43 protein-coding genes are annotated in these 46,835 nt (G+C 64.8%); 16 read left to right on the top strand and 27 right to left on the bottom strand.

What is annotated here, in order from left to right:
- The first annotated feature begins 160 nt into the window (after window positions 1-160).
- The 3 genes from sucC to C446_RS01665 all read left to right on the top strand — a co-directional run bounded on the left by sucC (window position 161) and on the right by C446_RS01665 (window position 2,787).
- Window positions 161-1,312: an ADP-forming succinate--CoA ligase subunit beta gene (gene sucC, locus C446_RS01675; RefSeq protein WP_006671315.1), complete on the top strand. Its 1,152-nt coding sequence runs from the start codon at window positions 161-163 to the stop codon at window positions 1,310-1,312.
- A complete protein-coding gene (gene sucD / locus C446_RS01670; RefSeq protein WP_006671314.1) occupies window positions 1,309-2,181 on the top strand; it encodes a succinate--CoA ligase subunit alpha in 873 nt (290 codons plus the stop codon). The genes sucC and sucD overlap by 4 nt, the downstream gene beginning before the upstream one ends.
- 168 nt (window positions 2,182-2,349) lie before the next feature.
- A complete protein-coding gene (locus tag C446_RS01665; protein WP_006671313.1) occupies window positions 2,350-2,787 on the top strand; it encodes a universal stress protein in 438 nt (145 codons plus the stop codon).
- Between the two features lie 280 nt (window positions 2,788-3,067).
- Here the strand turns inward: C446_RS01665 and C446_RS01660 are convergent, their stop codons facing one another.
- The gene (locus C446_RS01660) at window positions 3,068-4,075 is read right to left on the bottom strand and encodes a hypothetical protein (protein ID WP_006671312.1); all 1,008 of its coding nucleotides are present in this window, start codon (window positions 4,073-4,075) and stop codon (window positions 3,068-3,070) included.
- Window positions 4,076-4,497: 422 nt separating this feature from the next.
- Between C446_RS01660 and C446_RS01650 the strand changes: the two genes are divergently transcribed.
- Window positions 4,498-5,706 carry an aminotransferase class I/II-fold pyridoxal phosphate-dependent enzyme gene (locus tag C446_RS01650; protein ID WP_006671310.1) on the top strand — a complete coding sequence of 403 codons (1,209 nt, stop codon included), beginning with the start codon at window positions 4,498-4,500 and terminating at the stop codon, window positions 5,704-5,706.
- A gap of 57 nt (window positions 5,707-5,763) precedes the next feature.
- Here the strand turns inward: C446_RS01650 and C446_RS01645 are convergent, their stop codons facing one another.
- On the bottom strand, window positions 5,764-6,021 hold the full coding sequence (locus C446_RS01645) for a hypothetical protein (RefSeq protein ID WP_006671309.1): 258 nt from the start codon (window positions 6,019-6,021) through the stop codon (window positions 5,764-5,766).
- 153 nt (window positions 6,022-6,174) lie between these two features.
- A complete protein-coding gene (locus C446_RS01640; RefSeq protein WP_006671308.1) occupies window positions 6,175-7,728 on the bottom strand; it encodes a replication factor C large subunit in 1,554 nt (517 codons plus the stop codon).
- 182 nt (window positions 7,729-7,910) lie between these two features.
- Between C446_RS01640 and C446_RS01635 the strand changes: the two genes are divergently transcribed.
- The 6 genes from C446_RS01635 (at window position 7,911) to C446_RS01610 (ending at window position 14,789) form a co-directional block, all read left to right on the top strand.
- Window positions 7,911-8,918, top strand: a complete 1,008-nt coding sequence (locus C446_RS01635) for a hypothetical protein (RefSeq protein ID WP_006671307.1) — start codon at window positions 7,911-7,913, stop codon at window positions 8,916-8,918.
- Complete coding sequence (locus tag C446_RS01630) at window positions 8,915-9,985, top strand: methionine synthase (RefSeq protein ID WP_006671306.1); 1,071 nt, start codon at window positions 8,915-8,917, stop codon at window positions 9,983-9,985. Before C446_RS01635 ends, C446_RS01630 begins: the two co-directional genes overlap by 4 nt.
- A gap of 197 nt (window positions 9,986-10,182) precedes the next feature.
- Window positions 10,183-10,800 carry a nitroreductase family protein gene (locus C446_RS01625; protein ID WP_049919965.1) on the top strand — a complete coding sequence of 206 codons (618 nt, stop codon included), beginning with the start codon at window positions 10,183-10,185 and terminating at the stop codon, window positions 10,798-10,800.
- Window positions 10,801-10,839: 39 nt separating this feature from the next.
- A complete protein-coding gene (locus C446_RS01620) occupies window positions 10,840-11,841 on the top strand; it encodes a carbohydrate kinase family protein (protein ID WP_006671304.1) in 1,002 nt (333 codons plus the stop codon).
- 749 nt (window positions 11,842-12,590) lie between these two features.
- Complete coding sequence (locus tag C446_RS01615) at window positions 12,591-13,559, top strand: sugar phosphate isomerase/epimerase family protein (protein ID WP_006671303.1); 969 nt, start codon at window positions 12,591-12,593, stop codon at window positions 13,557-13,559.
- A gap of 60 nt (window positions 13,560-13,619) precedes the next feature.
- Entirely contained in the window at window positions 13,620-14,789 is a 1,170-nt protein-coding gene (locus C446_RS01610; protein ID WP_006671302.1) for a Gfo/Idh/MocA family protein, read from the top strand.
- Window positions 14,790-14,837: 48 nt separating this feature from the next.
- On the opposite strand, the gene C446_RS01605 is transcribed toward C446_RS01610, so the two are convergent.
- Window positions 14,838-15,086: a hypothetical protein gene (locus tag C446_RS01605; RefSeq protein WP_006671301.1), complete on the bottom strand. Its 249-nt coding sequence runs from the start codon at window positions 15,084-15,086 to the stop codon at window positions 14,838-14,840.
- A 393-nt stretch (window positions 15,087-15,479) separates the two neighbouring features.
- Here C446_RS01605 and C446_RS01600 point away from each other — a divergent pair, with 393 nt between their 5' ends.
- Together C446_RS01600 and C446_RS01595 are read left to right on the top strand one after the other, a co-directional pair.
- Entirely contained in the window at window positions 15,480-16,718 is a 1,239-nt protein-coding gene (locus tag C446_RS01600; protein ID WP_006671300.1) for an HD domain-containing protein, read from the top strand.
- A 48-nt stretch (window positions 16,719-16,766) separates the two neighbouring features.
- The gene (locus tag C446_RS01595; RefSeq protein ID WP_006671299.1) at window positions 16,767-17,789 is read left to right on the top strand and encodes an amidohydrolase family protein; all 1,023 of its coding nucleotides are present in this window, start codon (window positions 16,767-16,769) and stop codon (window positions 17,787-17,789) included.
- 157 nt (window positions 17,790-17,946) lie between these two features.
- Here C446_RS01595 and C446_RS01590 read toward each other — a convergent pair whose 3' ends face one another.
- Entirely contained in the window at window positions 17,947-18,579 is a 633-nt protein-coding gene (locus tag C446_RS01590) for a winged helix-turn-helix transcriptional regulator (RefSeq protein ID WP_083861037.1), read from the bottom strand.
- A gap of 140 nt (window positions 18,580-18,719) precedes the next feature.
- On the opposite strand from C446_RS01590, the gene C446_RS01585 reads away from it, so the two are divergent.
- Entirely contained in the window at window positions 18,720-19,193 is a 474-nt protein-coding gene (locus tag C446_RS01585) for a universal stress protein (protein ID WP_006671297.1), read from the top strand.
- A 6-nt stretch (window positions 19,194-19,199) separates the two neighbouring features.
- Here the strand turns inward: C446_RS01585 and C446_RS01580 are convergent, their stop codons facing one another.
- From C446_RS01580 to C446_RS01560, 5 genes are all read right to left on the bottom strand, one after another.
- The gene (locus C446_RS01580; protein WP_006671296.1) at window positions 19,200-20,165 is read right to left on the bottom strand and encodes a biotin--[acetyl-CoA-carboxylase] ligase; all 966 of its coding nucleotides are present in this window, start codon (window positions 20,163-20,165) and stop codon (window positions 19,200-19,202) included.
- Between the two features lie 54 nt (window positions 20,166-20,219).
- The gene (locus tag C446_RS01575) at window positions 20,220-20,720 is read right to left on the bottom strand and encodes a small multi-drug export protein (protein ID WP_006671295.1); all 501 of its coding nucleotides are present in this window, start codon (window positions 20,718-20,720) and stop codon (window positions 20,220-20,222) included.
- A gap of 81 nt (window positions 20,721-20,801) precedes the next feature.
- Entirely contained in the window at window positions 20,802-21,782 is a 981-nt protein-coding gene (locus C446_RS01570) for a tyrosine--tRNA ligase (protein WP_006671294.1), read from the bottom strand.
- Window positions 21,783-21,795: 13 nt separating this feature from the next.
- A complete protein-coding gene (locus tag C446_RS01565; protein WP_006671293.1) occupies window positions 21,796-22,161 on the bottom strand; it encodes a hypothetical protein in 366 nt (121 codons plus the stop codon).
- Between the two features lie 98 nt (window positions 22,162-22,259).
- A complete protein-coding gene (locus C446_RS01560; RefSeq protein ID WP_006671292.1) occupies window positions 22,260-22,457 on the bottom strand; it encodes a hypothetical protein in 198 nt (65 codons plus the stop codon).
- A gap of 325 nt (window positions 22,458-22,782) precedes the next feature.
- Between C446_RS01560 and C446_RS01555 the strand changes: the two genes are divergently transcribed.
- The gene (locus tag C446_RS01555) at window positions 22,783-24,174 is read left to right on the top strand and encodes a zinc ribbon domain-containing protein (protein WP_006671291.1); all 1,392 of its coding nucleotides are present in this window, start codon (window positions 22,783-22,785) and stop codon (window positions 24,172-24,174) included.
- A gap of 71 nt (window positions 24,175-24,245) precedes the next feature.
- On the opposite strand, the gene C446_RS01550 is transcribed toward C446_RS01555, so the two are convergent.
- The 8 genes from C446_RS01550 to C446_RS01515 all read right to left on the bottom strand — a co-directional run bounded on the left by C446_RS01550 (window position 24,246) and on the right by C446_RS01515 (window position 36,455).
- Entirely contained in the window at window positions 24,246-25,883 is a 1,638-nt protein-coding gene (locus C446_RS01550; RefSeq protein ID WP_006671290.1) for a protein phosphatase 2C domain-containing protein, read from the bottom strand.
- Entirely contained in the window at window positions 25,870-27,144 is a 1,275-nt protein-coding gene (locus C446_RS01545; protein WP_006671289.1) for a protein kinase domain-containing protein, read from the bottom strand. Before C446_RS01545 ends, C446_RS01550 begins: the two co-directional genes overlap by 14 nt.
- 70 nt (window positions 27,145-27,214) lie before the next feature.
- Window positions 27,215-28,417, bottom strand: a complete 1,203-nt coding sequence (locus C446_RS01540; RefSeq protein WP_006671288.1) for a vWA domain-containing protein — start codon at window positions 28,415-28,417, stop codon at window positions 27,215-27,217.
- Window positions 28,418-28,610: 193 nt separating this feature from the next.
- Complete coding sequence (locus tag C446_RS01535) at window positions 28,611-29,630, bottom strand: double zinc ribbon domain-containing protein (RefSeq protein ID WP_006671287.1); 1,020 nt, start codon at window positions 29,628-29,630, stop codon at window positions 28,611-28,613.
- A gap of 506 nt (window positions 29,631-30,136) precedes the next feature.
- The gene (locus C446_RS01530; RefSeq protein WP_006671286.1) at window positions 30,137-30,913 is read right to left on the bottom strand and encodes a 4-phosphopantoate--beta-alanine ligase; all 777 of its coding nucleotides are present in this window, start codon (window positions 30,911-30,913) and stop codon (window positions 30,137-30,139) included.
- A gap of 357 nt (window positions 30,914-31,270) precedes the next feature.
- Window positions 31,271-34,174 carry a DUF1508 domain-containing protein gene (locus C446_RS01525; RefSeq protein WP_006671285.1) on the bottom strand — a complete coding sequence of 968 codons (2,904 nt, stop codon included), beginning with the start codon at window positions 34,172-34,174 and terminating at the stop codon, window positions 31,271-31,273.
- A 316-nt stretch (window positions 34,175-34,490) separates the two neighbouring features.
- Window positions 34,491-35,324, bottom strand: a complete 834-nt coding sequence (locus C446_RS01520; RefSeq protein ID WP_006671284.1) for a pantoate kinase — start codon at window positions 35,322-35,324, stop codon at window positions 34,491-34,493.
- A gap of 63 nt (window positions 35,325-35,387) precedes the next feature.
- Complete coding sequence (locus C446_RS01515; RefSeq protein ID WP_006671283.1) at window positions 35,388-36,455, bottom strand: zinc-dependent alcohol dehydrogenase family protein; 1,068 nt, start codon at window positions 36,453-36,455, stop codon at window positions 35,388-35,390.
- A gap of 154 nt (window positions 36,456-36,609) precedes the next feature.
- Between C446_RS01515 and C446_RS01510 the strand changes: the two genes are divergently transcribed.
- Window positions 36,610-37,050, top strand: a complete 441-nt coding sequence (locus C446_RS01510) for a hypothetical protein (protein ID WP_006671282.1) — start codon at window positions 36,610-36,612, stop codon at window positions 37,048-37,050.
- Between the two features lie 184 nt (window positions 37,051-37,234).
- On the opposite strand, the gene aspS is transcribed toward C446_RS01510, so the two are convergent.
- The 4 genes from aspS to C446_RS20190 all read right to left on the bottom strand — a co-directional run bounded on the left by aspS (window position 37,235) and on the right by C446_RS20190 (window position 41,669).
- Window positions 37,235-38,539, bottom strand: coding sequence for an aspartate--tRNA(Asn) ligase (gene aspS / locus C446_RS01505; RefSeq protein WP_006671281.1), 1,305 nt, complete (start codon window positions 38,537-38,539; stop codon window positions 37,235-37,237).
- Window positions 38,540-38,707: 168 nt separating this feature from the next.
- On the bottom strand, window positions 38,708-39,940 hold the full coding sequence (locus C446_RS01500; RefSeq protein ID WP_006671280.1) for an outer membrane protein assembly factor BamB family protein: 1,233 nt from the start codon (window positions 39,938-39,940) through the stop codon (window positions 38,708-38,710).
- 78 nt (window positions 39,941-40,018) lie between these two features.
- Complete coding sequence (locus C446_RS01495; RefSeq protein ID WP_006671279.1) at window positions 40,019-41,386, bottom strand: cytochrome P450; 1,368 nt, start codon at window positions 41,384-41,386, stop codon at window positions 40,019-40,021.
- 151 nt (window positions 41,387-41,537) lie between these two features.
- Window positions 41,538-41,669, bottom strand: coding sequence for a hypothetical protein (locus tag C446_RS20190; RefSeq protein ID WP_275039891.1), 132 nt, complete (start codon window positions 41,667-41,669; stop codon window positions 41,538-41,540).
- Between the two features lie 12 nt (window positions 41,670-41,681).
- Here C446_RS20190 and C446_RS01490 point away from each other — a divergent pair, with 12 nt between their 5' ends.
- Window positions 41,682-42,509, top strand: coding sequence for an SIR2 family NAD-dependent protein deacylase (locus tag C446_RS01490; RefSeq protein ID WP_006671278.1), 828 nt, complete (start codon window positions 41,682-41,684; stop codon window positions 42,507-42,509).
- A gap of 27 nt (window positions 42,510-42,536) precedes the next feature.
- Here the strand turns inward: C446_RS01490 and C446_RS01485 are convergent, their stop codons facing one another.
- The 5 genes from C446_RS01485 to C446_RS01465 all read right to left on the bottom strand — a co-directional run.
- Entirely contained in the window at window positions 42,537-43,184 is a 648-nt protein-coding gene (locus C446_RS01485) for a helix-turn-helix domain-containing protein (protein ID WP_006671277.1), read from the bottom strand.
- An 81-nt stretch (window positions 43,185-43,265) separates the two neighbouring features.
- Window positions 43,266-43,973 (bottom strand): phosphoglycerol geranylgeranyltransferase, encoded by a 708-nt coding sequence (locus tag C446_RS01480; RefSeq protein ID WP_006671276.1) that lies wholly within the window; start codon window positions 43,971-43,973, stop codon window positions 43,266-43,268.
- A 151-nt stretch (window positions 43,974-44,124) separates the two neighbouring features.
- Complete coding sequence (locus tag C446_RS01475) at window positions 44,125-45,318, bottom strand: threonine synthase (protein WP_006671275.1); 1,194 nt, start codon at window positions 45,316-45,318, stop codon at window positions 44,125-44,127.
- 234 nt (window positions 45,319-45,552) lie between these two features.
- Window positions 45,553-45,810, bottom strand: a complete 258-nt coding sequence (locus C446_RS19750) for a hypothetical protein (protein ID WP_239639439.1) — start codon at window positions 45,808-45,810, stop codon at window positions 45,553-45,555.
- Between the two features lie 259 nt (window positions 45,811-46,069).
- On the bottom strand, window positions 46,070-46,835 hold a 766-nt coding region (locus C446_RS01465), incomplete at its 5' end, for a SufD family Fe-S cluster assembly protein (protein ID WP_006671273.1).

The following is a 46,835-nucleotide window of genomic DNA, read 5'->3' as shown; positions in this document are numbered from 1 at the left end:
AAGACGGCGTCCAATTCCCTACAAGTCTCACGAAGAACAGTGGAGTGAACGCCTGAGAGGAGGATTAGATGACCTCGCAACGGAGCAGGCCGAGTGGTACTCCGTGGCGAGCGGAAACTGGCAGGATTTAAGCAAGGCCGGAACGGCGGTTCGAATGGATATGAGACTACACGAATATCAGGCGAAGGAGGTCTTCGCCGACGCCGGCATCCCGACGCCGGCATCACAACTCGCCTCCGATGTCGACGGGGTCGTCTCCGCGGCAGACGAGATCGGGTATCCAGTCGCAGTCAAGGCGCAGGTACACGTTGGCGGTCGCGGCAAGGCCGGCGGCATCGAACTCGTCGAGGATGCCGACGAGGCCCGAGAGGCAGCCGACTCGATTCTGGGGATGGACCTCAAGGGCTACCACGTCGAGCAGGTCCTCGTCGAGGAGGCCGTCGACTTCGCGAACGAACTCTACGTCGGGATCACGATGGACCGCGGCGAGGGCAAGCCCGTGGCGATGGTCTCGACCAAGGGCGGCGTCAACATCGAGGAAGTCGCCGAGGAGGACCCCGACGCGATCGCACGCGAGCACATCGATCCGTCCTTCGGCATGCATCCCTACCAGGCCCGCAAGGCCGTCTACGATGCGGGCGTCGACAAGTCGGTCGCCCGTGACGTCTCGAGTATCCTGAAAACGCTGTACGATCTCTGGGAGAGCCGCGACGGCTCCGACGTCGAGATCAACCCGCTGATGATCACCGAGGACGACGAGGTCATCGCGGCCGACGCCGTGATGAACGTCGACGAGGATGCGTTGTTCCGCCAGCCCGAACTCGCCGAGATGGAAGAGGAGGCGGCGGGCGGTGACGAACTCGAGCAGAAGGCCGACGAGTACGACTTCGACTACGTCCGTCTCTCGGGCAACGTCGGCATCATCGGCAACGGCGCTGGACTGGTGATGACGACGCTGGACCTCGTCGATCACTACGGCGGCGAACCCGCCAACTTCCTGGACGTCGGCGGTGGCGCGAAAGCCCAGCGCATCGCGAACGCGCTCGATATGGTCTTCTCGGACGACAACGTCGACTCGGTCGTCTTCAACATCTTCGGCGGCATCACCCGTGGCGACGAGGTCGCCCGCGGGATCAACGAGGCGCTCGGGCAGTTCGACGAGATTCCGAAGCCGGTCGTCGTCCGGCTCGCCGGCACGAACTGGGAGGAAGGCATGGAGATTCTGAACGAAGACCTCGTGACGGTCGAACAGACCCTCGAGGACGCGGTTCAGCGTTCCGTCGAGTACGCTGACGAGGTGAACGAACAATGAGCGTTCTAGTCGACGACGACACGCGCGTGGTGGTACAGGGCATCACCGGCGGGGAAGGCAAGTTCCACGCCGAACAGATGATGGAGTACGGGACCAACGTCGTTGCCGGTGCGGTCCCGGGCAAGGGCGGTCAGGAGGCCGCTGGCGTCCCGGTCTACGACACGGTCCACGAAGCTGTCGACGAAGAAAACGCCGACACGTCGGTCATCTTCGTCCCGCCGGCGTTCGCCGGCGACGCGGTCTTCGAGGCGCTCGACAGCGACCTCGATCTGGCCGTCGCCATCACGGAGGGCATTCCGACCCAGGACATGGCCAAAGTCAACAAGCGCCTCTCTGAGACCGACACCCGACTCGTCGGCCCCAACTGCCCCGGTCTCATCACGCCCGGCGAGGCCAAACTCGGCATCCTCCCAGGAAACATTTTTGCCGAGGGGAACGTCGGCCTCGTCTCCCGCTCGGGAACCTTGACCTACCAGGTCGTCGATAACCTCACGAACCGTGGTATCGGACAGACGACCGCCATCGGCATCGGCGGCGACCCGATCATCGGGACGAGCTTCATCGACGCCCTCGAGCTGTTCGAGGACGACGACGACACCGACGCGATCGTCATGTGCGGCGAGATCGGCGGCGAGGACGAGGAACAGGCGGCCGCCTACATCGACGAACACGTCGACACGCCCGTCGCCGGCTTCATCGCGGGCCGTACCGCGCCGCCGGGCAAGCGGATGGGCCACGCCGGCGCGATCGTCTCCGGCTCCGGGACCGGCACCGCAGAGAGCAAGATTTCGGCCCTGAACGACGCCGGTGTTCCCGTCGGCGACACTCCCGAAGAGGTCGCCGACCACATCGAAGAGTTCCTGGCCTAAGGGCCTGCGGAACGGTTTCGGTCTGCGTTCGTTTCACACCGATCGCTCGAGTCCTCGAGCGCGTTCGTTTTCGGCTCCTGTCTCCCCATCGACCTCGAATCCGACCCTGGACTCCAACCCTCGAGCAGGGCCGTAAACGCTTCAAGTCGATTCTTCGAATGGGGAGATATGTACGATAGGGTCTTTGCGCCGACCGACGGTTCCGACCGCTCGGAAGCCGCCCTCGAGCACGCGATCGATCTCGCCAGTACGTACGACGCGACGTTGCACACTCAGTACGTCGTCGAGTCCTCGCCGGCGTTTGGCAACGATCTCGACGGCGACACCGAAGAGGAAGTCTACGGCTCCCTGTTCGACGCGGGCGAACGAGCCGTCGAATCGGTCGCCACCCGCGGGTCGACCGAGGGACTCGAGGTCGAAACGGCGGTCTCGAGAGGTATTCCTCACGAAGAGATCCTCGCGTACGTCGAGGAGAACGATATCGACCTCGTCGTCATGGCGACCTCGGGGCGAACGGGGACGTCCCGGGAGCTGATCGGGAGCGTCGCCGAACGGGTCGTTCGTGCGTCGCCGGTGCCGGTCGTGACGGTCAACGTCGATGACTGAGACGGGTTACTGTCCGTCGGTTCCGGTACGACCGCGACCCCATAGCGGTTGTGCCTGTATATCGGTACAGCACTCCTACGAGTGACTGGATGTCGCTTCGGGTCGTCCTGTTAGTTCTCGGACGCGCTTGCGAGACTCGAGCGCGGTTGGCGACGGCGGCCGCTTTCCTCGAGTACGATCGGTCCGATCTCACTCGATCCCGGACGATCTCGTCGTGTCTGACAGCGTGCAACGGTCGGAGTAACACGCGAGATCGGACAGGTGGTGGGACACCAGGGCGCTAAAACGGCAGTTTCGAGAGCAGTCGACTGAAGAACCCTGGCGTTTCGTCGTCCGAACTGCTGGTTTCGGTGTCGGTTGCTGCTCCGTAAGCCGTGGTCGACGCCGTGGGGTCGTCCGCGGAAGCCGAATCCTCGGCGTCCGTCTCGGGAGTTGAATCGGACGTGGTCCGGAACGCCGAGCGGGACTCGTCGAGACCGTCCGACGCCGCTCCGTCGTCCGCGTTGCGGTCGGCTACTCTTTCCTCGTTGTCCTGACCGTCCCGTTCCGGTGCCGACTGCTCCGTCTCGGAACTGCTGGCATCGGCCGTCTCGCCGTCGCTCGAGGACTGACCGTCGGTGTCGGCGTGCGTTTCGTCGAGCTCCGGTTCGGTTTCGGGTTCAGGTTCGGGTTCAGACACCGACTCCGACTCCGTCTCAGTCCCGATCTCGATATCGACGTTGGCCGCCCAGTCGATGTCGGGTTCTGTGGCCGTCGAAGACCCGTCACGTTCGTCGTCACGAGCCTCCGCCTTCTGTTCGGCGTGCTCACCATCGCTGTCCGGATCGACCCAGAGGAACTCCTGGTCTTTCGTTCGGCCCGTCAGCAGCAGATCCTCGAGTTCGCCCTCGTCGGCGAGGATGTCCTCGTCGAGGTCGGCGTCCGGCTCCGGTTCGGGTTCCGGTTCCGGTTCGTCGGCGGTTTCGATGATGTCGTCCGGTGTCTCGTCCTCGAGCAGTTCGTCGGCGTCGTTGCCGACGGTGCTTTTGAGTTCGCCGAAGACGGAGGCTGCAGTTCGATCCTCGATCCCGTTCCCGTTCCCGTTCCCGTTTTCGTCCCCGTTCCCGTCCACGTCCCCATCGGTTCGCTCGTCCGTCTGTCCCCCGGAACGATCGTCGATCGACGGCTCCCCGACGGCGTCAGTCGCAATCCCGCCGAACAGGTCGTCTGCACTCGAGGAGAACTCGAGTCCACCGCCGCCCGCGCCACCGGGCTCCCCCGTATCGTCGTCGAGCGTACTGTCGGTCATAAGTCGATTTCGTACAACTACATTTTCACAGCTATTTAACTTTTGGAATTTTTGCACGGAGGACGTGCAAGAGGAGATCTACATTAGCGTGTCGGCCGATCACGCGAGTGCCGGCGGCAAGTGGTGGACATACGTCCAGATTAAACGAGTTTTCTCGAAATCGACAACACGACGGGACGAAACGAGCGGCTCGTGGCCGTCCGAACTCGGTCGGTGTCGTGTCTCACACTTCTGGCCGTCGGCTGTCGTTTCGATCGTCCTGGAGACACAGGAGAGGGGAGGCCGGATTCGAACTGACCATCCGTACCCTCCGGAATCCGTCGATACGATGAAGCGACGATCGGCACGCGGGTGTGTGTCCGATACACACTCTCGACCGGAACCGTGAGAGTAAAACGACCCCGTGATTTCCGTTCACGCGAATGGCAGACCGTGACCGCGGGTTCGACCTCGAGGGTCGAGCGGCCGTCGAGGAAAGCAAACGGAGGGGGCAGCTATCACCCGTCGATCGGGTAGCCGAGCGTGGTTATTTCGCCTCGGCGTCCGGTGGTAATCTCCCGGTGCTCGAATCCGAGGAACTGCTGGTGTTTGGCTCGGACAACTATCTGGGACTGACTGACGACCAGCGGGTCCAGAACGCGGTCCGACAGGCCGCCGCGGCCGTCGGCACCGGGGCCGGCGCGAGCCGACTTCGAACGGGCGATACGCTGCTTCACCACGACCTCGAGCGACAGCTCGCGGAAACCGAAGGAACCGACCGCGCGCTCGCCTTTCCATCCCGGTATGCCGCTGCTGCCGGCGTACTCACCACCCTCGAGCCGGACGTCGTCTTCGTCGACGAGGCGACACACCCGTCTGTCGTCGACGGCTGCCGGCTGGCCGACGCCGAACTCGTTACATACGACCACTGCGATTCCGAGAGTCTCCGCTCGGCACTCGAGGCTCGGGCAGCCGAGGGAACTGCGACCGAGTCCTGGCTCGTCGCGACGAACACGGTCTTCGACGTCGACGGCACCGTGGCTCCGCTGGCAGCGATCTGTACAAGCGCCGCGGAGTTCGGTGCCTGGGTCGCAGTCGACGAAACCCACGCCACCGGGCTCTACGCGGGCGGTGGCGGGGTCGTCCAGGCCGAAGGGCTCGAGGAGCACATCCACGTCCAGTTCGGATCGCTCGGGACGGCACTGGCCAGCCAGGGCGGCTACGTCGCGGGAAGCGACGCACTCGTCGACTGTCTGCTCCAGGAGTTACGACTGTTCGACGCTTCAGTCGGGCTTGCCCCGACGGCTGCCGCAGCCGCGAGCGAGGCGCTACACCGCGCCCGACACGGCGACGCCCGCGAGCGCATCTGGGAGAACGTCGCTCACCTCCAGGACGGGCTCCGGACGATGGGTCTAGATGTCCTCGGCGAATCACAGATTCTCACCGTTCGCGTCGGCGACGAGTCGGACGCCGTCGCGCTGGCCGACGGACTCCGCGAGCGTGGAATCGTCGCACCGGCAGTTGCTCCGCCGTTCGCTTCGGACGAGGAGTGGCGGCTTCGCGTGACGCCGATGGCGACCCACGAATCCGACGACGTGGTCGACTGTCTCGAGTCGCTACAGGCAGCCGGCGAAGAGATCGGACTGCTGTGACCGGCCCACGTTCCCCGTCGCTTGCACTCGCGGGCGGGTAGTCGGATACGAAGCCGGTCACACGGAGGTCGGTGCTGGGTCCCCGTCGACGGTCACCGACTCGTCGCGCCGGCGTGCCCGTTCGGAGTCGTTTTCGCTTTCGCTTTCGCGTTCGTTTCCACCCTCGAAGTCGGATTCGAGTTCGTGATCCAGCAGCCGCGATACGATCTCGGATTTTCGGTGTTGGACCTCGAGGTGAACCCGAAGCTCCGATCGGCAGTCGTATCGCTCAGTACAGAGGGGACATCGCCGTCGATCGATCAGTTGCCTGTTCATCGCTACCAGGTAACGATGGTGATGGACGTAAGCGTATCGTCTATCAATCCGGCGAAACGATCGCTCGAGGTCCTGTACGGTTTACTGTCGTCGGTGACGGGTGATCGTAGACCCGGTCCTGGCGATCGCGGTGAATAGTCACAGCAGTCCGTCTCAGAGGAAGTCGTTCAGTCCGGACTGATCGTCGTCCGGCTCCGAGTTGGCGTCCGCACTCCCCGTCTCGCCGTCGGAGTCGGCAGCCGGGCCGGACTCCCCATCGCTTGCGCTCGAGGCGGCTAACGTCGCCTGGCCGTTCGTGTCGTCCGATCCGTCGGACGACCGGGAGCCACTTTCGGACTCAGTTACAGCCTCGGCCTCGCTGTCTTGGCTATCCTGTGGGCCATCGTCACCCTCTCCGGCGTCGAAAAAGGCGTTCCCGGAGTGTTCGACGGTCGCTTCGGTCCGCCGCTGTTCGGCGTCCTCGACGATCGACTGGACCTTGTTGGTGGTTTTGCCGCTGCCGGTGACGAACGACACCTCGGCCTCGTCGAGGTCGTAGATCGCCGCCATCTGGACGGTGAGTTCGCGGTTCTTGCAGTGATGGGTCATCGCCGAGAGGAACGGAAGTATCTCCAGTCGGGCCGTCGCCACGCTCGTCCCCTCGCGTTCGGCGATACGCTCCGCGATGGCGTCGCGGGTGTTTCTGGTACCTTTCGTCCGCCCGAGTTTCGACCAGTAGCTCGGCGGGCCGTACCGCGTCCAGCCGCCTTTCGGCTCGCAACGCGACGCGGCAACTCCCGCGGTCATGTTGTCGGTCGCGTACCGCCAGAACGAGTAGTTCTGCGTCGAGCGCACCCGACCGAGCCAGCGGTCGGCGTTCGAGAGGAACTCGTAGGCGTCGGCCAACTCGTCGCCCTCGTAGTCTTTCGGGACGTTGTCCTCGATCCAGTTCAACATCTCGTCGGGGTTCTCGTCGACGTCGTAGGAGGCCTGCAGCGCCCCCTGGGCGTCCTCCTCCTTGATCAGCGTATCCAGGAAGTCGAAGATCCCTTCGGTGGTGTCGCGCTGACCCGTAACTACGTCCTCGACGGTGAGTCGCTCGGCTTCCTCGGCGACCGCCTGCAGGTCGTTGACCGCCGAACGCAGGTCCCCGCTCGTGTCCTCGGCAATCTTCTCGAGGGCGTCGTCCTCGAACTCCACTCCCTCCTTGCGACAGATGTCTCGCAACACTGGGACGATCGATCGTTTCGAAACGTCCCGGAACTCGATCGTCTCGCAGGCGTTACGAAGCGACTGGCTCATATCGTAGAACTCGTTGGCCACGAGGACGACCGGCTGGGTGGCGTTCTTGACGACGCGGGTTACCTCCCGCGAACCGCCGTAGTCGGCGTTGCCGTGGAAGTTATCGGCCTCGTCTAAGATGACCAGTCGACGGCCCGAGCCGCCGGCCGTGAGGGTACCGGTCTTCGAGGCTTCGCCGGCGATGCGTTCGATCACGTCGGCCTGGCGGTTGTCACTGGCGTTGAGTTCCATCATCGGCCAGCCCATGTCGTTTGCCAGCGCGTGGGCGGCGGAGGTCTTCCCCACGCCGGGGCTGCCGTGGACGATCACCGCGTCACGGTGGTCGTCCCACGTCTCGGCCCACTCTTTCAGCTGGTCGCGGGCCTTGTTGTTCCCGCGTACCTCCGACAGGGTCGTCGGACGGTACTTCTCGGTCCAGTCGCTCATTGCTACGTTGTTGGGATGTGCGGCGTTTAGTGGTTCCGGAGCGCCACGCGGCGTCGACCCTCTTTCGATTCTGCCGAGGGGAACCGTCCGCAGACGCCCCGTCGCTCGAGAAAAAATATTACCAAGAGGTATTAAAGTCGATGGAAAATATTAAGCGTCGGTATAGCCTACTCCGCTCTACGATGACTGACTACGTTTCGACGACACCGGGACTGTTTCCGCTCCCGGACTGGGCGAAAGACGACCTCTCGGACCTGAAAGGCCACCAGAAGGGCGATCTCATCAGCGGCGACGAAAGCGAAGAGATCACCGCAGCTTACACCGAGGCCCGTGAGGAAGTGATCGGCGTCCAGGAGGAGGCTGGTCTCGACCGGATCGTCGAGGGTCAACTGCGCTGGGACGACATGCTGGCACACCCGCTTGCAGTCCACGACGCCGTCGAAACCCGCGGTATCGTCCGCTACTACGACAACAACAACTTCTATCGTGAACCCGTCGTCCAGGGCGACCTCGAGTTTTCGGGAGACGTAGCCAGCGAACTCGAGACGGCTGCCGAACTAACCGACGACAGCGACGACCTGCAGGCCGTGCTACCCGGCCCGTACTCGCTTGCCGACCTCGCGACCGACGACCACTACGGCGACGAGGCCGACTTCCTCGCCGCAACCGCCGACTTCCTGGCGGGTGAAGTCGACGCGTTCCCCGACCACGAGACGCTGTTCTTGCTCGAGCCGTCGCTCGTCGAGTCCGCTCCCGGCGACGGGCAGGACGAACGCGCAAGCGAGGCGATCGATACGGTCGCGAACGCGACGGACGCCGACGTGGTCGTCCAGCCCTACTGGGGCTCACTCGAGGAGAAGGTCTACGCACACCTGCTCGACGCCGATATCGATGCTGTCGGCTTCGACTTCGTCGCGAACCAGGACGAGAACGTCTACAACCTCCAGGAGTACGGTGCGACCGATGCCGTCTCGCTCGGTCTCGCGGACGGTCAGAACACGCTGGTCGAGGACCCCGAGGCGATCCGTGACCGCGTCGACTGGGTCTACGACCAGATTCCGGTGACGGAGTTCGAGACTGTCTATCTGACGACCAACACGGAGACGTTCTATCTGCCCGCCGGCAAGTTCGAGGAGAAACTCGCCGTCCTTGCCGAGGCCGCGGACCTCGCGGAGGTGAAAGCAGCATGAGCCGCAACAAAGACCAGTTCCGACCCGAGACCCATCCGAACGACAGCTTCCTGCTGACGACCGTCGTCGGCTCCTACCCGAAGCCCAAGTGGCTCAACCGCGCAAAGGAGCTCTACCAGGACCCGGACCACGAGTTCGACGAAGACGACTGGCAGGAGGCCAAAGACGACGCCGCTCGTCTCATCACCGACGAGCACGAACGCGCCGGCCTCGACGTCGTCGTCGACGGCGAGATGCGGCGCAACGAGATGGTCGAGTTCTTCGCCCACCGCATCGAGGGCTACGAGTTCAACGGCCCCGTCAAGGTCTGGGGACACAACTACTTCGACAAACCGTCCGTCGTCAGCGAGGTCGAGTACGACGAGAGCTGGCTCGTCGACGAGTACGAGTTCACCGCGGCCGCCAGCGACCGTCCGGTCAAGGTGCCCATTACGGGTCCGTACACCCTCGCCAACTGGTCGTTCAACGAAGCCTACGCGGACGACGAACAGCTCGCCTACGACCTCGCCGACCTCGTCAACGAGGAAATCGAGAAACTCGTCGAGGCCGGTGCACGGTACATCCAGATCGACGAACCGGCACTCGCTACGACACCCGACGACCACGCGATCGTCGGCGAGTGTCTCGAGCGCATCGTCGCCGACATCCCCGACGAAGTGCGGATCGGACTTCACGTCTGTTACGGCGACTACTCCCGTATCTACCCCGAGATTCTCGAGTTCCCGGTCGACGAGTTCGACCTCGAGCTGGCAAACGGTGACTACGAGCAGCTCGACGTCTTCAAGGACCCCGAGTTCACGAAGGATTTGGCGCTTGGCGTCACGGACGCCCACGTCGCCGAGGTCGAGTCCGTCGAACAGATCGAGGACAACATCAAGAAGGGCCTCGAGGTCGTCCCGCCCGAACAGCTGGTCGTCTCGCCGGACTGTGGCGTGAAACTCCTCCCGCGAGAGGTCGCCTACGGCAAGATGGCGAACATGGTCGAGGCTGCCCGCAACGTCGAGCAAGACCTCGACGAGGGTAACATCGACATCGAACGCGGTGCGCCAGCACCGGCAGACGACTGACGAGCGAACTCGAGTCGATCCGTCGGGCATCCAGTCGCGTCTCGGCCGGTCGCTTTCTCCCTGTTCCCGATCATCGGTGTCGCTACTACACCACCAGAAGCGGTGTCAGACGACAACACGAGGCGATGACACGACCGTTATTAGGTAACAGTATTGTCTAAAAGCATACATAACCGCCCCGAACTAACGACCCGATGATGCAAGAGAACGTCTCGAGCCGACGAGACTTCCGCGAGGAAGTCGCCGAGCACCGCGAACCCGAACACGATGTCGACCCGATTTTCGTCAACCGGTGGTCCCCACGCGCGATGACTGGCGAACCGCTTCCCGAAGCGGAGTACATGCCTCTGTTCGAGGCCGCCCGCTGGGCTCCGTCCGCGTTCAACAACCAGCACTGGCGGTTCCTCGTTGCCGACCGCGAGGACGAGGAGTGGGAGACGTTCGTCGGGCTCCTCAACGAGATGAACCAGGCGTGGGCCAGCGACGCGGCCGCCCTCGCCGTGATCGTCTCGAAAACGACGTTCGACCACAACGGCGAACCAGCCCCGACCAACGCGTTCGACACTGGCGCGGCCTGGCAGAACCTCGCTCTCGAGGGGGCACGCCGCGGCCTCGCGGTCCACGCGATGGCTGGCCTCGACTACGAGCGTGCGGCCGACGAGCTGGACGTTCCCGCGGCGTTCGAGGTCCAGGCGATGGTCGCGATCGGGGAGCGGGCCCCGCCGGAGACGCTGCCCGACGACCTAGCGGAGCGCGAACAGCCGAGCGATCGCAAGCCGCTCGAGGAAATCGTTCACCGCGGCGGCTTCGAGTAACCACAGCCGCCTTGTCGGTCGCGCCGAAACCGACCATCCATGGATCGGTCTCGGAGTCGGAACCGCGATCCAGAAGTGCTGGTCGCCGGCGAAACGCTGATCGACTTCCTCCCCGCAGCGTCCGGCCCGCTCTCGAGCGTCGAGGGGTTCGACCGCCGGCCGGGCGGCGCACCGGCGAACGTCGCCGTCGCACTCGCCCGACTCGAGGAGCCGCCGCTGTTCTGGACCCGAGTCGGCGACGACCCGTTCGGCCGCTACCTCCGTGACGCGCTCGCGGAGTACGGTGTCGTCGGCCGGTTCGTCGAACTCGACTCGGACGCGAAGACGAGCCTTGCGTTCGTCACCCACGACGAGGACGGCGACCGCGAGTTCTCGTTCTACCGCGACGGAATGGCCGACACCCGCCTCGAGCCCGGCCGGGTCGACGACGCGACGCTGGCAGCGTGTGAGTGGGTCCACGCGGGCGGCGTCGCGCTCTCGAGTGGTCGCTCCCACGAGGCGACGCTGGACCTGCTCGAGCGTGCGTCGGAGGCGGGCTGTACGGTGTCGTTCGATCCGAACCGCCGGCCGGAGCTGTGGCCGGGCGACGAGACCTTCCGTAGCGTCCTCGGAGACGCGCTCGCACACGTCGACGTGCTGAAAGCGACCGACGACGAACTCGAGGCGCTCGGGTTCGAGGGCGAGTCGGTGACGGCCCTTGCCCGCGAGGCGAGGGCTGCTGGACCCGACGCCGTCTTCGTCACTCGGGGCAGCGACGGTGCGATCGCCGTCACCGCCGATGGAACCGCGAGCCATCCCGGCTACGACCCCGACATCGTCGACACGACCGGCGCGGGGGACGCGTTCGTCGCGGGGACGATCCTGGGGCTACGCGAGGGACGAGACCTGAGGAAAACGCTCGCGTTCGCCAACGCGGTTGGGGCGGCCGCGACGACGGCCGTGGGTGCGATGGCCGCACTTCCGGACCGCGAGAGCGTCGTGTCGATGGGCGACGGAGACGTGAACGCGAACGCGAACGGGAACCCACACGACGAGCGATAAGAGTCGAGCCGGGACTCGAGAGCACGGTCAGCAGCGAGTTCGGCGACGGCGACTCCGCGCTGGAGCGTCGTCGGCGGGCCCGCGGCGTCGCGTGTGCTCTCGAGGACGACGACCGGCCGCCTCCAGGTACGCCTCGACTTGGCCTCGACGAACGGCGGTGTTCGCTCGTCGGCCACGCGTGCGAGGGCGTCGACGCTTCGACTCCGTAGCGCCCGCCGTTCGAGTCGCCAGTCGGCCCGGAACTGCTCGGTCAGACGGATTTCGTCACCGTCAGCGACGACCACGCCACACTCGAGGAGTGCGGCGAGACTCTCGTCCCCGCCCGGACCGTCGTCCGCGATACCGTCGGCTCCGCGCCTCGAGTCGGACAACGATCCGGTAGCGGCCGAGCCGGACCCGCCATGGTCGAACGGGTCGGCCGGCGGCCTCGCCGCGAGATGGGGTGGGACCCGCGGCGTGTAGGGAACGAGATAGCCACGCAGCACGATCGCACTGGTTCCGACGGCACCGAGCGCCGCCGCGGTGAGTCGTCGTCCGCGACGGATCGCGTGACCGCCGACTCGGAACCGGAGGCCGAACTCGACTCGTGGCGGCCGATCCGTTCGCATCTCGCCGACGGATACCCTCGACGGAGCCGACCGCCGACGGCCGGCCACCCGGGTCAGCTGGCACGCCCAGCGATATCGCTATCTAAATAATTCACTCAGAAAACAGTAAATAATTTATCAACCGACGCAGTAGCCACGTGTATGGATATCGGTGTCCACACGCCGCCGCTGGCCGACGAATCGCTCGAGGGTGCGCTCGCGTACCTCGCGGACATCGGGGTCGACGCGATCGAACCCGGTGTCGGGGGCCACCCCGGCGAGGACCACCTTCCTCGGCGGGAGTACCTGGACGACGAGGACGCCCAGGCCGAACTCGAGGCGGTCCTCGACGAGCACGGGATACACATCAGTGCGCTCGCGACGCACAACAACCCCCTGCATCCCGACGAGGAGCGGGCCGAGGAGGCCGACACGGAACTGCGGGAGGCGATCCGCCTGGCCGACCAGATCGACGTCGGCGTCGTTACCTGTTTCTCCGGCCTGCCTGCGGGCAGTCCGGACGACGAGGTTCCCAACTGGATCACCGCGCCCTGGCCACCGGAACACGCCGAGGCCCACGAGTACCAGTGGGACGTGGCCGTCGACTACTGGTCGGACCTGGCGGCGTTCGCCGACGACCACGAGGTCGATCTCGCCATCGAGATGCACCCCAACATGCTCGTCTACGAGCCCCACGGGATGGCACGGCTCCGCCAAGAGACGAACGACCGCGTCGGCACGAACTTCGATCCCTCGCATCTGTACTGGCAGGGAGTCTCGATCACCGACGCGATCCGTTTTCTCGGCGAGCGCGACGCCATCCACCACTTCCACGCCAAGGACACGAAAGTCTACGAGGAACAGGCCCGCGAGAAGGGCGTCCTCGATACGACCGCCTACGACGACGAACTCAACCGCTCGTGGCTGTTCCGCTCTGTCGGCTACGGCCACGACGAGTCCCACTGGAAAGACCTCGTCTCGACGCTGCGGATGGTCGGCTACGACGGCACCTTGAGTATCGAACACGAGGACTCCCTGACCAGCGGCCGAGAAGGTCTCGAGAAGGCCGTCGAACTGCTCGGGCGGGCCGTCTTCCGGACTCAACCCGGCGACGCCTACTGGGCGGAGTAACGACCCCTCGCAAGCACAGCGAAGACAACTACTACCGACGCCACTCGTAACCGACAACGTATGACTGACACACTCGAGGTCGGCGTGCTGGGGTATCGATTCATGGGCAAGGCACACGCGAACGCGATGGCACGGCTGCCGATGTTCTTCCCGGACGCGCCGGAGATCGAACGCACCGTACTGGTCGGCCGCGACGAGGACGCCCTCGCCGACGCCGCCGACCGGTTCGGCTTCGAATCGACCGCGACCGACTGGGAAGCCGTCGTCGACGACATCGACGTCTTCTACAACCTCGGTCCGAACCACGTCCACCCCGAACCGTCGATCGCCGCGCTCGAGGCGGGCACCCCCGTCTTCTGTGAGAAGCCGCTCGCGCCTACTCTCGCAGACGCCGAGCGGATGGCAGAGGCGGCCCGCGAAGCCGGCGACGACGTGCCCGCGGGCACGGCCTTCAACTACCGGTTCGTCCCCGCGATCCAGTACGCGAAGGGGCTGCTCGAGGACGGCGAACTCGGCGAGATCCGCCACGTCCGCGGTCGCTACCTGCAGGACTGGCTGGTCGATCCCGACGCACCGTGGTCGTGGCGGCTCGACGAGGAGTTGGCCGGATCGGGCGTGCTCGGCGACCTGGGCGCACATACGGTCGACCTGGTCCGGTTTCTCGTGGGCGACGACGACCTCGCGGGTGACATCGAACGGCTCAGTGGTCACTTACAGACGTTCGTCGACGAACGGCCCGTCGAAGGGAGCGAGGAGACGCCGGGGGAGTCCGGTGGGGATGGCGATGCCGTCGAAACCCGCCCCGTCACCGTCGACGACGCCTACGCCGCCCAACTCGAGTTCGCAAACGGCGCGATCGGTACGCTCGAGGCCTCGCGGTACGCCACGGGCCACAAGAACGACCATACGATCGAGATTCACGGCTCGAAGGGCAGCCTCCGGTTCTCGCTCGAGCGGCTGAACGAACTCGAGATCCATCGTGAGGGCGACCGTGGCTACGAGACGATTCTGGTGACCGACGCGGACGATCCCTACGTGGATCACTGGTGGCCGCCGGGTCACGTCCTGGGGTGGGAGCATACGTTCGTCCACGAGAACTACGAGTTCCTCTCGGCCGTGTCCGAGGGGACAGCGTTCGAACCGAGTTTCGAGGACGGCCTCGCCGTCCAGCGGCTCCTCGCCGCGATCCAGGACAGCGACGACCGCGGCGAGTGGGTCGCCCTCGAGTAGCCACCACTCGCGTCGCCTTCTTTCCGGCCGTCGGCCGAGTTCGCCGCCCTACTGGGTGTCCAACCGCGAGACGGTGTGAATCTCGTCGTACCGCGGACTTCCTTCCGTAGGAGGATTGCCGTCTAACTCGAGGTAGCCGGCCTCGAACCCCGTCACCTCGCCGGTCGTTTCGGGGTCGTCGCTTCCGGTTCGGTCCATCTCTCGCACTTCGACTGCGTCACCGATCTCGAGGTGGTCACGGACGAGTTTGGCAGCCCGCTGGTCGTCGGCGTCTGGCGGAATCGTCAGCTCTGTCATGGGCTATCGTCGCACAACGACGGCCGGATGAATAAACAGTACCGCGTCAGGTGACGGCGGCTTTTGTCGACCGCAAACTCGTCACGGTCGTCTGCCGGTATACGGTTTCCTGTCGGCCACGTTCGGTACAACCGCAACCGGACGACGGTTGTACCGGGACATCGGACAGCAGCCCGTACTAGGCGTCCCACTGTGTCGAGATGTACAGCAGCGCGATCAGACAGAGGACGACGATGACAAACAGTGCGATCGTCATGAGCGGCGGTCCCGGAACGTCCATATCAGCGGTTCGAAATCGCCCCTGAAAGCAGTACCGTTCCGACGTGAGAGACGTGAGCGAACCACACCTCGAGCCTCCGACGTTTTTTGTACGAACCGGCCAAAACCCCGGTAATGAAGGTCATCAAGGACAGCGTCCACGACCACATCCAGGTCGACGGCGTCGCCCGCGCTCTTCTCGATACGCCGGCGCTCCAGCGGCTCCGACGCATTCGCCAGCTCGGAACCGTCTCGCTCGTCTACCCCTCGGCGAACCACACTCGGTTCGAACACAGCATCGGCGTCTACCATCTCGCCTGTGAAGCCCTCGAGCAACTCGATGTCGAGGGAAAGCGTGCCGAGCGCGTCCAGGCCGCGGCCATGCTCCACGATGTCGGCCACGGTCCGTTCAGTCACAACCTCGAGTCGCTGACCTACCGGCGCACGGGTCGGTACCACGACGACGTCCACGACCTGCTCGCCGACGGCGAGGTCGGCGCAGTCCTCAGGGAGCACGACCTCGAACCCGAGACCGTCGCGGATCTGGTCGCCGGCGAGGGACGGTTCGGCCAGCTGGTCTCCGGCGAACTCGACGTCGACCGGATGGACTACCTGGTGCGGGACGCCCACCACACCGGCGTCCCCTACGGGACGATCGATCCCGGCCGAATCCTGCGGGAACTCGCTTTCGTCGACGGGGAGCTCGTCCTCGAGGAGGGGAACGTGCAGGCTGCCGAGAGTTTGCTGGTCGCCCGCGCGCTGATGAACCCGACCGTCTACAGTCACAGCGTCGCCCGCATCAGCAAGGCGATGTTGCGCCGGGCGGCCGAACGGCTGCTCGACGCCCCCGAGACCGACATCGACGCTGCCGCCCTCCAGCGGATGGACGACGCCGACCTGCTCGTGGCGCTGCGCTCGTGTGACGCGACCGGCGAGTTCTCGCGCCGACTCGACGAACGCGACCTGTTCAAGCGGGCCGTCTGGGCCGAAATCGACGCCGTTCCGGGCGGGATCATCGAGGCCGACCACGAGACGATCCGGGAGTTCGAACGGGAAATCGCCCAGCGGGCGAGCGTCGACGACGAACACGTGATCCTCGACGTTCCGAGCCGTCCGTCGATGAAGGAGACGTCCTCGCGTGTGATGGTCAGCGGCGAGATTCGACGGCTCGAGCAGCAGTCGCCGCTGGTCGAGGCCCTGCGGGCCGCCCAGTACTCACAGTGGCGACTCGGCGTTTATTCGCCGGCGGAGCTTCGGGACCGCGTCGGGCGTGTCGCCGTCGAGGTTCTGGGCCTGGATATCGACGGGGCGCTGGTCAGCGAGGTCCGGAACGGCGACGGCCTCGAGACGACGCTGGATCAGTTCGTCGACTGAGCTGTTCCGAACCGGTGGCGTTGAAGGGAACAAGCCCGAACGTCCGGTATGGAACTCACGGGGACGATCCTTCGAGGGCGGGAGTTCGAGCCCATCGAAGGACGAGTCGTGATCGACGACGAGGGGCGGATCGACGCGGTCGAATCGGCTGCCGTCGACAGTTCGAACATCGTGCTACCGGCCTTTATTAACGCACACACCCACATCGGCGACTCGATCGCCAAGGAGGCCGGCGGTGGACTCTCGCTCGAGGAGCTGGTCGCGCCGCCGGACGGGCTGAAACACCGGCTGCTGCGGAACGCCTCACACGAGGAGCTCGTCGACGCCATGCGGACGTCGCTGCGATTCATGCAGGAAAGCGGCACTGCGGCCTGCCTGGACTTCCGCGAGGGCGACGTCGCGGGGGTGCACGCGCTTCGAGACGCCGCAACCGGGGTCGATGTCGATGCGCTCGCGTTCGCTCGTGGCTCGGTCGAAGCGATGCAGGAGGGCGACGGGTTCGGAGCCAGCGGCGCGAACGACGACGAGTTCGGCCGCGAACGGGCAGCGACCCGTGATGCCGGGAAACCGTTCGGGATTCACGCCGGTGAGGTCGATGCGACGGACATCGACCCGGCCTTGGAACTCGAACCCGATTTCCTCGTCCACATGGTTCACCCCGAGCCCGCACACCTCGAGCGGGTTGCCGACCAGGACGTTCCGATCGCGGTCTGCCCGCGGTCGAACCTCGTGACCGACGTGGGCGTCCCGCCGGTCGAGGACCTCCACGAGCGGACGAAACTCGCGCTCGGGACGGACAACGTGATGCTCAACTCGCCGTCGATGTTCCGCGAGATGGAGTTTCTCGCGAAGCTCTCGGAGCTCTCGGCGACCGAGATCCTCCGGACGGCGACGATCAACGGTGCGGAGATCGCCGACCTCGAGTACGGCCTGATCGAACCGGGACGGAAAGCCCGGCTGCTGGTGCTCGACGGCGACACGCCGAACCTGGCCGGGGCCCGCGAGCCCGTTCGCGCGGTCGTTCGTCGGGCCGGCGTCGACGACGTTCGGGAGGTCGTCCTCTCTCCGTGAGGCCCGGTCACGGCTCGAGCCGTGGCCTCTTATACGGATTGTCGTAACTATGTACCGCCGATTGCCGACCCCGCTCCGGCGATCGGCGATAATTGACCACAGTAAACCGTATTCGGGCCGTGTTCGCGGTTCTGTCTCTCTTTTTGTTTCGTCCGCGTCACTCGGGTCGATCGAGTTCCTTGTCCCACGCTTTCCACGTGTGGACCATTGGGACGATCTGGTACGAGTCGACGATCTCCTCGCCCTCGAACAGTTCCCAGGTGTAGCTCTTGACATCACCCAGCGACCGGTGCCAGAGCCGAACGTACAGATCGTACTCGCCGAGACAGGAGTCGAGCGAGTAGATGAGTTCTTCGTCGATCAGTTTCGAGATCAGGTTCGCGCGTTCGTCGGACGAGGCACTCGAGTCGAGGGTCACCAGCGCATCCGCGTACGCCATGTCGAGTTCCTGCAGGACTAACACCGCGTGGACGTCGATGATGTCCCGCTCGAGGAGGTTCTCGCGACGGCGACGGAGCGCGGACCGGGAGAGATCGATCCGTTCGGCGAGTTCCGTGTCCGAGACGCGACCGTCCTCGTTTAGCGCCTTGAAGATCTGGAAATCGTACTCACCCAGTGCTTGTTCGAGAATCTCCCGTTGTATCGAGTGGGGTTTTGCGTCCGTGTCTGGGTCCCCGCCCGATGTCGCTGTCGTTTCCGTCTCGGCTCCCGTCTCTTCGTTGTCATCGTCGGTGACACCGGTATCGTCACCGGTCCCCGACACTGCCCGTCCGGAATTCGGACTGCCCATGCACTATGTGTAAAAGTAGCTGTAATTAGAGTTTGGGGACGGATCGATTGAAAATAATCTCGTTCGGTTCCCGCTCGTCGAACGGATGGGACCACGATAACGTTATTACCGTCGGGGTATGTACGTTACCATACGACACGATGTACGACCGTATCCTCGTCCCGACGGACGGTTCTTCGGAGGTCGAGCGCGCCCTCGAGTACGGGTTCGACCTCGCACGGGCCCACGACGCCACGGCCCGGGTACTCTACGTCGTCAACGCCGCCAGCTACGGCGGCCTGCCGATGGAAACCGCCTGGGAAGGGATCAGCGACGCGCTTCGGGACGAGGGGCGAGCGGCGGTACAGCGCGCTCGAGAGGTCGCGCCCGACGACGTCACAGTCGAGACGGAAGTACTCGAGGGCGCACCGAGTCGGATCATCGTCGACCAGGCTGTCGCTGGCGACTGTGATCTGATCGTCATGGGCACTCATGGCCGAGGCGGGATCGATCGCCTCCTCCTGGGCAGCGTCACGGAACGGGTCGTACGGAACGCCCCGGTTCCCGTCCTGACCGTCCACGTCGATCCGCCGGAGAGAGACGACGCGGCCGAACGACAACTGGCCGCCGAGTAGCTCGTCTCAAACCGGCCGCAAGTGTTCACAGTCGCCCGCAGCGACGGTGACGTGGTCGCTCCCCTCGCTGCCTTCGTCGGGTTCGACGAGGAGGGCTCCCGAGTCGGTTACGTCGACTGCCTCACCGACGACCTCGCCGCTCGGTCGGTCGACACGGACGCGCTGGCCGAGCGTCAACGCGAGGTCGGACCAGGCCGGAACGACCGACTCGAGGTCCGTTCGGAGCGACTCGAACTCCTCTAGGAGCCGCTGGACGAACCGCCTGCGGTCGACGTCACCTGCTTCGTCGCGGATGCTGGTCGCTCCGTCGGGCAACGAGCCGCGGTCGACGTTCGCGTTGACCCCGATGCCGACGACCAGCCACTCGACGCGGTCCGTCTCGCCTTCCATCTCGGTGAGGATACCGGCGAGTTTGTGGTACTCGGGTCCGTTGCTGTCCTCGCCGCCCCCCGGCACGACCACGTCGTTCGGCCACTTGATCCCCGCGTCGACGCCCGCCTCGCGGGCCGCTCGAGCCGTCGCGACCGCCGCAGCGAGCGTAAACAACGGTGCCCGCAGCGGCGCGACGGCCGGCCGGGTGACGACGCTCGCCCAGACGCCGCCGGACGGTGCGGCCCACTCGCGGTCGAGGCGGCCCCGGCCACCGGTCTGTTCGTCCGCGAGGACGACGACGTCGGCAACACCCTCGCCTGCGAGTTCGCGGGCGCGGTCGTTGGTACTCCCGATCGCGTCGTGGTACTCGATTTCGAAGGGGGCCTCGAGACCGAACTCGACGGCCGGGCCGCTGTAGGCCGAAACTTCCTCGAGTCGGTACCCTGTCGGCTCACTCTCGACGTCGAAACCGGCTTTGCGGAGCTCCTCGACGTGTTTCCAGACCGCTGCCCGCGAGACCTCGAGTGAGTCGGCGAGTTCCGGTCCCGAAACCGGCCCGTCGGAAAGCGCCTCGAGGATCGCCCGTCGCGTCTCGTTCATACGCGCTCGAGGGGTGCGCTCGTACTTCAACCTGATTACAGTGATATCGAGAGCCTACGCAACGCCGAGCAGCGACAGCCCACCGACGGTCGCACCGACGAGCGCGACCGTCCAGGCCGCCAGCCCGACGGTAAGCCACGCGAGCGTGACACGGCCGTTCGACCCGGCGATCGCGGCCAGCAGGGCCGTCAGGTGGATTCCCGCGAGAATCGGGCCCGCCAACGCGAGGCCGGCAAGCCCGTATCGCTCCCAGACGCGGCGGGCTCGACTGTAGCGGTCGCTGGAGTCGGTCGGATCGGAGCCGGCCCGTCGTCGCCACCACGCGGTGATGCGCTGGTGAGCGACGACGATCGACGCGACTGCCGCCGTACTGCCGGCAAACGCTGCGAGACCCGTGAGAATCGGATCGAGACCGAGCCCGATCGCGACTGGGATCACGATGAACGGTTCGACTGCCGGGATCATCGCGAGCACGAAGACAAGCAGGTAACGTCCGAACCCGGTCGCGCTCTCGAGTGTCGTTCCGACGTCGACGAGTGCTGGCAAGAGCGTCATGGAGGAGCCCTCCGCCGTCCGGCGGAGCTATTGAATGATCGAACTGATGGGAGTGTCAAACGGTTTTCGGTCCAGCCGCGCTCAGTCGCGAATCTCTCGTAGCTTCTTTCGGCCTGGCGCGATCAGTTCGTCGAGGTACGTCGCCAGCGTCCCCTTGGCGTCCGCTGGATGGAGCTCGCCGGACTCGAGGTCCGTGGCCAGCGATTCGTACTCCTCGTAGGTGAGGTCGCCGCCGTACTGTTCCGGTCGTTCGACGACGATTTCGTCGAACCGTGGGAAGACGTGGTACTCGAACAGTTCGAGCACGGGGTTCTCGAGGTCGTCCTCGGGGTCCCGCGTCGGGGGACAGAACGCCGAGTTGACCTTCTCCTCGAGGTCCTCGGTGGAGTCTTCCATCGAGATCGTGACGCCCTCGCTCGAGGACATTTTGCCTTCGCCGCTGGTCAGATCGGCGACGATAGGAGTGTGTAGCGCGGGCCGAACGTCGTAGCCCAGTTCTGGAAGCTCTTCGCGGGCGAGCATGTGGACCTTCCGCTGATCGAGTCCGCCGACGGCCAGGTCGAGATCGAGGTACTCGATGTCGAGCGTCTGCATCAGCGGGTAGACGACGTGGCTGACCTTCGCGGTCTCGCCGCCCTGAATCTCGGCCATCGCTCGCTGGGCGCGGTTGAGGGTCGTCGACACCTGCAGTTCCTGCAGATCGAGGGTGTACTCCTCGTCGAGTTGGAACTCCGAGCCGTAGACGAACTCCGTGTTCTCCTCTTCGAGGCCGTACGCGATGAACTGGGCTTTCATCTGTTCGGCCGTCTCGCGAATTTCCTCGAAGGTGCCCTTGTCGTTGAGGTAGGCGTGGACGTCGGCCAGCAGGACGACCACCTCCATGCCGGCCTCCTGGAGATCGATGAGCTTGTTCGCCGTCAGCAGGTGCCCGAGGTGGAGTACGCCGGAGGGCTCGTAGCCGACGTAGACCCGCTTCCCGTCGGGATCGTCGGCCAGTTCGCGCACCTCCTCCTCGGTGACGACCTCCTCGGCGTTTCGCGTGATCAGGTCGTAGGTATCCATCACTCGAGTGGTATCAACGGACGGATTTATGCCTTTGCGAACGACGCCCGGAATGGGACAGACTCTCTCTGTTGGGACGGCTCCGGCCGACGCCACTATCATCGCCTCCGACGACCAGCCCCTGCTCCCGCTCGTCGAAGCGGACGCCGTCCGGGACCCAGGAGACGATCTCTTCGTTTCGGTTGGGATGCATCGGGGTCAGCGTGTCCGGTTCGAAAATGACTCGACGACCGCCGTGAGGGGCCATAGCCGTGGCCGTGATCGTCGTGATCGGGAGAGAGCAACCGGGGAAGTTGACGGAGATTCGAAAGGAGCCCTGGCCCTGACAGACGTTCGTCACTGGAGCGTCGTAGAGCGTTCGTTCGGTACCGGCCGTCATGGTGGCGTCTCCAGGGGAGTGCCACAGTTAGACTCGCGGTGTCATCCCCGACGGCGGGTGACATCGATGGCCCCGGCTTTCGCCGCTAGCGACCGACCTCAAAACGGCTTCAACACGGACTCGACGCGGTCTCTGGCCGTCCCCGCCAGGTAGCCCGTCGCCGCACCGACGCCGGCACCGACCGCACCGCCAGCGGGACCCGCGACTTTACCGACTTTGCCGCCCAGTTTCGCTCCTTCGGCCGCTCCCTTGGAGGCGTGTTCCGATCGCAGACACGGTGGCTCGAGCGATGTCATCGACTCGGTGTTCGAGTCCGCGGAAAATAATCGTTGGGACGACCGGGTGGGACGACACCTGCCTGTCGCGCTCGAGGTTACGGTTTTGGCCGCCGGTCTCTAGTCACTGCAAGTCAGTACGCACCTGCTCGCCAGACGGATCGGCGATCAGTGTGGAAATCGTTGCCGAGGAGAGAATCCCGTCGTTGACGACGGGGGGAGACCCAGCTGACCACCTGTCGTGTTGCTGATCGTTGTCCCGAACGACCATTTACGACAGTCCAGACCGTTACGACGCTTGAACTGACCGCTACTTATTTACGTTATATTTGACGATTAGTATAGTATGGGATTGCTGAATAGATCGGCGTACGACCACGGCGTTCTTGCCGTCCTCGAGGTGACCGCCGTCGTCCTCTCGATACTGGCGACAGTGGCCGTACTGCTTCTCGGTGCGGCCGTTCACAGTATGGTACAGGCGGTGGGCGAACTCGCGGGGGCCAGCGCGAGTATCCTCGAAGTCGGACGGATCGCCGTGGCGATCGTTACTGGGCTCGTGATCGTCTCCGGGGGCGCGCTCGCGGTGGTCGGCCACCGGCGCATCCTCGAGTCACGATTCGAGGACGTGGACCCGCTATCGATGGTTGCCGTCCCGGCAGTCGGTATCGTCGTTCCAGTCGGCTACGTGGTGGCGACGACCCAGTCGCTGGCGCTTCCGCTGTGGGCGTTCGTCCTCGTCGTGGTCGCGGCACACGCACTCGCGTTCCGAACGATCGCCGTCGGATCGCTGCAGGGGAGCCAGGTCCAGGCGTCCATGCTCGTCGGTGCGATCACGGGACTGCCCGCCCTCGCAGCCGTCGCCGCCCTCGCGAGCGGCCACTCCGTCGTGGGCGTGGAGTCGCTCAGGCAGCTCTTGCCCGCCGCCGTCGTCGAAACCGGCATACCGTTCGACCGGGCGTTTCTCGTCGCCGTTCCGCTGCTGGTGACGGTCGTTTACGGGCTCACGCTACTGCAGACGGACCGCGAAATGTCGGACTCCCCGTCGCTCGGCGATCGAATCACCAACGTCGTCTCGTCGATCCGAAGCGGCGAGGGCGACACTCGCGCGTCCGAGTCGGCGGCCCAGCGGTCGACAGACGGGTCCGGGAACGTTGCAACGACATCGGATCGGTCGCCGAGCAGTGCTGCGAGCGTCAACAGACGGTCGCGACGGAAACAGCCGGTCGTCCCCTCGAGCCCCTCCGACCGCGGGTCGTCCTCGCGCCGATCCGCTGACGCCAACGACAGTGCCTCGAGCGACAGTGATAGTGATAGTGATAGTGATAGTGATAGTGATAGTGATAGTGATAGTGATAGTGATAGTGATAGTGATAGTGATAGTGATAGTGATAGTGATAGTGATAGTGATAGTGATAGTGAACGCGAGGACGACTCGAGCGAGCACACCAGCGATCCGCCGGACCACGAGCGCGAATCCAAACAGGACAAACAGGAGGGGACCGAGAGCCAGCCGGCAGCCGTCTCCGCCTCGCACGGCCAGGGAGGGACGGGAGAGACGGAGGAGGCAGCCGAGGTCGGCTCTACCGAAGAGTTCGCGTCCGATACGCGTATCTTCGCCGACGACTTCGGCGAGTACGACGGGGACGCCGATCCTGCGGAGGCGTGTCCCGATTGCGGTGAGGAGATTCCGTCCGACGGCGCGTACACCTTCTGCCCGCTCTGTGGGTGTGAACTCTAACCGTCGCCAAACACCGAATTTTCCGTCGAAACCAGTTGTGCGGACTCCCCCGAGGCGACCGTCCGGCCCGACTACGAGCGGAACCGGTCGAGGAACCCGTCGTTCGTCGCTGCGTCTTCGTCCGTCGACCCCTGGGCCAGTTCGACGCCGCCGAAGAAACGAAACGCGATCGGATCCGTCTCCCGTGGGTCCTCGAGCGTGAACGTCGTGCCGTCTCGAAGCCGGTGTGCTTCGGGGCCGTCATCGACGAACCCGTCGTCGGAGTCGTGCGTCTCGTCGTCGCTCGTCTCGTCCGTCGAGCAGAGACGAATCCACTCGTCGTCGTCCTCCACGAACGTGCCGGCGTCGCTGGTATCGCGGAGCCACCAGTCGCCGTCCTCGTTGCGTTCGACTCGGGCGTGGTGTCGTTCGACGGTGTCGTCTTCGACGACGAGACAGATGTTCGGTCCAGCACCCTCGGCCTCGTCGTCGTCTCGGCCGATCGTGACGCCGTCGACGATCTCGTAGATCGTGTCCGTCCCCGCGATCTTGATCGCTGCAGTAGCCAGTTCCGGCCCGGTCGCCGAGACGACATCGGGGGACGACGCCGACTCGTGGGGCTCGGTCGCGGTCCGGTTCGATACCGGATCGGAATCGTCTCCAGCCCCGGAGTCGAGGTCCGATTCCGGCGTCTCGATGACCGTCTCCTGGTCGGTCAGGTCGTTGGGTTCGGTCGCGGAGGGCCTGTCCGCGATCGTCTCCGGTGTGGGGGCAGCGCCGGGGTCCCGAGCGAGCGCGACCGAGAGGTTGTCTTTCCCGCCCCGGTCGTTGGCAAACGCGATCAGTTCCTCGACGCCCGCCTGGAGGTCCGCGGCCTCGAGGACGATATCCCTGATCTCGTCGTCGGTGACCAGGGTCTCGAGGATCTCTTCGCGGACGTCGTCTGTGTCCGCATCGTCGGCCTGTTCGTACTCGGCACGAAGGGGCGCGACGTCGGGATAGGCGTCGATCAGACCGTCACTGGTCAACAGGAAGATATCGTCCTGGTAGACATCGACGGAGCCGAACTCGACGTCGACCGTCGGCTTCCCGTGTGGCGAGCCGCCGATGGCGCTCGTGATCGCCGTGTTCCGCCTGTGGACGCGCGCACCGACCTCGTCGTCGATTTCGCCTCGCTCGAGCATCTCGTTGGTGACTGCATGATCCGTCGTGAGCTGCTGAATCTCCTCGTGGCGTGCGTTGACGAGGTAGAGACGGCTGTCACCGACCCAGCCGTAGTGGAGTCGGCCGTCGACGTAGACGCCGACGACGAGCGTGGTCGCGGGTCGTCCGTCGATTTCGCGGGCGTACTCCTGAATCTGCTGGTGGGCGTCGTCGACCGCCTCCTGGATGGCCGTTCGGATGCGCCGGGGCGACAGCGCGGACCCAGTGCGTTCCCCGGCGGTCGGCGGCGGGCCGTCGTAGGCGTCGATCTCGAATCGCTCCAGCAGGTCGGTCCCGTCGCCCAGCAGTGTATCCGTGAGTCGCTTGCGGACCACGGTCGTCGCCAGGAAGGAAGCGACGTCCCCGCTCGCTTCGCCGCCGACGCCGTCACCGAGAACGAAGATACCCACCGGTCGGCTCTCCGATCGGTGGTGGTTCTCGAGCACCGCCGTCGCGATACTGTCCTCGTTGATGCCGCCACTCCGTCGTTTTCGTTCGCCGATGTCGACTGTACTAGCGTGTTCCATTGGTATCTGTGTGTTGCGTGCTAAACTGGAAGTAGAATCGCTCCGGATAGCTCGGACTGACCAGTGCGATGGTGTCGCCGGCTTCCAGACGGGCCCGAGTCTCGACGTCGTCGGGGACCGACTCGCCGGCCTGTTGCTGGCGCTGTTGTCCGGCTTCCGAGAGCAGGAAGCGCCAGTTCCGTTCGTCGTGTTTGCTGATGTAGGTCCCGTTGAGGCTGGTGTCGATCACGGCCCAGTTGCCGTCGTCGTCCACGTCGAACCGGCAGTGGACTGCCGATAGTGCCTTGTGCCGGTCGTCAGAGAGCATCAGCGACGGCCGCGGACCGTCTTCGGTCCGCCGTCCGATAGTGTCTCCGGGGCTGATCGTCCACTGTTCGTCGCGGCCGAGCCAGGTGATCGCCGCCTGGGTCGGCATCGTCGCGTCCCGGTCCTCCAGGGCGCGCCGTAACACCGACGCGTTCGGGTACCGATCCGACCGGTCGTGTTGGGTCGCCGTCTCGACGATTTCGTTCAGGTAGTCGTCGCTCTCGACGCCAAACTCCGCCGGCGAAACGCCGTGATCCTTCGGGACCCAGCCGACGAGGAGGTAACAGAGAATCTTCCCGATCGAGTAGACGTCGCTCCAGGGCCCCTGTCGCTGTTCTGAGCCACGGTTCAGTTCCGGCGGTTTGAACTCACCAGGGACGGTCGAATCGCCGCCCGAAGAGGAACTCTCGCCCTCACCGGTCGTAAACTGGGGCCCGCCCCGTTCGGGGACGAACCCCTTGGCCGTGGTGAAGTCGATGATCTTCGGCTCGCGAGCGCCGTCAATCATGATGTTGTCGGGTTTGAGGTCCCGGTAGATGATGTCGTGATCGTGCAGGAACGAAATCGCGTCACAGATTCCGATACCGATCTCACGAACTTCGTCGGGATCACCGATCGGATCCTCGTTCTCGACGACTGCACCGAGTTCGTCACCGTCGATCAACTCGATGTCCAGAAACGCCGTCCCGTTCGCACGCGCCTGGCCGTGATAGGCCATGATGTTCGGATGGCCCCCTGCCTCACGGATGTCCTCGAGGACGTCCCGCTCGCGCTCGAAGTACTTGTCGACGAGGTCGTCGGGTGCCTGGCCGCCGTAGTTGGGGTGTTTCAGCGCGACGAGTCGGTCTCGATCGCTGTCTTTCGCCGCCCAGACGACGCCGAACCCGCCTTTGCCGAGTTCCTCGCGGAGGGTGTACCGATCCGCGAGTGTGGTTCCGGTTTCCCACTCGGTCATGTGACGAACTGGGCCGTCTCACGTCGACGTTCGTTCGACCGACCGGTTCGATGCTGTCGGGAGCGCATCGTCAGTCGAAGCGACTGCCGTCGTAGACGACTGTCGTGTTCTCCTGTACCTTGCGGACTTTCTCCTCGTCGCCACCTTCGATCCGGGTCACGTCCTGTCGCAGGTCGTCGACGACCGACGTGTCTTCGGTGATGATCTCGGTCTCGTCGATCAGCTCTTTGACCTCCTCGAGGTCGTCTTCCGAGTCGGCCTGTGCGAGTTGGCTCCGAATCTTCGTGTCGCGGTAAGCGAGGAACGTGTCGGATTGCTTCTGGGCGAGTTTCTCCTCGTCGTCGGTGTAACTGACCTCGACGGCCGTCGAGACGGTCTCGGAGAGTCCCTGTAGCTCGACGTCGGCGATCGCTTCCGTCGTTCCGACGTCGTGACCCGGCGCGTCCATCTTCAGGACGATCTTCTGGTTTTCGTGGTTCTGGAGGTCCGGCAGTCGAACGACGACGGAGTCACCGTCGTACTCGAGGTCGACCTGCTGGACCTGTGGCCGACGCCGGTACGCTTCCGCGATTTCACAGCCGGGGATCGGATCGATCACCAGCCGCGGGTTGTTCGCGACCACGGTCGAGGCCTCCTCGACGACGTCGCCGAAGAAGGACCTGATGTCGACCGGTTTGTCCACGTGGGTCCACCGTCCCTGGGAGTGTTCGCCCAGCGTGCGGATGATGTCCTGATCGTAGTTGGTCCCGATACCCGCAGAATAGATGGAGATGCCTCCATCGGCGACTGCCTTCGCCAGTGGCTCGAACTCCGGTGACTTTCGATTGAGGTCCCGGCCGTCCGACAGCAGCAGGATTCGCTTCGATATCTGGTTGCCCTCGGGGAGTTCTCGCAGCGTCTTCTTTGCGGTCTCGACGCCGGCGTAGATGTCGGTGCCACCCCGGGTATCGACTGCATCCAGACGCTCCTGGACTTCCTCGCGGTCGATATCGCCCCAGCGGGTCGCGTCCATTACCACTTCGACTTCGTTGTCGAAGGTCACGATGCTCAGATAGTCGTCGTCGTTCAGCAGGCCAAAGACCAGCTCCGCCGCGTCGCGGACCTGGCGCATCTTCCCGTAGCCCATCGAGCCGCTGCTGTCGACGCACATCGAGATGTGGCGTTCGGCAGTCTCGTCGCTTCCCTCCGGCTCGATGACGAACTCGCAGGAGATGCCGCCTCCTTGTTCGGGTACGTACGGCCTGTTTACCGTCTGTGAGATTGTCGTCGTCATGTGATCAGTTGGGTCGTGTGTTCGTCGTCCGATTCGAGTGACTGTGCGATACAGCGGAACGGGACCGAACGGCCGACGGACTGCTCCCGGTCCGTACGGCTCGCCACTCGCCACTCGCCGCCCGCCAACCGCATCGAGTTGCCAGTGGTCGGAGTCGGACCGCGTGTCCGGTCCGGTCCAGCCCCCTCGTCTCCTAGAGGGTCACTTCGAGTTCCGCACGGTCGGCGAGTTCGAGCGTGTCTCCGTCCTCGAGTTTCGCCGACGCGCCGTCGATCTCCGTTCCGTTGTGTTTGGTCCCGTTCGTACTGACGTCGACCACGTAGATGCCGTCGTCCTCGACGGCGAACTCGAGGTGTTCGCTCGAGACGTAGGTCACCTCGTCGCGACCACCGCTCGCTTCGACGAGGTCCTCGAGCCACTCCCCGTCCTGCCGGCCGAACGTGTCGCCGTCGCCGAAGGTGTACTCCTCGCCGTTGATGACGAGCGTGGCTTCCTCGGGAACGTCCGGCGTAGACACACTCTCGGCGGACTCCTCGCCTTCCCGGATCGGGTCGAGATGCAGCCCACAGCTGGGACAGTACGACTCGTCGTCGACCGCGTTTTCACAGCTCGGACAGGCAGTGAGCGCCGACTCGTCGTCGTCCTCGAGTTCGGCTCCACACTCGGGGCAGAACGCCATCGACGCGTCGACCGCCGCGCCACACGCGTGACAGGTTTCGTCGGCGTCTTCGTCGGCCGCGGAGTCGTCCTCGACTGTCGCTGGTTCGCCAGCCTGGTCCGTGTCGGAGTCGCCGTCGACCCCGCTCTCGTCTCCGGCGGGTTCGTCGGTGGTTTCTTCCAGTTGGTCTTCGCCAGCGTCGTCTTCCTCCGTCTCCGGTTCCGGTTCCGGTTCCGGTTCGGCGGCCCCTTCTTCGGGTTCGTCGTCGACGGACTCGTCGTCCGACTCACTTTCCTCGGCCGGTTCCTCCTGTTCGTCCGACCCGGAGTCGTCGTCGACCTGGCTCTCGTCCGTTTCCGCTTCGTCGACTACGTCCTCGGGTTCGTCCTCACCGGCCGACTCGGAGTCGTCTTCAGTCGTTTCCTCGCCCCCATCTCCGTCGCCACCCGCGTAGTCCGGGTGCGGCGTGTCACAGCTCGGGCAAAAGCCGCCGTTCGGTCCCGGTTCGAACGAGGTGTCACACGAAACACACTCGAGGTTTGTTTGTTCTGGCATGTCGTTCCGGATAGTTTCTAATTCACTATAGAAAAAACTATGGAAAAATGTATGGACGAATGACATAAATCAACCCCACTCGAGACAGCACTGCGTGGCCGAGTTACTCCCACCCGACCGCGCTCGACCCACAGGTCACGTCACAATACACACATTTCCGGGGCGAGCTCGAAGGAACCCGATCTAGCGTGCCACCCGCTCTCTGGCCCGGTGTGGCAGGTCCAGCTCTCGAGTAATGACGGGCCGTCACTGCGAAGAACCGCTCGCGGTTCCAGCACGTCTCGTCGACATCGACGGACGTGACCTCGACTGTAGGTGGCGGGCAGTCGACCCTACATGTCCAGTGTTGACACGTTCTCGAGCCCCGGTTTTACCGACTGGACATATATGTCGATTCGATGAAAGAGCGTGTAATGCGCTGTTCCGTGGCCACCGACAGCAATCGAGCACCGCTCCCAGTGGTGCAAACGGCGTCGTCCCGGCCGGCAGGGTGACAGGCGACCCGGTCAGAACCCGTTTCGAATCCGTTCTTCAGCCGCCTCGAGTGCTGTCTCACGATCGAACTCGTCGACGATCTCCCGGAGCCGCTTCTCGTCGGCATCGGCCAGTTCCCGGGCGTGGTCAGTCACGTTCGGTATCGCACGGATGATGTTGTCGACGATCGGCACGTCCGCGACCTGTGGCGACCGCGAGAGCGGGTTGAGGTCGATCACGATCTCGGTCTTGCCCATCCCCTCCAGGGCCTCCGCACGGTCGCCGTCCTCGAGAGGGACGAGGACGACGTCGGCCGCGTAAATCCCGTCTTCGTCGACTTTCGCGCGCTGATGGTCGAGGTTCGGAATGCGTGCGTCGGCCTCGAGCCCCTTCACGTCCGTGGCTCCGTGTTCGCGCAGGTGTTCGGCGATGGTTTCCATCCGTTCCGGCGTGCGATTGAACAGGTTGACCTCGAGGTCGGCGTCGACGACGTCGGCAAGCGTGGCCATCTCGCCGGGAACCAGCGCCGCGACGTTACCGTTGATCGAGAGGACGGGGTGATCGGCCAACAGGAGGTGGGCTGCCGCGGCTCGTTCGGCGTCGTCGGCGGTCGGAATCGTCTCCTCACCGAGCAGATAATCGAACGCGCTGCCACGCCCCTCGGCGTGCATCCCCTGGAGGTGTGTGATTCCGTTTTCGACGCCTTTCTCGATCCGGTGGCGAGTGAGCAGATCCTGGTATCTGGGATGGTCCTCCGGGATCTCCTCCTCGTGTTCGACGTCGGCCGAGACGGTGTCGTAATCGCTCACGAACGATGACTGGAGACGTGTAATAAAAAACCGACCGATATGCCGACGGAGACACCGGTAGCGGCAACCAGTTTCTCGTTTCGGTAGGTTTCACCCGACCGGAAATCAGTCGGCTGCCCGTTCCGACATCGAGCACAACACCCGATGTCAACTGCCTCGGGGTCGACCCCCGTGGCATTCGCCTCGTACCGGCTGTGAACCCCGCGACGCAGCCTCGGCCGTCAACTGTCACCGTCGTTCCCTCACAGTTGACTGCTACCGTCCCTGGTCAGGATCGGTGCAACCGCCACGTCCGGCCGCAAAAAAACGGCGTGTCCGAATCTGTCGTTCGATGGTGCTGTTCTCCGGAGTCGACGCTTACTCGGTGAACGTGATCCAGCCGTCGGGCGCGTGAGACTTCACCGCGTTCATCGCCTCGCGAGCCTCGGTACGGTTCTCGTAGGTCTGGGTACTCTCGGCCATCGTCGAGCCGAACTCGTCGACCAGCCGCCACACCCAGCCGTCCTCGTCGGTGTGGAGCTCGAACGAGACGCTGTCGATCTCGAGGATACTCGCACGCTCGATCAACTCGCGGGCGTCGTCCAAGGCCGAGCGGGCGGCCTCGCTCGAGTCGTAGGTTTCGGTCCCACTCGCGACGGGGTACCCGTCCTCGTCGATCAGCCGCCAGCGCCAGCGGTCGTCCTCGTCGGCAACGAGTTCGAACGAGGCGACATCGAAGTCGACGCGGCCGGCCATCGGAGCGAGTTTCTTGACCTCGTCGATCCGATCGATCGCCGCGTCCTTGCTGTCGGCCTCGGTCTCGCCGTGTGCGAGTACCGTCCGCTCGTCGTCGACCAGTTCCCAGCGCCAGCTGCCTTCGCTTTCGTCGAGGCGGATCGCCGCGTCCTCGATGGTGAAGATCGGTGCTTCGGCGGCGTGGGCCTGACAGTCGTCGACGTGTGCGACCGCGGCCTCGCGGTCCTCGTAGGTAACCGTCGCGTCCGCGATCTCCTCGCGGTCCCGATCGAGGAGCCGCCACGTCCAGTCGCCGTTACGGTAGAGCTGAACCGTGGCGTCGCCGATCGTCGAACGGTGTGCGTCGGTCGCGTCCCGCCGGATCGACTCGAGGTCGTCGACCAGCGCGTCCCGCGTCGGATACGACTCGTCGTCGACTGCGACGATGTCGCCGGATGGCAGGACGAACCGCCAGTGCCAGTCCTCGGCGGCGTACGTCTGGAACGCGGCCCGATCCATCGTTCGCACGTCGGAATCGAGGTGGTCGAGCAGACGGTTCATCGCGTCGCGAGCGGCCCCGCGGGTCGGATGGGTCGACGGGTCTTCCGCGACCAGCTTTCCGGCCTCGTCGATGAGCCGCCAGCCCCACTCGTCGTCCTCGTTGACGAACAGTTCGAACGCGGCGGTGTCGATCTCGAGCAGTTCGGCATCGGGGGCCTGCTCTTTCAGCGTCATCATCGCCTCGGCGGCTTCGCTGCGGGTCGTGTGCTCCTCGCCGCTGTCGGCCAGGACGTTGCCGTCTTCGTCGATGAGCCGCCAGCGCCACTCGCCGGAGTCGGCCTCGTAGACCTGGAACGCGGCGTGTTCGAACTCGATCAGGTCGGCTTCACTCGCCTGCTCGCGGACCCGCTCGATCGCGGCGGCAGCCGCTTCGGAGTCGGTGTGAGGTTCGGTGCTTGCCGCGACGACCTCGCGGTCTTCGGTGACGAGCCGCCAGTGCCAGTCGCGCCCATCGGCGGCCTCGTCCTCGTCGAAGGAAACTTCGGTCCCACCGTCGGTCGCTGCAGGTTCCTCGACTCGTGCCGGCAGGTCGTCCGAGTCGTCCCCGGTTCCACCGGCAGCCGCCGATGGGTACACTTCGTACTCCGCCTCGTCGATCTCGATGACGTCGGCGTCGCTCGCGCTCGCGTCGAACTGTTTCGTCTCCCACTCGATCCGATCGTGATTCACTACGCCGTCAGGTCCGCGGGCGACGATATCCTCGCCGGCGTCGACGAGCCGCCAGTGCCAGTGTTCGCCCGACTCGTACAGCTCGTAAGTCGGCTCCCCGGCGACGGTTACCGACGCCGACTCGAAACCGGGAAGCAACGCGTCCGCTGCGTCCTCGGCCTCGCGTCGACTGTCGTAGCTGGCGACGGCGTCCGCGATGATGTCGTCCGCGTCGTCGACGAACCGCCAGGTCCACTGATCGGCGTCCTCCTCGTAGAGTTCGACGCCCAGATGCTCGATGTCGAGCAGTCGCGCGTCGTCGACTCGTTCGGCGAAGGTTCGGGCCGCCGACTCCGCAGCGTCCTGATCGGTGAACCCGGATTCGTGGCCAGCGAGCTGGTTGTGATCGTCGTCGACCAGTTGCCAGTACCACTTGCCACGTTCCTCGGCGTAGGTGAACGCGGCACCCTCGATCTCGATGACGTCGGCCTCGGGGCCACGATCTTTCAGGAAGCTCACTGACTTTTCGGCACCGTCCCGGCGGTCGAACTCACGCCCACAGTTAGCGACGACGCTCCCGTCGTCGCGTGCGAGCGTCCACTGCCAGGTCCCGTCTCGATCCTCGTACAGTCGGAACGCCGAGGTCGTCAGCTCCATCAGCCCGGCCGAACTGATCTGGGACTTGACTCGTTCGATTCCCTCGCGAGCCTCCGGGCGCGTGACCGCGCTATCGTTGCTCGTTGCAAGCGCCTCGCGGTGAAGCACGTTCCACTTCCAATCGCCGTGCTCGTCCCGGAAGACGGCGAACTGCGCGTCCGTGAGCGCGTCGCCGGTGAGGATCGGCGGGTCCTCGCTCGTTCCTTCTTCCTCGACGAACATCCCTTTCCGCCCCGTAAGGACGGGAACGAGCGCCGCAACGCCCGCGATGATCGCGATTCCTGCGGCATAGACCGCGATCACTTCCACGTCGTATCCAGCCCCCCGATGACGCCAGTCACTCGGGTACACGTACCCGTACAGTACGACACCGACCAACGAAACCAACAGCCCGACCACGCTCGCCTGAACCCCGCGCTTTCGCATCGGGAGCATCAGTCCGATCCCGAACAGACAGAGCGCGAGTCCGGTAGACGCCGCGACGCCGGAGATGCGGATCAGCATCTCCTCGGCGATGCTGCCACCGTAGCCGATGATGAACGCGACGATCCCCGCGGCACCGATGATGTAGCCGAGAATGAACAGCCAGTAGCCGTATACGTCCTTCCCCGAGTCCGGTTCCCCAACGTAGTGCTCGTAGAGCCGATATAAGCTCTGGTGAATCTCGCTTGCGACTGACATTCCTAAACTCGGGCGCATAACTATGACGTACTACAATAAACCTTCGGCCATGAGTCCATTATATTATGTATATGCTGTAACGTATTCTGAAGAGTCACCTCTGTTAGACGGGTGTGTTCAACCACTACAGCACGGATGATCGAAACCGACTGCCTCGGCGACGTTGTGTGGTGGTTGCACAATTATCGTCGTCAGTTACCACCGGTCAAAAAATAAACTCCCTTATAAGAACGGCAGAATAAGTATATAACTAGAAAAACGTTACGTCAAAATCCCTGATTGCTGTCGAGAATGTTCGGAATCCGTCAGGTCCGCGCTACTTGAGTACTCCGCCCGCGGGATGGGTCGCACAGACCGACGGGTCGTACCCAGCGTCGGAGAGTCCGGTGCCAAGCGCGAAGACCGTCTCGCCGAGCATCGCCATCGACGCCTGTCCGTCCTCGTCTGCCACGTCGGCGATAGTTTCCGCAACGCGGTCGGTCAACAACCCCGTTTCGCGGGCGAACAGCCGCGACGCATACATGAAAGAGAGCAGCGTCGGCTCTTCGACGACCCGGGAGAGGGCAGTTCGACCCGCCTCGGTCAGTTGGTCGGTGTCACCCGACAGCACCTCCGTCGTCGACAGCTCCCCGAAGGAGACGTACTCGACTCGGGCTCGAGCAGGGATCGAGTCGAGCTTGTTGTCCTGTGGTCCGCCCGGCTCGAGCCGGATCGGAATCCCGCCGTGAGCCTGGGCGACGACGTCGCCCAGCCCCGTTCCTGCCTGCACCTCGGCACCGTGGGCGATGGTCACCAGTTCGTTCGTCGAGAGCTGGCGCTGGAAGACGCGGTTCGTGGCCAGTGCCGTCCCGAGTGCCATCGCCCCCGAGATGCCGAAGCCAGCGCCCAGGGGCAGGTCAGATTCCGCCTCGACCCGTGCAGGCGCGTCGAGCGTCTCGAGCACCGTCTCGACCGGCTCGATTTCGATCTCCTCACCGTCCAGGACGACCGTCGACTCGCTTGCGCTCGCGGGTTCGACCCGTACCTCGACGCCGTCGGTGAGCGTGAGTCCGGCCCCTCGAGAGCCCGCCTTCGTGGGATCGTCGTGGGAGTGGGCGCTGAAAAAGCCCGTAATGTGTCCGGGGACGAACGCTGTCGCCTCGTCGCGCATTACCCCGCCGTTTCGTCCCGAACGGTAAAACGTTGAAGATTTCGAGGTTGCGCCGCCGTCGCTTCACGATCCGGAAAGCTCTGTCACGACCTCGATTCCACGCGTTTCGTAGCTCGTCATCGCAGCGAGTCGATCCGACACGTCCGCGAGGCCGACCTCTCGAGTTACCAGTTGGGAGGGATCGAGCCGGCCGGCGTCGATCATCCCGAGTAACTCGCCGTACTTCGAGGGTGGCATTCCCCGCGAGCCGACGAACGACACGTCCCAGCGCGTGATCTCGTCGATCGGCAGCGACACTTCGCCACGTTCGGCGTCGGTCGTCAGCCCGACCTGAACGTGGGTCCCGCGGGCTCGGAGACATTCGAGACTGGTACGACAGGTTTCGGCGCGTCCGAGCGCGTCGACGGAGACGTGAGCACCGCCGTCGGTCGAGCGGCGGATCGCGTTCGGGACATCGGTTCGGTCGGCTCGCACCGTCTCCTCGGCACCCAGGTCCGTGGCCATCGAGAGCGGCTCGTCCCGAACGTCGACCGCGACCACCCGGCCGCCGAGTGCCGAGGCGATCTGGACCGCTGCGAGCCCGAGACCGCCGCAGCCGTGGACCGCGACCCAGTCCCCGGGGCGGACGTCGGCGCGGTGAGCGAGCGCGTGAAACGCCGTCACGTACCGACACCCGAGTGCGGCCGCGTCGGTCGCGGACACTCCTTCCGGAAGCGTCGCCACGTTGTACTCCGCGTGCGGGACGTGCACTCGCTCGGCGAACGCGCCCGGAACGTCCGGCTCGAATCCGAGCGCGTACCCGTCGAGGCAGACGTTTCCGTGGCCGTTTCGACAGTGCCGACAGGACCCTTCACCGAGGTTGAACGGGATTGCGACCCGGTCGCCGGTCTCCAGCGAGTCGACTCGATCACCCGTACGGACGACGCGACCGGCGGGCTCGTGACCGAGTATCTGTCCGATCGGCACCCGATCGTCGGCCCACTCGCCGTGTCCCTGCCAGGCGTGCCAGTCGCTGCGACAGATGCCACAGGCCTCGACGTCGACGACGATGCCGTGCGGTTCGAGGTCGGGATCGTCGACGGACTCGATCGACAGCGGCTCGCCGTACGCCTCGAGAACTGCTGCGCGCATACGTAGCGGTCGGACGACGCCGAGTTAAGCGTGATTGTCGGTTCCCTCACAGTGTGGCCGGAGCCGATACGGCCGATCGTTCACCCACGTCGGATTCTCGTCAGTCGCTGAATGTCAGGGAAGCGTATTTGTAGCCGATCGTGGACGTACGAGTATGCCATCCAGCGGCGATCCGCCCGCAGTTGAGTCCTCCTACACGGCGTTGTCGGCGGCTTCGAGCAGCGATAGGGATACCGACACCGACACCGACACCGACGCCGACATCGACGGTGATACCGACTCCACTTCCACCCCTGCTTCCAGTTCCGGGTCGGCGTCCTGCTCGAGCCGCGGTGACGGGCTGACCGGCGTCGGCTCGCCCGACCGTCCCGCTCTCGACATCGCACGCGATACCTGTGCTGCCTGCGGCACGACGATCGAACCGACGGACTACCGGCTCAGTTGGCGCTTTGCCGACGGTCCGGCGAGCATCGAGCGACACTACTGCAGCGAGTCGTGTTTCCCCGATTCGGCTGTCGACGGCAAACGAGAACGCGACGCCACGGACCGGACAGACGAGACCCAGCAGCCCCGGGACTGGTCGTACTGTCGGTGAGCACGGTTCAAATCCGGACTCGAGCACATCCACGCCGATAGCGAGGGGAAAAGTCGACGAGCCCGAACCGGGATCGTGCCGGGAGCGATGCAAAAACGAAACGAAACGGGTCAGCCGCCTCAGGTTCGCCCGACACGCAACCGCCGACGCGGCGCGTACTCCCGTTGCTGATCCGTGGCGAGCCCTACGGGCTCAGTCTCTGGCGATCCCGCGGGAAGAGAACAGCCTCTCGGATGTTGTCCAGTCCGAGGATCGTCATGATCAGACGCTCGCCGCCGAGACCGAAGCCGGCGTGGGGCGGCATGCCGTACTTGAACATCTTCGTGTAGTACTCGAACTGGTCGGGGTCAAGCCCCTGCTGCTCGAAGCCTTCGATGAGATGCTCGTGGCGGTGTTCGCGCTGGCCTCCCGAGACCAGTTCCATGCGCGGGTGCATCAGGTCGAAGCCGGTCGACAGCGTCTCGTCGTCGTCGGTGTCCTTGATGTAGAACGGCTTGATCTCGCTTGGCCACTCCGTGATGAAGTAGTGGCCGCCGACGTCGTCACCCAGTGCTTTCTCGGCTTCCGTCGGGAGGTCGTCACCCCAGACCAGCTGTTCGTCGAGTTCGCCCGTCGCGTTGATGCGCTCGATGGCCTCCTCGTAGGTGAGCCGTGGGAAGTCGCCGTCGGGGACCTCGAACTCGTCTTCGAGGCCAAGCGTCTCGAGTTCCTCGCTGCAGTTTTCGGTGACCGCTTCGTAGGCCGCCTTGACGATGCCTTCCGCGACGTCCATCGCGTCGTGGGCGTCACAGAACGCACCCTCGAAGTCGATCGAGGTTGCCTCGTTCAAGTGCCGGGGCGTGTTGTGCTCTTCGGCGCGGAAGATGGGGCCGATCTCGAAGACGCGTTCGACGTTCGAGCCCGCGATCAGCTGCTTGAACAGCTGCGGGGACTGGTTCATGAACGCTTCCTCGCCGAAGTAGGTGATCGGGAACAGCTCGGTGCCGCCCTCGGTCCCAGTGGCGACGATCTTCGGCGTGTTGATCTCGGTACAGTGGAACTCGCGGAACTGTTCTCGGACCGCACGCAGAATCTCGGCGCGGATCTCGAAGACGGCCTGCACCTCGTCCTTGCGCAGGTCGAGGGTGCGGTTGTCGAGTCGGGTCGAGAGGTCGGCGTCGACCTTGCCCGACGGGTCCAGCGGCAGTTCGGGGTCGGCCTCGGAGACGACCTCGAGTTCCTCGGGCGTGACCTCGACGCCCGTCGGCGCGCGCGGCTCCTCCTCGACGCTGCCGGAGACGCGGATGACGCTCTCGCGAGCGACGTCGAGCCCGGTTTCGACGAGTTCGTCGTCCATCTCGTCTTTCTCGAACTTGATCTGAATCTTGCCAGTCGTGTCACGGAGGATCAGGAAGGCGATACCGCCGAGGTCGCGGATCTCGTGGACCCACCCGGCGACGGTAACCTCGTCGCCCGGCTCGGCGTTTTCAGTGTAGGTTCTGTCCTGCATACCTCCCGATTCACGTAGCCGAAACTTAAGCGCAACCGTTCTGCCTCGACAGGTCCGCCGGCGACCGAAAACCGACGATCGAGATCGGCCGCCCGAGGTCCCTGGAGAGGGGCTATCGGACGCGCTCGAGCGGTGCCGTCTTCTGAGCAGTTGCGCTCGTCGCCTCTCTCACTCCCGCTCTCGTGCTGGGAGGTGATAGACGTGTACCCCTCGCCGCCCTGTAACGGCAATCGACGGCGTCCACGCTGCCGGCATCGTGGCGAGTCCGGTGAACGATTCAGGTGAGGGCCGAAGCCCGCACCGATCGTCGCCGATCCCGTCGACCACCAGCAGTTCGCGGTAGCGATCGCCGGTGTCGGCGTCGAGTTCGGTGTAGACACCGCGCTGGTCGAGAACGGCTAGTCGGTTTCCGCCTCCGTCCTCGAGCCCGGCAAATCCGGCCGCCCGAGCGGCACCGTCGTACCGCCATCGCTCCGCACCGTCTCCCCCGTGAGCGGTAACCGTTCCGTCACGGTGGCCGACCAGCAACAGGTCCTCGATCACCCGTAAGGCCTGCTGGAACCCGTCGTCGTTGTCGTCGTCCGCTCCGCACTCGGGCGAGACCCGATCGACAGTCGCGCCCGTTTCCGGGTCGATACCGACCACCGCCCCGTCTTTGCGGGGCACCCACGCTCGCCCGTCGAACGCGATCGGTCTGTCGCCGCCATCGATCTGTCCTTCTACCGTCGTTACCCACAACTCGTCGCCGGTCTCCGGGTCGACGCCGACGACACGGCCGGCCTGAGTCGCTGCGACGACCGTCCCGTCCACCGTGGCTAAACCTCTCGTGAGCCGGAACTTGAGGTCGCGTGTCCACTCGATCGACCCATCGGCGGTTGCGAGTCCGACCAGCCCGAACGGTCCGTCGACGGCGTCGCGGGTCGACCCGTACACGCCGGCGATCACGATGTCGTCGTGAACGACCGTCTCCGAACTCGTACTTTCGCCGCCGCTATCGAACGTCCACTGCGAGCGGCCGGTTTCCCGATCGAGAGCGAACACCCTGCTTTCGCCGGTCGACGCGAACACGTAATCGTCGGTGACTCGTGGCACGCCGATCCCACCGTCGAGTTCCCGCCGTGCTACCCACACCGGCTCACCGTCGGCCTCGAGCGCGAGCAGTCGGAGCATCCTCGGGGACGGGTTCATGCGAGTGACGCCGGTTCCGGCGGCGACGAAATACGTCCCGTCGTCGACCACGGGACGCGACCAGCCGCTCATGCTGAACCTGGTGTACTCCCGGAGCGGTTCGACGTACTCCGGACAGTCGGGGCCGTCGCGACGCCGCGAGTAGGCGGTGGCGACACCGGCCGCGCCGACGCCCAGAACGGCGAGCAGCCGACGCCTGCTGAGGGAGGGCATACGAGAAAATAATAGATATTCGTCAAATGTCTTCTGGAAAGTACGTGGCCGTTGAGACCCGTCGTCGATCGGGTCCTCTCACCGCTCGTACACCGTCATCGGAATCTCGTCTTTCGGCCGCGCGGTGATCGTCGCCCGCAGGTTCAGCTCGGTCCCGGGGACGAGCTCGAGGTGGTACCGCTGGTAGACGGTCGCCAGCAGGAGCCGTGCCTCGAGCATCGCGAACCGGTCACCGATACAGCGCCGCGGGCCCGCGGCGAAAGGAAAGTAAGCGAGTTTCGGCAGGTCGTCCTCCATCTCGTCGGTCCACCGTGCCGGTCGGAAGGCGAGGGGGTCGTCGTACCAGCGCGGATCGCGGTGGACGACCCACTGGTGCATGCGGAGGGTCGCTCCGGGTGAGATTTCGTAGCCGCCGATGATGTCGGGCTTGACGGGTTCACGGACGATGCCCGGGACGGGGGGATAGAGCCGCATCGACTCTTTGATCACCTTTTCAGTGTAGGTCAGCGCCGGCAGGTCGTCCATCGTCGGCGGCTCGCTGTCGAGGACGTCTTCGAGTTCCTCGACCAGTCGCTGCTCTACCCGCGGATTCTTCGAGAGGAGATAGAACGTCAGCGTCAGCGAGAGTGCCGTCGTCTCGTGGCCGGCAAGCAGGAGGGTGACGACTTCGTCGCGGATCTGGTCCGGGGACATGGCGGTTTCTCCGGGCCCGTTGCCGTTCCCGTCTCTGTCCCCGTCGCCCTCGAGCAATTTCGAGATGACATCTCGATCCGTCGGATGCTGCTTGCGCCGTTCGATCAGGCCGTAGACGACTTCGTCGAGTTCCTCCCGTGCTCGTCGAATCCGTCGTCTGGCCGGTGTGGGCACTCTTTCAGGAAGAATCAGATGCGGCAGGTTCTCGGTCGCCGCCATGAACTCAGCTAGTGCCTCGCCGACGGTATCGACGTGGTCGTCGATGTCGGTACCGAACAGCGCACGCGCGACGATCCGCAGCGTCACTTCCATCATGTCTTCGTGGACGAGCCGGGTCTCGCCGTCCTCCCAGTCCTCGAGGTTCTCCTCGGCGAAGTCGGTCATCATCGTCGCGTACTCCCGGATTCGAGCCGGCCGGAACGCGGGCTGAATCCGGTGGCGATTCCGTCGCCAGACCGCGCCCTCGCTGTTCAGAATGCCGTTGCCAGTGATCGGACGGAGAACGTGCTGGAACCGGTCGCCTTTGATGTAGTTTTCGTTGTTCTGGACCAGTACCTGCTCGATGTGCTCCGGGTGGTTGAGCTGGTAGACCGGCCCCGTCGGGTCCTCCCAGTACGCAATATCTCCGTACTCCCGAGCCATCCGAGTCATGAACCCGTACGGATCGCGCAGGAAGGCCAGTTGGGTACCGAGCAGCGGCAGCCCGTCGGGTCCGGGCGGGCGGTCGTCGGGCGTCGAGGCTGCATCGCTCATATTCTCGGTCTACAACGCCCGGCCATTTACCGCTGTATCCAATCGTGCCAGCCGCACGTATTTCGGGACGCTGAAAACCGTGGCGTGATATCGATCACGACGATCGCGTCGATACCGAACCGCTGGTCCGACGCCGGGTCGAACGCGCCTCTCAGCAACCGTCCCGGATCGAGCGCTCGAGGTGACCGGCCCCACCCGACGCGGCGTCGGCGCAGTGACGCTTGATCCGTGAGACGGCGTGGAGACGGACGGTCGCTCCCTGGGCGCTTTTGTCTCTCCGCACCGACGTATCGATATGGCCGATACGGACGATCCGGACAGTGGCTTCGGGTCCGAGGACGGCGAACACGCCGCCCTCGAGCGACTCGCAGCCGAGATCGATCGCGACGCGACTGTCGTCGCGCTGACCGGTGCCGGCATCTCGGCCCCGTCCGGTGTGCCGACGTTCCGCGGCGACGACGGCGTCTGGGACCACTTCGACGAGGGCCAGTTCACCTACGGCCGCTTTCGGAGCGACCCCGCGGGGTTCTGGGAAGACCGCATCGAGTTGCAGCGAGCGCTGTTCGGCGACGACTACGAACCGAACGCCGGCCACGAGGCTCTCGCCGAACTGGGGCGGGACGGCTACCTCGACGCCGTCCTCACGCAGAACACCGACGGATTACACGGCGACGCGGCCGACGCCCTCGACGACGAGACTCCGATCCTCGAGCTCCACGGGAACGCCCGCCGTGTCCGGTGTACCGACTGCGGAACCCGACGCGAGGGCGACCCGATCTTCGAGCGCGCTGCCGACGGCGAGTTGCCGCCGACCTGCGACTGTGGCGGTATCTACAAGCCAGATGTCGTCCTCTTCGGTGAGCAGCTCTCGGGGGCGGTCATCCAGCGGGCACGCTCCCTCACGGCCGAGAGCGACATCTTCCTCGGGATCGGCTCCTCACTGGTCGTCGAACCCGCCGCGTCGCTGCCGCGCGAGGCCGCCACTACCGGTGCGACGATCGGGATCGTCAATCTCGAGTCGACGCCGGTCGACGGCGTTGCCGACGCAGTCAGTCACGTCGACGTCACGGATGCGCTACCACGGCTACAGTCGCTGCTCGCGGACCGTGACCGACTCGAGTGAGCGTACCAGTCCGAGTCGCTACCCCGGTCAGTTCGATGCGACGTGCTTTTCGACCAGTCGCGATTGAGCACGGCGCAATCGCTCGCTGACAGCCTGATTCGAAATACCGAGTTCCGTGGCGAGCTCCGAGAGGTCCGCATCCCGTGGAACCTCGAAAAAGCCCGATTCGAACGCGACAGCGAGTGCTTCGTACTGTGAGTCGGTCAGCAGCTCGTTTTCACTTCCTGCCGGATCGTCGTCGGCGATTCTGTGTAACGTGAGTTCGACGCCTTCCTCCTCGAGAAAATCGTGATAACGGGCGAACGACGTCCGATCCGGGAACCGCATCTCGAACCGCCAGCAACCCTCAGTGCCCCGAGACTCGAGCAGTTCCCCACCTGCCACGACCCACCGCCGATACGCGTCGACGACTCCCGACCCGCTCCGCCGAATTCGATACAACGATCGGTCCGGTCCCCGACCGACGCGCTGGTACACGTCTACCGTCCCGTCGCCGTCGAGGGTCCGCTCGAGTCGACCGGCGTCCCCACATTGGACCCAGCAGAACGCGATCGGGTGGCTCGGGTCGACGGCGTACTGGCGCTCGAGACGAACCTCGAGCGACGGCAGCGTCTCGAGTGTGGGCCCGAGAACGAGCCTTCTCGAGACCGCGTCGAACTCGACGAGGACACCCATATCCCCCGGTGGAGTGCGGAGACGCAAAACAGTTTAGGCCAATCGACCTTTTTCAGCCGCGACAGTCCCTAATTCCAACGGTTACGCGTCGGAAGCTCCCTCGACGGTTTCCCGAACGGCGTCGACACCCTCGTCGTGGGCGAGGTCGCCGACGACGACGACGTCCGCGTACTGGGCCATCGAGTACGCCGAATCGTAGTCGTGAATCCCGCCGCCGTAGAACAGCGTGGCCTCGTCGGTGGCCTCGTCTGCCGCTCTGACGATCCGCTCGTCGCCCAGCATGCCGGAGTACTCGAGGTAGACGATCTCCTGGCCGAACATGCGCTCGGCGATCTCGGCGTAGGCGGCGACGTCGTCGGTCTCGAGATCACAGTCGGCTTCAGTGTAGGTCGCCACGTCGGCCTCGGGGTTCATGACGATGTACGCCTCCGTGGTCGTCCGTTCCCAGTCGTACTCGTCGTCGAGTCGGACCCACTCCTTGTGTGCACCGGTGATCCAGAACGGGGAGCCGGCGTTGAAGACGGTCGGGACGAGGTAGCCGTCGAGTTCCTCGGCCTCGAGGACGACGTCGGGACTAGACGGCTCCTGATAGAGCGGCACGTCGTGTTCGGCGCAGGCCTCGATGACGGCGGCGGTGTTCTCCTCGGTGATACCCATCGTCCCGCCGATCTCGATGGCGTCGGTGCCGGTCGCACAGAGATCACCGTAGGTGACGCCGTCGGGGAGTTCCTTGTCCGGGTCGATCTTGAGGATATGGTCCCAGTCATCCCAGGGGGTAGAGGTAGTCATACCCCCCCGTTTCCCGACAGGCGGCAAAAACGCTACGAATGCGCGCCGCGTCCTCGCGGCAGTAACCGACGGACCAGCGGTGTCGGGAGCGCCGGTTTACGAGCCGGTCGATCGGGCTCGTCTCTCGGTTTCCCCTTCCGGGTGTGATCGATCAGACGCCCTGGCTCATCAGGTGACTTCGCAACACGTCCGCCTCTTTGTTGCCCGCTCCGGTATTGAGAATCACGACCGTATCGTCCTCGCTGAACTCGCCGCGTTCCGCAAGTTCCCACGCGCCGCTCGCCGCAGCCGCCGAACTGGGGCACATCTCGAGCCCCTCCTGTTTGGCCACCTGAACGCCCGCTTCCAGAATGTCCGGATCGTCCGTCGAAACCGCGCCGCCGTCGGTCTCCCGCAGCGCCTCGAGAATCCACGGGCTCGCGCCGGGGTCGGGAATCTCGAGACCGCCACAGATCGTGTCGGGGTGTTCGACGGGCTCGTGCTCGTCTCTCCCGTCCGCGAAGGCCTCGACGATCGGATCACAGCCCGACGCCTGCGCGGCGTACATCCCGGGGAGGTCGTCGATCAGGCCGAGGTCACGGTACTCCGTGGCAGCCTTGTACATCCCGATCAGACCGACGCCCCCGCCAGTCGGGTAGACGATGGCATCCGGCGTCTCCCACTCGAGTTGTTCGACGACCTCGTAGAGCATCGTCTTCTTGCCTTCGTGGCGGTACGGCGTGACGAACGTCTGAAGGGGGTACCAGTCGTCGTGTTCCTCGCGAGCTTCCTCGTAAGCCCGGCCGGCGTCGCCGATCCGGCCGCCGACGACGTTCATGTCGCCACCGTGGACGTTGACCATCGCCTTGTTCGTGAACCCGGCCCGTGACGGCAGGTAGACGTTGGACTCGAGTCCCGCACGACCGGCGTAGGCCGACGCGGATTGCCCCGCGTTGCCGGCCGAGGCGAGGACGACCTCGTCCGCGCCGTGTTGTGTGGCGGCCGTCACCGCCACCGTCTGACCGCGGTCCTTGAACGTGTTCGTCGGGTTCCGCCCCTCGTCTTTGATCTGGACGCGTCCGACCCCGATCTCGTCGGCGAGGGCCGGACAGTCGACCAGCGGCGTCGCACCCTCGTCCATTGTAACTGCCGCTTCGCGACGGAACGGCAGCAGTTCCTCGTAGCGCCACATCGAGTCGAACGATCTGGACTCGAGGGTCTCGCGGTCGAGGTCGATCGCGTCGTAGTCGTAGGTCGGGTCGAGAATCCCGCCGCAGTCGGGACAGCGGTGGCTCTCCTCGGCGGCGTCGAACTCGGCTCCACAGTCGACGCACTCGAGGCCGGCGAAGGCGGCTGTCGTCTCCATACGCGAGTGTTCGCGGCCCGAGACTAATGATTGTTCATCGGCGTCTCGGTTCGCCGGTTTCGGTGGGGAAGAGGGGCCGAGCCGAACGCGAGGGTGAAGATACGGCGGGGTCGGGATCGGAGCCGAGACTGGAACTGGGACTGGAACTGGGACCAAGACAATAACCGGTAGCAAACGGCTCACTCACCCGAACAGCCAGTGCTCGACGGGCCGGTCGGTTGCAGCCCCTCGAACTCACGCGGGCGAGGTCCGCCGCGGCTCGAGGTCGGAGACACCGACGTGAGCGACTACCTCCGAGACGACGGCGGGGAGACGCCGGAGTGACGGGTGAAGAGCTGGGTCGAGCGCGGTGTCTTCGACGATTACGGCGACCACCTTCCCCTCGTCCCCGGCCGCCGCGACCTCGAAACGGAACCGGCGGTCCCGTTCGTCGATCGTGTGGACCCAGATTTTCGAGAGGCCGGCGGCGCTTTGCCACTGTTCGACGTCCACGACGACGAGTTCGCCGGCCGGCGACACGCACCTCGAGTCACACGACGGGCACCGACCCGGGTGCGGTTTCGAGCCCAGATAGCCGTACTCGCACCCGCAGCCGAAACACCGAAGCCGTGTCGTCCCAGTGTCCGGTTCGCTTCTCATGGCTTCCCGCCTCCCGGAATCGGTTCCCTCGGCGGCGTCACGCCGCCGGGGCCGTTCGATCGACTGTCCGACCACGCCCGATGGGGTAAATTCCGCTCGTTCATCTCCTCGATCAGCCGAGGCTTCCCTCCATCTCGAGTTCGATGAGGCGGTTGAGTTCGACGGCGTATTCGATGGGCAGTTCCTCCGTGATTGGTTCGATGAAGCCGGCGACGATCATCTTCTTTGCGTCGTCGTCGTCCAGGCCGCGGCTCTGGAGATAGAAGATGTCTTCGTCGCCGATCTTGCCGACGGTCGCCTCGTGGGCGACGTCNTCAGAGATGTGTATAAGAGACAGGAAGATGTCTTCGTCGCCGATCTTGCCGACGGTCGCCTCGTGGGCGACGTCGACTTTCGACTCCTCGATCTCCATGTACGGCATGGTGTCGCTGGTCGACTCGTTGTCGAACATCAGCGCGTCACACTCCACGGCAGTCGAGGAGTTCTCGGCACCATCGGCGATGTGGACGAGCCCGCGGTAGTTCGTGCGGCCGCCGTCTTTGGCGACCGACTTGGACTCGATAGTCGAACTCGTGTCGGGTGCGTTGTGGTAGACCTTCGCGCCGGTGTCGATGTCTTGGTCCTCGCCGGCGAAGGCGATGGTGATGTGGGTGTCGGTCGCGCCCCGTCCTTTGAGGATGGTGCTGGGGTAGAGCATGGTGGCTTTCGATCCCATCGAGCCCGAGACCCACTCCATCGTCCCGTTCTCCTCGGCGATAGCGCGTTTGGTGTTGAGGTTGTAGGTGTTTTTCGACCAGTTTTGGACCGTGGAGTACTGGACGTGGGCGTCTTCCTTGACGAAGACCTCGACGCCACCGCTGTGGAGGGTGTGGCTCCCC

Source organism: Halobiforma nitratireducens JCM 10879, from assembly GCF_000337895.1.
GTDB lineage: Archaea > Halobacteriota > Halobacteria > Halobacteriales > Natrialbaceae > Natronobacterium > Natronobacterium nitratireducens.
The sequence above is the reverse complement of the archived record's forward strand: the minus strand, read 5'-3'. Positions and strand labels throughout refer to the sequence as shown.

Coding starts and splice junctions, on each gene's coding strand:
- sucC (WP_006671315.1), top strand. CDS start 161: ATGAGACTACACGAATATCAGGCGAAGGAGGTCTTCGCCGACGCCGGC.
- sucD (WP_006671314.1), top strand. CDS start 1,309: ATGAGCGTTCTAGTCGACGACGACACGCGCGTGGTGGTACAGGGCATC.
- C446_RS01665 (WP_006671313.1), top strand. CDS start 2,350: ATGTACGATAGGGTCTTTGCGCCGACCGACGGTTCCGACCGCTCGGAA.
- C446_RS01660 (WP_006671312.1), bottom strand. CDS start 4,075: ATGACCGACAGTACGCTCGACGACGATACGGGGGAGCCCGGTGGCGCG.
- C446_RS01650 (WP_006671310.1), top strand. CDS start 4,498: ATGGCAGACCGTGACCGCGGGTTCGACCTCGAGGGTCGAGCGGCCGTC.
- C446_RS01645 (WP_006671309.1), bottom strand. CDS start 6,021: ATGAACAGGCAACTGATCGATCGACGGCGATGTCCCCTCTGTACTGAG.
- C446_RS01640 (WP_006671308.1), bottom strand. CDS start 7,728: ATGAGCGACTGGACCGAGAAGTACCGTCCGACGACCCTGTCGGAGGTA.
- C446_RS01635 (WP_006671307.1), top strand. CDS start 7,911: ATGACTGACTACGTTTCGACGACACCGGGACTGTTTCCGCTCCCGGAC.
- C446_RS01630 (WP_006671306.1), top strand. CDS start 8,915: ATGAGCCGCAACAAAGACCAGTTCCGACCCGAGACCCATCCGAACGAC.
- C446_RS01625 (WP_049919965.1), top strand. CDS start 10,183: ATGCAAGAGAACGTCTCGAGCCGACGAGACTTCCGCGAGGAAGTCGCC.
- C446_RS01620 (WP_006671304.1), top strand. CDS start 10,840: ATGGATCGGTCTCGGAGTCGGAACCGCGATCCAGAAGTGCTGGTCGCC.
- C446_RS01615 (WP_006671303.1), top strand. CDS start 12,591: ATGGATATCGGTGTCCACACGCCGCCGCTGGCCGACGAATCGCTCGAG.
- C446_RS01610 (WP_006671302.1), top strand. CDS start 13,620: ATGACTGACACACTCGAGGTCGGCGTGCTGGGGTATCGATTCATGGGC.
- C446_RS01605 (WP_006671301.1), bottom strand. CDS start 15,086: ATGACAGAGCTGACGATTCCGCCAGACGCCGACGACCAGCGGGCTGCC.
- C446_RS01600 (WP_006671300.1), top strand. CDS start 15,480: ATGAAGGTCATCAAGGACAGCGTCCACGACCACATCCAGGTCGACGGC.
- C446_RS01595 (WP_006671299.1), top strand. CDS start 16,767: ATGGAACTCACGGGGACGATCCTTCGAGGGCGGGAGTTCGAGCCCATC.
- C446_RS01590 (WP_083861037.1), bottom strand. CDS start 18,579: ATGGGCAGTCCGAATTCCGGACGGGCAGTGTCGGGGACCGGTGACGAT.
- C446_RS01585 (WP_006671297.1), top strand. CDS start 18,720: ATGTACGACCGTATCCTCGTCCCGACGGACGGTTCTTCGGAGGTCGAG.
- C446_RS01580 (WP_006671296.1), bottom strand. CDS start 20,165: ATGAACGAGACGCGACGGGCGATCCTCGAGGCGCTTTCCGACGGGCCG.
- C446_RS01575 (WP_006671295.1), bottom strand. CDS start 20,720: ATGACGCTCTTGCCAGCACTCGTCGACGTCGGAACGACACTCGAGAGC.
- C446_RS01570 (WP_006671294.1), bottom strand. CDS start 21,782: ATGGATACCTACGACCTGATCACGCGAAACGCCGAGGAGGTCGTCACC.
- C446_RS01565 (WP_006671293.1), bottom strand. CDS start 22,161: ATGACGGCCGGTACCGAACGAACGCTCTACGACGCTCCAGTGACGAAC.
- C446_RS01560 (WP_006671292.1), bottom strand. CDS start 22,457: ATGACATCGCTCGAGCCACCGTGTCTGCGATCGGAACACGCCTCCAAG.
- C446_RS01555 (WP_006671291.1), top strand. CDS start 22,783: ATGGGATTGCTGAATAGATCGGCGTACGACCACGGCGTTCTTGCCGTC.
- C446_RS01550 (WP_006671290.1), bottom strand. CDS start 25,883: ATGGAACACGCTAGTACAGTCGACATCGGCGAACGAAAACGACGGAGT.
- C446_RS01545 (WP_006671289.1), bottom strand. CDS start 27,144: ATGACCGAGTGGGAAACCGGAACCACACTCGCGGATCGGTACACCCTC.
- C446_RS01540 (WP_006671288.1), bottom strand. CDS start 28,417: ATGACGACGACAATCTCACAGACGGTAAACAGGCCGTACGTACCCGAA.
- C446_RS01535 (WP_006671287.1), bottom strand. CDS start 29,630: ATGCCAGAACAAACAAACCTCGAGTGTGTTTCGTGTGACACCTCGTTC.
- C446_RS01525 (WP_006671285.1), bottom strand. CDS start 34,174: ATGTCAGTCGCAAGCGAGATTCACCAGAGCTTATATCGGCTCTACGAG.
- C446_RS01520 (WP_006671284.1), bottom strand. CDS start 35,324: ATGCGCGACGAGGCGACAGCGTTCGTCCCCGGACACATTACGGGCTTT.
- C446_RS01515 (WP_006671283.1), bottom strand. CDS start 36,455: ATGCGCGCAGCAGTTCTCGAGGCGTACGGCGAGCCGCTGTCGATCGAG.
- C446_RS01510 (WP_006671282.1), top strand. CDS start 36,610: ATGCCATCCAGCGGCGATCCGCCCGCAGTTGAGTCCTCCTACACGGCG.
- aspS (WP_006671281.1), bottom strand. CDS start 38,539: ATGCAGGACAGAACCTACACTGAAAACGCCGAGCCGGGCGACGAGGTT.
- C446_RS01500 (WP_006671280.1), bottom strand. CDS start 39,940: ATGCCCTCCCTCAGCAGGCGTCGGCTGCTCGCCGTTCTGGGCGTCGGC.
- C446_RS01495 (WP_006671279.1), bottom strand. CDS start 41,386: ATGAGCGATGCAGCCTCGACGCCCGACGACCGCCCGCCCGGACCCGAC.
- C446_RS01490 (WP_006671278.1), top strand. CDS start 41,682: ATGGCCGATACGGACGATCCGGACAGTGGCTTCGGGTCCGAGGACGGC.
- C446_RS01485 (WP_006671277.1), bottom strand. CDS start 43,184: ATGGGTGTCCTCGTCGAGTTCGACGCGGTCTCGAGAAGGCTCGTTCTC.
- C446_RS01480 (WP_006671276.1), bottom strand. CDS start 43,973: ATGACTACCTCTACCCCCTGGGATGACTGGGACCATATCCTCAAGATC.
- C446_RS01475 (WP_006671275.1), bottom strand. CDS start 45,318: ATGGAGACGACAGCCGCCTTCGCCGGCCTCGAGTGCGTCGACTGTGGA.